Origin of the sequence: Janthinobacterium sp. 344, assembly GCF_900112025.1 — a bacterium.
Taxonomy (GTDB): Bacteria; Pseudomonadota; Gammaproteobacteria; order Burkholderiales; family Burkholderiaceae_D; genus Janthinobacterium.
Genome location: NZ_FOKL01000004.1, coordinates 1 through 55,690 on the forward strand (window position 1 = coordinate 1; position 55,690 = coordinate 55,690).

Sequence of the window (55,690 nt, forward strand, 5' to 3'; positions counted from 1 at the left end):
AGGCCGCGACCGGCCGCATCATGGACGTCGATTTCGCCACCGAAAGCTCGAACATGACGTCGTCGCAAATGCTGCTGCAAGCCGGCACCGCGATGTTGAAACAAAGCAACAGCATGTCCTCGATGGTCATGTCCTTGCTGCAATAATCTTTGCCTGGCCTTTGCGGCCAGCAATATCAAGCCAGACCGCGGTCTGGCTTTTTTTTCGCAAAAGACATACAAATTTAACTATATTTACATCGCACTTAACAATGTTGCTGGGATGGTCGCCTATACAAGATAGAACGCCATTGAACCACTCACGAAAGTCGCCACGTGCTGAGCATTCACACCAATATCGCCGCACTGTATGCCCAAAGCGCCGCGTCGAGCGCGCAAAGCCGGCTGTCGACGTCGATGTTGCGCCTGAGCACAGGCTACCGCATCAATTCGGCCATGGATGACGCGGCGGGGCTGCAGATCGCCACGCGCCTGAGCGCGCAAGTGAGCGGCATGACGGTGGCCATGCGCAACACGCAAAACAGCACCTCGATGCTGCAGACGGCCGAAGGCGCGTTTGGCGAAGTCACCGACATGCTGATGCGCATGAAGGACATGGCCACGCAGGCGGCGGACGCCTCCGCCAACCAGCTCGACCGTGACGCCCTGCAGGCCGAGTACGATGCGCTGGGCCAGGAACTGTACAACGTGCTGACCAACACCACGTATGGTGGCAGCCTGTTGCTGGGCAACGGCAGTGCCGGCAAGGGGACGCTGTCGCAGGCGATGACCTTCCAGATTGGCGCCAGCAGCAGCGAAACCATGCAATTCGACGTATCGGGCAAGATGAACAGCCTGGACACGCTACTGAAAACCATCTCGGCCAATTTTGCGCCAGCCGGCACGGCCGGCAGCGAGATCGGCACCAACAGCAGCGCCAACAGCATGATCGATTTGCTGGCCACGGCGCTCGACCAGGTGGGCGGCGTGCGCTCGGCCCTGGGCGCCACCGCCAACCGACTCGAGCACATCAACAGCAACCTGGCCAACATGGTCACCAATACCAAGGCCGCCATCGGGCGCATCATGGATGTCGATTACGCGGCGGAAAGCGCCAACATGGCATCGGCGCAAATGCTGCTGCAGGCCAGCACGGCCATGCTCAAGCAAAGCCAGAGCATGCAGAAAATGATATTGTCGCTGTTGCAGCCATGATGCTTTGCGCAGCCAGGGCTGGCGGCCTTTTTGATGGACTTTGATCTGGAAGCAGTGGCATGGCGATAGACCGCATTTCCTCCGGCAACCCGGTTCCCCTGATTACGCAGCGCTTCGACGTCAGCCCGGCCACGCCGATGGTGCCGGGCGTGGTGCAGCCGCTGGTGCCCGTCGGGCCCTACATGGCGCCCGCGCCCGACGCCGGCACCCTGCCCGCCCAGCTGCAGCAAACGGGCCAGGACAGCCTGGCGTCCCTGATCAAGCCCAACGGGGACGGCGCCGGCGCCACGCCGCGCGACAGCAGCGCCATGCAGGTCAATCAGCTGTTCTTCACGCGCCAGCTCGTCTGGCAGCCGCCCGACGCGGCGCAGCTGGCCGCCTCGTGGCGCGTGATGGTCAAGACGTATGGCGAACAATACGCCGCCCTGCAGGAACAGGCGCGCGGCCAGCACGTGCCGGGCAACCTGTTCATGGCCGACCAGCAGCCGGCCCTGCTGCGCGAAGGTCCGCGTCCGCCATTGACGGTCGACAGCGAAGCGTGGCGCTTTGCCGTGTACGGCTGGGGCGGCCAACGCCTGCTGCTGCGCGTGCTGGCCAGCGACGAAGACGAAGAGACAACACCGAGGCGGCGCGGCAAGGTGGCGCTGCGCGTCGAACTGCTGATTGCCGGCATCGGCCGGGTGGTGATCCAGATGGAACCGGCCGGCGACGGCGTGCTGCTGGAACTGGCCGCCGAGGCGGAATCGGCCCTGCACCACCTGCGCCAGGCCCTGCCCGGGATCGCCGACGCCGTGCGCCGCGCCGGCCTGCGCGTGGTGCGCTGCCGCCTGAACCGCCAGTTGCACGCGCAGCGCGTGCACGGCAACTACCCGATGCAGGCGGGCGCCGCCGCGCTGTCGCTGCCCCTGTTCCGTGCCATTGCCGAAGTGGCGCTGCTGCTGACACAGCCGGAAGCGGAAGCGGCCGCCGATCCCGAGGCCGCCGCGCCGGCCGCCCCCAGCGCGCCGGAGGAAGAGGTGTTTGTTTCCAAGGAAGTGGCGGCGCCGCTCGGTTACGACGATGGCGATGCCGCAGACGAGCCATTGTCAGGCACCACCGTGCTGCTGCTGGCCGATGGCCAGGAGCACGACTTGCTGCCGCCCATCGACGAGCAGGATTGAGGCAATCAGAATGATTGCAACATAAAAAAAACGGCGCCCGCAGCGCCGTTTTTTTGACCGTCAACCCACCGTGCCGATGATGCTCACTTCGCGGTTTTCCGGAATCTCGTTATACGACAGCACATGCAGGCCCGGCGCGAACAGGCGCGCATAGCGGGCCAGCAGCGGACGGATCTGCGGCAGCACCAGCAGCAGCGGCGGCGTGGCCTGCTGCTTCATCTGCTCGCGCGCCACCGGCATGTTCACTTGCAGCTGCGACAGCAGGTGCGGATCGATCGGATAATTATCCAAGGTCACCTTGCCCGACTGGCGCGCCTGGTTCAAGGAACCGAGCAGCATGTTTTCCAGCTCGCCGCCCAGGTTGAACGCCTGCATTTCCATCTTCTGGCCAAACAGGCCGCTGACGATCTGGCGCCGCAGCGCGCAGCGCACTTCGGCCGCCAGCAGAATCGGGTCCTTGGTCGTTTCCGAGCTGTCGAGCAAGGTGGTGGCGATGGGCACGATATCCTTCAAGGACACGTTTTCTGCCAGCAAGACACGGAATACGCGCAGCATCTGCGTGTGCGTCAGCGCCTTGTCCAGCGCACCGGCCAGTTTCGGCGACAGCGCCGTCAGGCGTTCCATCATGTTGGTGACATCTTCGTGGCGGAACAGTTCCGGCAGGTACTCGCGTATCATCTTCGACAAGTGCGTGGCGATCACGCTGGGCGCCTCGATGACCTGGTAGCCCAGGCCCAGCGCATGCGCCTTGTCGCCCGGTTCGATCCACGTGACGGGCATGCCATAGGCCGGCTCGATGCCGGGAATGCCGTCCAGCTGGCCATACACGTTCGGCGACGGAATCGCCATCAGGCGGTCGGCCTGCACTTCCGCCTGCGCCACCACGGTGCCGGACAGCACGATCGCGTATTGCGATGGTTTCAATGCCAGGTCGTCGCGCACGCCGATATTCGGCAGCAGCAGGCCCATCGATTCTGACAGGCTCTGGCGCACGCCCTTGACACGCTTGTTCAGGGGTTCGCCCTGGGTCTTGTCCACCATGCCGACCAGCTTGTAGCCCAGCATCACCATCAGGGGTTGCACGGCGGGCAATTGCTGCCATTCCAGTTCGGCGGGCTTGTCGTCGCGCAGGGCCGCCTCGATGGCCGCCATGCCGGCCGCGTCGGGCCCTTTCACGCGCTTGGTGAGGCGCCATGCAACAAAGGCCAGCACGGCGGCGAAGGTCATGAACATGAACCATGGCATGCCCGGGATCAGGGCCAGCGCCACCATCATGCCGGCCGCGCTGAAGATCACCGTCGGCGAGGTCAGTACCTGGCCCGCCACCTGCTGTTCGAAATCGCCCGAATCGCTGATGCGGGTCACCAGGATGGCGGCGGCGGCCGACAGCAGCAGCGCCGGAATCTGCGCCACCAGGCCATCACCGATGGTCAGCAGTGCGTACTGGCGGAAAGCATCGCCGAACGACAGGTCGTGCATCAGCGAGCCGATGGCCACGCCGCCGACCATGTTGATGATCAAAATCAGGATACTGGCGACGGCGTCGCCGCGCACGAACTTCGACGCGCCGTCCATGGCGCCGTAGAAATCCGCTTCGGCGGCCACGTCCTTGCGGCGGATCTGGGCTTTTTCCTGGTTGATCAGGCCGGCGTTCAGGTCGGCGTCAATCGCCATCTGCTTGCCCGGCAAGGCATCGAGCGTAAAGCGCGCGGACACTTCCGAAATGCGCTCGGCGCCCTTGGTGACGACGGCGAAGTTGATGATCATCAAGATCACGAAGACCACGATACCGACGACGAAGTTGCCGCCGATGACCACGTTACCAAACGCCTCGATGACTTTACCGGCCGCGTCCGCACCCGTATGGCCGTGCAGCAGCACCACGCGCGTGGAGGCCACGTTGAGGGTCAGCCTGAGCATGGTGGTGGCCAGGATCACCGTCGGGAAGACGGAGAAATCGAGCGGCCGTTTGGCCGAGACGCTGACGAGGATGACGATCAGAGCCAGCACGATATTGAACGTGAACAGGATATCGAGCAGCACGGGCGGCAGCGGCAGGATGATCATCGCCAGGATCACCAGCAGGAACAGCGGCGTGGCGAACTTGTGGCGGCGCATTTCGGCAACCAACCGGTTCAGGAAATTCATGAAGGTACTACCTCGCTCAAATGAGATGGCACGACCACCTCGGTGGGAAATGGGGGCTGGGCGGCACGCTGCCCAGAACGGAATGCTTTCAGCTGCAAGATGTAATTGAGCACCTGCGACACGGCCTGGTACAACTGCACCGGTATCTGCTGCTGTACCTGGCTGGTGTTGTAGATGGCGCGCGCCAGCGGCGGCAGCTCCAGCGTCTCGATATGGTGCTCCTTCGCCACCTGGCGGATATACAGCGCCATCTCGTCGACGCCTTTGGCCACGACAAACGGCGCCTCGGCGCGGTCCTGGTCATACTTCAATGCCACGGCATAATGCTCGGGATTGACGATCACCACGTCGGCGTCCGGCACCGTCTTGCGCACGCTGCGCCGGCCGATCTGCTGCTGCAGCTGGCGGATGCGCTGGCGTACTTCCGGCCGGCCTTCGCTGGTCTTGTGCTCTTCCTTGACATCCTGCTTGCTCATGCGCTGGTTGCGGGCAAAGAAAAACGCCTGCGCCGGCACGTCGATGATGGCAAACAGCACGAAGACGGAAATGAGCGCCATCAAGCCATCGACCATCAGCGCGGAACCATCGAGCATGGCCTGGGTCAGCGGGCGGTGCTGCAAATCCACGTAGTGCGCCAGGCTGGAGCGGCTGACATGCACCAGCACCAGGCCCAGCACGGCGGCCTTGGCAATGGACAGGCCGAATTCAAAACCATGCTTGGGCGTGATCAGGCGGCCCAGGTTCTTGGCCGGGCTCAGGCGCTCCATCTTCGGCATCCAGTTCTTCGTGGTGATGACCCAGCCGCCGGGGATCAGCGAACCGAGCACCACGAACAGCGGCACGCAAAACAGCGGCACGATCATCTTGATCAGCAAGCCCACGGAGGTGGTAAACGCCATCGACATGGCATTGTCCAGCGCGCCCTTGCTATCGAGCGGCATGAAGGCCATGGCGAACAAGGCGCGAAAAGTGTCCAGATAGCCGGGCAGCAAATAGATGAACACCTTCATGCTGATGAGGATGCCCAGCGCCGTCGACAGGTCGCGCGAACGCACCACCTGCCCTTCCTGGCGCGACTTCTTCAGCTTCTGCGCTGACGCCTTTTCGGTCTTGTCGCCCGTGCTGCTATCGGCCATGCGCCCCACCTTTCCGCACGTGCCCTGCAAGCGTAGCGAGCAGGTTCAAGGCCGGGTTGAGTGGCGCAGCTGTACGCAGGTACGGCGAGCAACGGATGCCCGGAAGTGGACTGCGCAGTAGCGTGTTGACACGTGCGCTATCCATGGGCCACCCGCATCTGTTCGGCGATCATGTCGAGCACGCGGTTGGTCATGGCCACATAGTGTTCCGGCACATAGCGCACGATCTGCGCCAGCATCACCAGGCCGAACAGGGTGATCATGGAAAACCCCAGCGAAAACAGGTTCAGCGATGGCGCCACGCGGTTCAGGAAGCCAAAGCCCAGCTGCACCACCATGGTGGAAAAGACGATCGGCAAGGCCAGCAGCATGGCGGCGGCGAAGATCCACGCCACGTTGTAGGCCACCGTCTGCAGCAGCAGCGGGCCGTAGCCCTGGCCCACGGGCCAGGCCGTGAAACTGGCGCCGATCACGCCCGTCAGCACCAGGTGGCCGTCGATGGCGAAAAAAACGATCATGCACATGATGGTCAGCATGCCCGTGATCACGTCCGACGAGGTGCCGTTCAGCGGGTCATTCATGACGGCCATGGAAAAGCCCACCTGGCTCGAGACCAGGTAGCCGAGTACCGACATCACCGACATGGCGAAGTGGAACGCCAGGCCCAGGATGAAGCCGATGACGGCCTGCTCCAGGGTGGCGACGATGGCGTGCAGCGAAAACGGATCGATGTTCAACAGCTCGCGCGAGGCGCCCGACGCTTGCATGACGGGCAGCATCAGGATGGCCAGCACCAGCGACAGCAGCACGCGCACGGGCGTGGGCACCATGGCGTCGCCCACCACGGGCGAGGCGCTGAGCATGGCCAGGATGCGGCAGAACGGCCACCACACGGCCAGCAGAAACGGCAGCACCTGATTGAAAATCTGATCCATGGACGCGCCGCGCTATCCGACCAGGGTGGCCGCGCGCTGAAAAATGGAAACGCAATAATCCATCAGGTAGCCCGACATCCAGCGCCCGGCCAGGATCAGGGCCAGCAAGGTGATCAGCAGGCGCGGCAGGAAGCTCAGGGTCTGCTCGTTGATCGACGTGGCGGCCTGCACCAGCGCCACCACCAGGCCCATGAGCAGGCCCGGCACGACCAGGATCACCACCAGCAGCATGACGATATGCAGCGCTTCGATGATCAGGTCGACGGCAACTTCAGGGGTAAACATGGATCAATAGCCCTGTATGCTGGTAACGAGGGTGTTGACGGTCAGGGTCCAGCCGTCGACGAGGACGAACAGCAGCAGCTTGAACGGCAATGAGATCACCAGCGGCGACAGCATCATCATGCCCATGGCCATCAGCACGGAGGCCACCACCAGATCGATGATCAGAAACGGAATGAACAGCATGCAGCCGATCTGGAACGCCGTCTTGAGTTCGGACAACACAAAGGCGGCCAGCTTGACCGTGAAGCTGTGGTCTTGCGGGCGCATGGTGGACGGTTCGCCCGCCAGGTGGGCGATCTGCGCCAGCGCGGCCTTGCTCGTCTGCGCCAGCATGAAGCGCGAAATCGGCACTTCGGCGATCTTCAGCGCTTCCTGCATGCCGATCTGGTCGCGGTCGTAGGGCACGAACGCTTCCTTCCACACCTGGTCGCCGATGGGACGCATGACCAGCAGGGTCAGGATCAGGGCGATGCCGGTGACGATACGGTTGGGCAAGCCCTGCTGCAGGCCCAGGGCCTGGCGCAGCAGGGACAGCACGATGACGAAGCGGGTAAAGCTGGTCATCATCATGACCATCACGGGCAGCAGCCCGAGCAGGGTCATGACGACGAGGATCTGCATCTTCACCGACAGGTCGGTCTTCGCGCCCGGCACCACGCCGGACAACAGATCCTGCGCGCCGGCGGCGCTGCAGCACAGCATCAGCACGGGCACGGCGAGCGCCACCACCAGCGGGCCATGGCGCCGGGTCACACCGGGTACCGCCAGCTTCATGCTGTCATCAGGTCGAGATTGAGGCCGTCGAGGTCGATGACTTTCAGACCATAGTTCTCGCCCGCCACCACCACTTCGGCGCGGCCGATCGGCGTGCCATTGACCTTGATCACCAGCGGTTCGCCGGCCAGCATGTCGAGTTCGATCACGCTTTCCGGGCCGATGGCCATCAGCTCTTCCAGCGAAATGCGCGCCGAGCCCACTTCCAGGGTCAGGGTCACGGGAATCTTGCGCATCATTTGCGGAATGTCGCGCCGCGCGCGGGTGCTGGCGACATCGGCGACGTCGCCCTGGTCGATGATCATATCGTCGCCCAGGTCTTCCAGCAGGGTTTCGCTCTGGTTGGTATCGGTCATATTCATATTATTCGACATCTTCAAATGAGGTTAAACAGAGCTTGCCCTTGTGTTCGGAAACCGCTGCTGTAAATAAACGGGAATCATCGAGCATCACATCGGTGCGGCTCAGGCTGACGGGAATCACGTCGCCCACACGCAGGTCGAACAAGGCGCCCAGCTGCACCTGCTTGCTGACGAGCCGGCCTTCCAGCGTCACCTGCAGGCGCGAAGCGAGCGGACGCACGCTGCGCAGGGCCTTTTTCGCTTGCGCGCGCTCGGGCAGCAGGCCGCGCAGCACGTCGGCCATCAGGCGCTTGTCCAGCGAAAACCAGAAGGTACCGCTCTGCCCCGCCTCGACGTCGCTGAGCGCCACGGTGACGATCCAGCCGCCGCGCGCCGGGTGCACGCCCGACTGCACGGCCAGCTCGGCGCCGGGGTCGATGGCGCTGGACTTGCCCAGCGCCTGCAGGTTCTTGTCGATGCGGGCGAACAGGCTGGACACCAGTTGTTGTCCCAGCACCACAGCCAGGCGTTCTTCCGTGGCCGTCACGCGCACCTGCGCCGGATCGGGCAGCACGCCCTTCGCGCCGGCGCTACCGTAACGATAGTTCAGCACGCTTAACAGGATCTGGCGTTCGAGGGTAAAGCCGGCCTGGCCGGCGGGCGTGGAGAAACTCAGCCAGCGGTTCGCGCTGTCTTCGCTCTCGACGCGCGACAAGGTCACGGCGTCGATCTGAAAATTACCCCAGTAGCGGCGACTCATGGGCTGGCGCAGGGCCACGGCCAGGTCGTCGCGCAGCTGGGCGCCGAATACATGCAGCAAATGGACAGGACGTCCGAGCAGACAGGAATCCAGGACTTGATGGCGCGCAGTTTGATCTGTCTTGGTAATGGTTGTCATGTAGTGGTCATGTCGGTATTGCGGTGGCAGAACAAATTATACGGATCGCCCGAAATTAAATACAGCATCATCTCGATCTTGCGGATGGCAACACGAGCAAACGATTGCGCATCGTATCGCATGCTAAATGACTACGGTGCTGAACAATACATGAAAAACCTAAATATTGCCATGTATCAATATTCCTTGAGGCAATCCTCTCTTTACTTTATAGTTGCCGCGAGGTAAGCTTATAGCGACAAAATTTAGATTTGCAGTGCGCCATTCCGCTTACCTGATTCCGGTTTTCATGGCAATTTTCAGTTCCTCTCATTGCCACCCGTAGAAACTTTTATCAGCTATATATGAGTTGTCATGGCCGTGTAAATCACCTCGGTGTGGGTTTGCTGAGTCTGTGCTTGGATCTGCTCATGCGGATGGTGTGGCAACTGATAAAACTGATGGGTCCTGCGGAAACGCCCGGACTGGACTGGCAACACCAGTATTTCTGATTGATACGTCACCGCATATTGAAAGTAGAGGGCAAGATGAGCAATGAACTCGCAGGTCTGATCAAGGCCGATCTGGCAGCACTGACCAATGACGCACACGCCCTGGGCGCCAGCATCATGCCTGCCGCCCAATTCGGCGCGCCGGAGCAGTCGGGCTTCTCGTTCGCGCAAAGCATGAAAGACGCCGTCGGCAAGGTCAACAACGATGACCGCCTGGCCGCGCAAAAAATGAGCGATGTCGACAGCGGCAAGAGCGACGACCTGGTCGGCGCCATGCTGGCCAGCCAGGAAGCGAGCCTGTCCTTCTCCATGTTGATGCAAGTGCGCAACAAGGTCATGGGCGCCGTCGACGAACTCATCAAACTACCTCTGTAAGATTCACGCCCAGATCCACGCCCAGCCTCCCAGCGAAAGTTACCCCAAGTGATTACCCCCATGAAGTCCGCATTTGCGCGCTGGCGCCTTGGTGCCCAGCCCACCATCCCGCCCGCCCTGCTGAAGAACCTGGTCCCCATCGTCGTGCTGGCCATCGGCATCACCGCCATGGTGACCATGTATTTCTGGCGCGACCAGGCCAACTACAAGCCGGTCTTTGGCGCGCGCGAGAAGGTGGCCGTGACGGACATGATGGCGACCCTGGACGCCGAACACATCCCCTACCGCCTGCATCCGGACAGCGGCCAGGTGCTGGTGCCCGATGCCATGCTGGGCAAGGTGCGCATGCTGCTGGCCTCGAAGGGCGTGACGGCGCAGCTGCCGGCCGGCCTGGAGTTGATGGACAAGAATGACCCGCTGGGCGTATCGCAATTCGTGCAGGACGTGCGCTTCCGCCGCGGCCTGGAAGGCGAGCTGGCGCAAAGCATCATGACGATGGACGCGATCGCTTCGGCGCGCGTCCATTTGTCGATCGCCAAGTCGACCTCGTTCGTCGCCAGCGATGGCGACAAGTCGTCCGCCTCCATCGTCGTGGCCCTGAAACCGGGCCGCACTCTGGCGCCGGAACAGATCGCCGCCGTCATCAACATGGTGTCGGGCAGCGTCGCCAGCCTGGCGCCCACGCGCGTGAGCCTGGTCGACCAGGGCGGCAACCTGCTGTCCTCGCACATCGACCTGACGGATGGCTTCGACGCCGCGGCCGCCGGCAACGAAGGCGCCAAGCGCTTCCAGGATGAAATCCGCCGCAACGTCACGGGCCTGCTCGGCCCCGTCATCGGCGAAGACAACTTCAAGCTCAGCGTGACGGCCGCCGTGAATAACGACCGCGTGGACGAGACGCTGGAAAAATATGGCGAAGCCCCGAAAGTGACGAGCGAGGCGATGCGCGAAGAGCAGGAGCGCAACCGCACCGTGGCCGGCGTTCCCGGCAGCCTGTCGAACCGTCCGCCGGCCGCCGCCGTGCCGGCACCGGCCGATGCCGCCGGCGCCGCGCCAGCCGATGGCGCGCCAAAACCGGCCGACGACGGCACGGCCCGCAAGAATGCCACCACGCGCCAGTACGCCTACGACCGCAGCATTACGCAGATCAAGCGCAGCCGTGGCCGCCTGGAAAAACTCAGCGTCGCCGTGGTCCTCAACAGCGCCGCCGCACCGAATCCGAAGACGGGCTGGACCCCCGCCGAACTGGGCAATATTGAAAAAATGCTCAACAGCGGCCTGGGCATCAACGTCCAGCGCGGCGACAGCCTGAGCCTGACGGCGCTGCCCTTCCCCGCCAAGCCGCCTGTGGCGCAGTGGTGGGAAGAGCGCGATACCGTCGTCGACTTCAGCAGCTGGCTGCTGTACGCGCTGGGCGCCGTCCTCGGCTACTTCCTGATCCTGCGCCCGCTGCTGCGCCTGCTGACGTCGCGCCTGGCGCCGCCGGCCCTGAAACAGCTCGATCCCGCCCTGGCACTGGCCGGCGGCGCTGCCGCCGGCGCGAATGGCGTGGCGGTGGCTGGCGCCCCCGCCCTGGGCCTGAACAGCGTGCCGGCCCTGGAAGGCGAAGCGGCCGCGTCCGGCAGCATGCCGGTCGTGCCGCTGCTGGAAAACTATGACTTGCCGCCACCAGGCTCGGCGGTCGACGTGATGGTCGATCACCTGAAAGTACTGGCGGAAAAAGAACCCGAGCGTGTCGCCGAAGTCGTCAAACAATGGATGCAGAAAAATGGCCGAACTCAACAACAATAATCTCCCGGACGACGCAGAAATCGAGAGCGTCAGCCTGAATCCCGTGGAACAGGCGGCCATCGTGCTGCTGAGCATGGGCGAAGAGCAGGCAGCCAACGTGCTGCGCTGCCTGTCGCGCGAAGAATTGCTCGAAGTCACGCAAGTGATGTCGCGCATGAGCGGCATCAAGGTCGAGGCCGTGAAAACGGCCATGCAGACCTTCTTTGACGACTACCGCCAGCAAAGCGGCGTGCACGGCGCTTCGCGCAGCTATCTGAAGCGCTCGCTGGACATGGCGCTGGGCAGCGATATCGCGAACAGCGTGCTGAACAATATCTACGGCGATGCCATCCGTCCCAAGATGGCGCGCCTGCAGTGGGCCTCGCCAAAATGGCTGGCCGAATACATCGTCAACGAGCACGTGCAGATGCAGGCCGTGTTCCTGGCCTTCTTGCCGCCCGCGCTGGCCGGCCAGATCCTCGATGCCCTGCCCGTCGAAGGCCGCGACCTGGTCTTGCTGAACCTGGCCCGCCTGGACGAGATCGACCGCGACCTGCTGGTCGAGCTCGACGAACTGGTGGGCCGCTGCCTGGGCACGCTCGACACGCAAAGCACCAGCGTGGAAGGCATCCGCCAGGCCGCCGAGATCCTCAACCGCATGCCGGGCAACCGCGCCGCGCTGGTCGAACTGCTGCGCGCGCACGATCCGGAAGTGGTGTCGGAAATCGAACTGAGCATGTACGACTTCCTGATCCTCGCCACGCAGAGCGACGTCACGCTCACGCGCATCCTGGAGGACGTGCCGATGGAACAGTGGGCCATCGCCCTGAAGGGCGCGGAACCGTCGATCCGCGACGCCGTGCTGAAAACCATGCCGCGCCGCCAGGCGCAAAGCTTCGAAGACATGATGCGCCGCTCCGGCCCCGTGCCGCTGTCGCGCATCGAACAGACGCGCCAGGAAATCATGGCCACCGTCAAGGGCCTCGCCGATGCGGGCGAGATCGAAGTGCAACTGTTTGCCGAAGCGGTGATTGAATGAAGCACTTTCGCTCGTATCGTTTTCCGCCCTTGTCGCAATTCATCGCCGCCGGCCAGCGCGCCTCGAACGAGGATACGGACGGCCAGTGGCAGGCGTCCGTCTCGGAAGGTTTCGAGCAGGGCCAGCGCGACGGCTATGAAGTGGGCCTGGTGCAAGGCCAGCAGGATGGCTACGACAGCGGACGCAGCGACGGCATGGCGCAAGGCCGCGAAGAAGGCCGCAATGAAACCCTGGTGGCGCTGGACCGCCTGGCGCGCCCCGTCGACGCGATCTTGCGCGACCTGAAAAAGGTGCGCGCCGACTACCGCGCCGCGCAGCGCAAGGAAGTGGTCGACCTGGTGGCCAAGGTGGCGCGCCAGGTGATCCGCGCCGAACTGGCGCTGCAGCCCGTGCAATTGCTGGCCCTGGTCGACGAGACCCTGGCCTCGATGCCGCCCACGCGCGAGGAAATCGACGTCTTCCTCAATCCGGAGGAATTGAAACGCATCAGCGAACTCGATCCGAAGCGCGCCAAGCGCTGGAACCTGATCGCCGATGCCAGGCTCGATGCGGGCGAATGCCGCATCAAGGCCGGTGACAATGAAGTCGACGCCGGCTGCCATCAGCGCCTGTCGGCCTGCATGGAACAGGTCAGCAGCCACCTGGCGCTGGCCGCCGAACACGCGGACCAGGGCGCGCCTGCATGATCGCCGACACGCTGCGCAGTTTCGAGATCGGCGATATCCCGGTCGCGACCCCGACGGGCCGCCTGGTCGGCGCCTCCGGCCTGCTGCTGGAAAGCGCCGGCTGCCGCCTGCACACGGGCCAGCGTTGTCAGATTGAAACTGTGAATGGCGAGTGGCTCGATGCGCAAGTGGTCGGCTTCCGCGAAAAATTGTCCTACCTGATGCCGTTCAAGAAGGCCACGGGCCTGACCACGGGCGCACGCGTGCTGCCCCTGCCCGACAAGGCCAGCCTGCAGATCGGCCCGTCGTGGCTGGGCCGCATGGTCAATGGCCTGGGCGAACCGATCGACGACCTGGGCCGCCTCGGTGGCGAACACATCCTGGAAGTGACGCCGCCGAAAATCAATCCCCTGAAAAAACAGCCGGTGGTCGAGCCGCTGGACGTGGGCGTGCGCGCCATTAACAGCATGCTGACCCTGGGCAAGGGCCAGCGCGTGGGCCTGATGGCCGGTTCCGGCGTGGGCAAGAGCGTGCTGCTGGGACTGATCACGCGCCAGACGGTGGCCGATGTCGTCGTCGTCGGCCTGATCGGCGAGCGGGGCCGCGAGGTGCGCGAATTCGTCGAAAAGTCGCTCGGTGCCGAAGGCTTGAAAAAGGCCGTGCTGGTGATCGCCCCCGCCGATGAATCGCCGCTGATGCGCATCATGGCCACAGAACTGTGCCATTCGATCGCCGCGCATTTCCGCGACCAGGGCAAGCACGTGCTGCTGCTGGTCGATTCGCTGACGCGCTATGCCATGGCCTTGCGCGAAGTCGCGCTGGCCCTGGGCGAGCCGCCCGCCACGCGCGGCTATCCGCCGTCCGTCTTCTCGAACCTGCCGCAGCTGGTGGAAAGCGCCGGCAACGGCGCCCACCCCGACGGCAGCATGAGCGCCATCTACACCGTGCTGGCCGAAGGCGATGACCAGCAGGATCCCGTGGTCGACACGGCGCGCGCGATTCTCGACGGCCACATCGTGCTCACGCGCGAGCTGGCCGAGCGGGGTCACTACCCCGCCATCGACATCGCCGCCTCGATCAGCCGCTGCATGGCGCAGGTGATCACGCCGAACCACATGCAGGCGGCGCGCGCGCTGAAGGCGTCGATGGCGCGCCATGCGCGCGTGCGCGACCTGATCCCGCTGGGCGCCTACGTGCCCGGCGCCGACCCGATCACCGACCGCGCCGTGCAGCTGCACACCCCCATCGAAGCTTTCCTGTGCCAGGGCACCAAGGAAGAGGCGCCGATGGGGCCGTGCATCGAACAACTTGAACAGATCATGGCCTAGGAGCATACGTGAGCGACGCGCATACCATCCGCAATCTGACCACCCTGGTCGGCCTGCGCAGCACCGAAGTGGAACGCCTGCAAGGAGAAATGGCGGCGCAGACGGCCGTGCGCGAGCGTTACCAGAAAAACCTGGAGCGCCTGACGGGCCTGTACACGGATAGCGGCCCCAGTGGCGCCCTGCCGCTGGCCCTGTCCGTCAACTGCGGCAACTTCAAGCAGGCCGTCATGCAGATGGCCGACCAGCACCGTACCGACTTGCATTTGCACGAGGCCAACATGGCCATCTCGCAGCGCGCCCTGAATACGGCCTGGGCGAAACGCGAGGTGCTGGACCAGGTGCTGACGCAAAAACAGAAACATGTTGCAAATGAGCAACAACGTACCGATGCCAAACGGCAAGACGAGCTGGCGACCCAATTCTGGTTCCGCGGGCAGGTAAAATGATGTTTGTGTAAGTTTCTTTCAGGAAAACTTCACAAAACGGGAATGGGGGTCGCCTTGTACCGGTATATCCCTTTATTCAGGAGTCTGGCATGGCAAGCGTAATTACTTCACCGGTCTACGATCCGATCACCACCGCAAAAAACCTGGCCACCAAGGAAATTGCGGCGCAGCAGGCAGCATTGACGGCGAAAAATACGCTGGCCAACAATACCAGCACGGCACTCAACAACATGAAGTCGGCCATCTCCGCCTTCCAGCTGGCGATGTCGGCCATGACCACCAGCAAATCCGTGCTGAGCCAGTCCGCCACCTTCCCTGCCACGGGCTTTGGCACGGCGACGGCCGGCATCAATGCCGCGCCCGGCACATACAGCTTTTTCGTGGAAAAACTGGCCACGGCCAGCCAGCTGTCATACGGCGGCCTGAGCGGCGTTGCGACGGCTGACGGTACGGGCACCCTGAAAGTGAAAATCGGCGATGGCTTGGGCGACAACACGCTCGACATCGACCTGGCCGCCGCCGACAAGGATGGCAATGGCACGCTGACGCCGCAGGAAATCGCTGCCGCCATCAATGGCAACAGCAAGAACAATTCGCGCGTGACGGCCTCCATCGTTACCATCGGCAACGAAGCGCAGCTGGTGCTGACGTCGAATGTGACGGGCATCGCCAACGCCGCCACGCTCGATGCCAGCGGTGTCGCCAACGTCGCGCTGAAGGGCGCGCTGATCGCGCCCGCCAACTTCAAGGAAGTCGTCAAGGCGGACGACGCCATCGTCTGGCTGGGCAACAAGGATACGGGCACGAAAATCACGCAGGCGTCGAACACCTTCACCAACGTGCAGGACGTGAAAATCACCTTCACGCGCGCCATGTCGGCGGCCGAGGCGCCAGTGCTGCTGACGGTCGCCACCGACAACGCCGGCACCATCGCCAACGTGCAGACCTTCGTCGACGCCTACAACAAGCTGAAGTCGCTGATCGATGGCCTGGCCAGCCCCGGCGACCCGGCCAAGGGCGTGGCCGCCGGCATCTTCGCCCACGATTCGGGCTTGAACGCGCTGCGTAGCAGCATGGGCAACGCCCTGCGCCTGAGCATAGGCGGCGATTCGCTGGTGTCGTACGGCATCACGGCGCAGCGCGACGGCACGATCAGCCTGAACAGCGCCAAGCTGACGGCCAAGCTGGCGACCAATCCGACGGGCCTGGATCAGTTATTCGGCAATAACAGCCTGTCGGCCCCGGCCGGCGTGCTGGGCGGCCTGGACAAGGTGCTGGGCCAGTGGAGCAACGTCACCAAGGGCCAGATCAAGCAGCGCCTGGAAGCGACGGACACGCTGCAGAAAAGCCTGAACAAGAGCATGGACCGCCTGAATACGCAGTATGACAACTCGTACAAGCGCTACCTGGACCAATTTACGCGCCTGCAAATCCTGCAGGAACAGATGAACAAGAACGTCGACATGTTCGACGCCATGTTTGGCAACGATAAATCCTAAGGCGAGCGTGCCTGCCGCGCCGCCGCAAGTTCTGACAGTGAGAAACAAGACATGTTAAACAATGAAGCTTACGGCAACTACCATGCAGTCAACCTGGATGCCCAGACCTCGCGCGCCTCGCCCGTGGAACTGGTGCTGGTCCTGACGGACGGCTTGCTGGAAGAACTGGCGCGCGCGCGCGGGCATATCGTGGGCAAGCGCTACGAACAGAAGGCGATCAGCCTGGACAAATGCACGCAGATCATCAACGGCCTGTCGAGCTCGCTCGATTTCGACAACGGCGGCGAAGTGGTGGTCAACCTGGCGCGCCTGTACGACTATTGCGTGGCGCGCCTGTACACGGCCGGCATCAAGCTCGACCCGACCCTGATCGATGAAGTGACGACCTTGATGACGACCATCAAGCGGGGCTGGGTGGGCGTGCAGGCCAACAATGCCTAGGCGCGCCGTGCTGCAGCAGCTGAGCCGTCAATTTGCCGCGGCCAGCGAGCAGGCAGACTGGGCAGCACTGGAGAAACTCTCGGCCAGCCTGGCGAAAAACCTGCCCTTGCTGGCCGAACGGGGCGCATGGAGTGCGCTGGAACAAACAGAATTGTTGCAATTGCGCAAAATTCACGCGCAAGCGGTTAAAATTTGCTCTGAGGAAAAAGAGCGCCTGGGACTACACCTGGGAGCATTACAGGCAAATAAGGAAGGTTGGGTCGCCTACGCCGCGCTCGGCGAATTCGACTCTGAAGGGTATCAAGCATGATCATGAACTTCAATACGGCGCCGGCCGCACCGGCATCGACGACCAGTGCGGCGCCGGCCGCGGCAGCGCCGCAGGCCAGTCTCTTGCCCGGTGCGCCAGGCTATGGCACCGGCGTGGCCACGCCGGGCACGGCCGCCGCGCCATCCGCCCTGCCCCTGTTCGCGCAGGCGCTCGACGTGGCGACGGTGGCAACGCCCGACGCGCCCGCGGCTGACAGCGGCGCGCCAGCCAAGGAGGGCGACAGCGACAGCCAGGCCGACGGCAGCCTGCCGGCCATGGCCGCCCCCGTCATCGGCTTGCCGGTGGCCATGCTGCCCCCCACGGATGCGGCCGCGGCCGAAGCACGCGCCGCCGCCCAGACGCAGGTCCAGTCCAGCGCGGCGCAAGCCAATCCCGCGCTCACCATCAGCGTGCATCCGGCGGCCGTCACCCTGAGCGCCCAGGCAACGCCGCAAGCGGCGGGCCGCGACACGCGCGAGCCGCTGGCGGCCGCCAATCCGCTGCCGCCGGCCAAGAGTGGCGGCGCCACCCTGCCCGCCGCCTTCGAGGCCGTGCTGGCCCAGGCAGCGCCGGCCGCCGCCCCTGCCGCGCGCGACGCTGAACGCGCCGCGCCCGTCACGCCCGCCGCTCCCAATCTGGGCCTGACGGGCGCCGTGGCCAACGCCACCACGACGGCGCCAGCCGGCGACACCATCAAACTCAACGGTCCTGCCCAACAGTGGCAGGAACCGCTGCGCGAAGCGCTGGGCGAGCGCCTGCAGACGCAGATCGGCCGCAACAGCGAGCACGCCACTATCCGCCTCGATCCGCCGATGCTGGGCCGCATTGACATCTCCATCCGGCATACGGCCGGTACGCTGCAGGTCAACGTCACGGCGTCGAATTCGGAAGTGCTGCGCCAGTTGCAAGGCATCGGCGAAACCATGCGCAGCGACCTGGCGCAGCGCCAGTACACCGAGGTGGCCGTGAATATCAGCGCCACGCCGCGCAGCCCCGCCGCGCAAGCGTTCGCCGAGGGCGATGCGCGCGGCCAGCGTCAGCCGGGACGCCAGAACGACGATGCGGAACCGGGCCGCGCCCTGTCCGACGGCAGCCCTGCCGGCACCACCTACGCCATGCATGAGCGAGAGATGACCTGATGAATATGAAAATGAAACTGATCGGCGGCTTCGTCGCCGTGGCGGTGCTGGCCGCCGGCGCGGCAGGCGGTGCCATGTGGTACCTGGCCAAGCCCGTTGCCGGCCATGCCGACACCGTCGAAGCGAAGGCCCCGCCACCGCCCGCCACGGGCAAGAAGGCACGCAAGTTCCTCACGCTCGACAAGGTCATCGTGATGCTGCGCCGCGGCCCCGGCGACACGGACACGCATTACCTGTCGGCCGACCTGGTGATCGCCACCACCGAGGAAAAGGAAAAGCTGACCAAGGACCACTTGCCGCTGATGCGTTCGATCGCCGTCAGCACCTTGTCGAGCTTTCCCGTGGACAAGGCGCAGACCATGACGGTGGAACAATACGCGGAACAGATCAACAAGGCCTTCAATGTCAGCTATGAACGCGAGCAGATGGAAAAGCCGTTCACGGAAGTCATGGTCGGCAAGCTGATCATTGAATAAGCCGACGCCAACACGCCAGCCGACCTAGTGGGAGACCCCGTGGCCTATGTAGAGCAATACCAGGAAGCGTACGGCGCCGGCGAATATGCCGCCGCCAGCGCTTGCGCGGCCGTGCTCAGCGTTGCTGAAGAGCAACAACATCTGGTGGCGTATGCCCCTTTGGTGAAACGCATCGTGCGCCAGCTCAATTCGCAGGTGTCGGGCGCCATCGACCGCGACGACATGGAGCAAATTGGCCTGATGGGCTTGCTCGAAGCGCTGCGCCGCTTTGGCGTGCCGGACCAGTCGTTCGGCAGTTACGCCAGCTTGCGCATCCGCGGCGCCATCCTCGATGAATTGCGCCGCCAGGACTGGCGCCCGCGCGCCGTGCGCCAGGAAAGCCACCGCCTGCGCGACAGCGTGCGCGCCCTGACCCGGCGCCTGGGGCGCGAGCCGCAGGAAGTGGAAATCATGGCCGCGCTGAAGCTGACGCCGGAAGCGTTCCAGGAATACCAGCTGGCGGAAAACGCCGAACTGATCGCCAGTTTCGACGAAGTGCTGCAGGAAAGCCTGGGGCAGGCGGACAGCGCGCCCAGCCCGGAAGAGCAACTGATGGTGCGGCGCAGCCTGGAGCAAGCCTTGCGCGCACTCGATGAACGCGAGCAGCGCGTGATCCAGATGTACTACGAATTCGAACTGAGCTATAAGGAAATTGCCGCCGTGCTGGACCTGAGCGACGCCCGCGTCTGCCAGCTGAACAAGACGGCCCTGGGCAAGATGAAAGCCATGCTGCAAGACGCATAAGTTGTAGCAACATCCATCAAATTTACGCAGCACAATGACGCAGAAAGGCAGTTGACATGGTAATTATCGGTATCTTAATCGTGATGGGGTGTGTATTCGGAGGCTTCGCCCTGATGGGCGGCACCGTCCACGCGATCTGGCAACCGGTCGAGTTGATCATCATCATCGGCGCCGCCGTCGGCGCCCTGGTACTGGGCAACCCCAAGCATGTACTCGGTGAAATGCTGCACCAGATGCGCAAGATCGTCACGCACAAGAAGCAAGGCTCGGAATTCCAGCGCCAATTGCTGCTGCTGATGTATGAACTGCTGCAAACGGCGGCCGGCGGCCTGAAGGCCCTGGACGCGCACGTCGAGGCGCCGCGCGAAAGCGCCCTGTTCCAGCGCTATCCGCTGGTGCTGGAAGAGCCGAAACTGCTGGCCTTCATCGTCGACAACTTCCGTCTGATGGCGATGGGCAAGATCAACGCGCATGAACTCGAAGGCGTGCTGGAGCAGGAACTGGAAGCCATCCACGATGAATTGCTGCAACCGTCGAAGTCGCTGCACAAGATCGCCGAAGCCATGCCCGGTTTCGGTATCCTGGCCGCCGTGCTGGGCATCGTGATGGCCATGAATTCCGTGGCCGACGGCGCCGATGCGGCGGAAATCTCGGAAAAAGTGGGCGCCGCCATGGTCGGTACCTTCATCGGCATCTTCTTCTGCTACGGCGTGCTCGATCCGATGTGCAACATGATGAAACAGCTGGTCGGCGAAGAAGGCTCGACCATGGAATGCGTGAAGGTCGTGCTGGTCACGCACGTGGCGGGCAAACCGCCCCTGCTGGCCATCGATGCGGGCCGCCGCCTGGTGCAGCTGAACATCAAGCCGAGTTTCGCCCAGCTGGAAAGCTGGATCAATGCGCTGGAAGATGGCGGCGCCGAACAAGAGCAAGGCCAAGGCCGGGGAGGCCGCCGTGCTAAAGCCGCATGAGAAACATGAACAGGCCATCATCAAGCGTGCGGGACGCAAGCACGACGACGATGGCCACGGCGGCGCCTGGAAAGTCGCGTTCGCCGACTTTTGCCTGGCCCTGCTGTCGCTCTTCCTCGTGCTGTGGCTGATGGCCGCGCGCGAGCAGCAGGCGATGAAGGAAATCATGATGGATGCGTCGGCGGGCAGCCGCCAGGGCGAAGGCCAGGGCGTCATGCCGGAACAGAAAGGCGGCCCCCGCGGCAGCCTGATCGAGCGCTTCCCCATGCCCCGCAAGGGCACGGGCGACACGCGCACGGAAGGCAAGCAGTCGCAGGACGGCAAGGCCGGTGCGGCGCCGCAAAACCAGACCAAGGTCAGCTACCAGTCGCCGGAAGACTTGTTGGCCCTGTCGCGCGCGCTCGATAAGCTCAGCGATGAAGCGGGACTGAAGAGCAACCTGCAGTCGGTGATCACGCCGTACGGCTTGCGCGTCATGCTGCACGATACGGACAAGCAAGGCATGTTCGTGCGCGGCAGCGCCGTGCCGACGGACCGCTTCCGCAAGCTGCTACGCCAGATGGGCCCCGTGTTTGCGCAGATGGAGAACCAGATGCTGATCGTCGGCCATACGGATTCGATGCAGTATGCGAATACCGGCTATGAAGGCTATTCGAACTGGACCCTGTCGGCCAACCGCGCCATGTCGGCGCGCGCGCAATTGCTGATCGGCAGCATGAGTCCGGACAGCGTGCTGCAAGTGGTGGGCATGGCCGACCGCGCGCCGCTGGACGTGAAAAATGCCAGCGCCGGCATCAACCGCCGCATCGAACTGTTAATATTGACGCGTGGACAGGCAGACAGCATCGCCGCCATGTTCGGCATGGCCGGGCAAAAGGCGCAGGGCGAAGAGCTGCAGGTGGGCGAACCGGATGCGGGAACCTTGCAGCGCCTGCGCGACAAACTGGGCTTGCCCGCCAGGAAAGAACGGGACGAGCATGCAAATTAAAGGCAAGGGACAACGTATGAAAATCTCCTCCGGCAATACCGGCGCTGCCGTCCGCAGCAGCGCCGTGGCGCCTGCCGAGGCGATCGCCGAGCATGGCGCGGCCGGTGCGGTGACGCCCGGCTCGGCGGCTGGCGAACAAATGCAGTCGGCCGTGCTGCAGCCGGCCATGGCCGCCCTGCGCGCCATGCCCGAGATCGACCACGACCGGGTCGCCATGCTGCGCGACGCGCTGGCCAAGGGCGAGCTGCCCTTCGACCCGTCGAAACTGGCGGGCCTGATCCAGCGCTTCCACGGCGGTGAATCGTGACCGCGCCGCGCAAGGGCATCACGCGCCAGGAAGCCGTGCGCCGCGTGCTGCAAGGCATGGCCGACGATAGCCTCGGCTACGCCGCCCTGCAAGCCTTGCTGGAAGAACAATTCCAGGCCACCCTGCGCCACCAGAGCGCGCAACTGACGGCGCTGGCCGACCAGGTCGTCGCCGCCGTCGAACCGCTCGATGCGCGCCGGCGCCAGCGCGTCAGCCTCGTCACGGCCCTGTTCGGCCCCAAAGGCGACATGCCGCAGCTGTTTGCCCTGCTGCAGGACGAGGCGCGCAGCCAGGCGCAGGCCGATTGGGCGGCATTGGAACAGATGGTGCTCGAATGCAAGCGCCTGAATGCCCGCAACAGCGAATTATTAACAGAACAGTACAGCATCATGCAGCGCGTGCTGCATGGCGAGGAAGATACGTATGCGCCAGGCTGATTTTTCCCAGATGCGCGCCATGGCCGCGACGCCATCGACGATGGCGACCCAGGGTGTGCAAAGCAATATGCGCGCGACGCCGGCGACGGCCGCCGCAGGCAGTTTTGGCAGCGTGTTCCAGCAGGTGCAGGGCGAAGTGGCGCGCTTCATCGAACAGGGCGGCGGCGGCGCCACCACCCTGAACCCGCAGGGGCGCGCCTATCTGGAGCAGAGCCAGCCCGTGAATGTGCTGGGCAGCATTAACCAGGGTGGCGAGATCGGCGAGGTGCAGCAGCAGTTTCTCGCCTCGATCAAGCCCTGGACGGAAGAAACGGGCGCGCGCCTGGGCGTGGCGCCGGAAATCGTCGCCGCCCACGCAGCGCTGGAGTCCGGCTGGGGCCAGCGTCCGCTGCGCCAGGGCACGGGCGCCGATACGAATAATCTGTTCGGCATCAAGGCTGGCGGCAAATGGCAGGGCGACGTCGCCAGCAATGTCACCACCGAATACGAGGCGGGCAGCGGCACGGCCCTGAAGAAAACGGAACGTTTCCGCAGCTACCCGGACCAGGCCAGCGCCTTCCGCGACTATGCGCAAGTCCTGCTGGACAATCCCCGCTACCGCAACGCCCTCAACACGGGCAGCGACGCCAGCGCCTTCGCCCAGGGCCTGGCGCGCGGCGGCTATGCCACCGATCCCCACTATGCGGCCAAGCTGACCCAGCTGGCAACGCGCTTGCAGCGCACGGCCGCGCAGTAATCGACCTTAACGGCCGGGAAGTTCGGCCGGCTCCACCACCCCCGCATCGACCACCCTGGCACGTATCACCGTGCCGCTGGTGGCGTTGCGCACGCGGATCACCTGCCCCAGCGCGCCCGGGTCCAGCGCTTCGCCCGCCATGCTCACTTCCACCTGCTCCTTGCGCGCCACGATGCTGACCGCGCTGCCGCGCTTGATCAAGGTAGGGGCGGCCAGCTGGCCCTGGCGCAGCACTTCTCCCGCGCGCAGGCTGCGCCGGCTCGACAATCCCACGGCGTCGGGCAAGGACGCAATGCTGTCCGGCAGCATCGTCACGTCGCGCCGCGCCAGCGCCACATCGCCCGCCTGTAGCGGCGTATTCGCCGTCACGGGCACGCTCGTCACGGCGACCTGGGCCGTAATGGCGCCGCGCACCAGCATCTCGTAGCGCCAACCGTTGCTCCCAGGACACACTGCCACGAAGCGCATGCGCTGCGCCGAACGGCTGTCCGCCGCCTCGAGCGCGACGGGCGCCGCGCAAGCTGGCATGGGGCGCGTGCTTTTCACCACGGCCACCTGGAACTGCGGTTCCAGCAAGCCGGCCGCGTCCGCCTGATGGGCTAATTGCTCGCGCGCCAACTGTTCCACACGTGAAAATATATTGTCGGCTGGCAATTCTGCGCGTCCTGCACTACTATATAGGCTGGTCAGAAAAAATAGGCCCGGTAGCAGTATGTGAGGACGTGGCATCTTGTTTCGCATCATCGTAATGCTGTTGAAATGAATCATTGCTAACCTTAATCAAAGATACTGAAGCGGCATGACCTTACCATGCGTCAACATGACCAGGCTGGGATTTTACCTCCGCACCACCTATTTTCTAGCCCGAACTGCAAAAAGCACGATCGAATTCAACACAAAGGATGACCATGGGGATTAATTTCAAGGACGCGCTTGGCGTGCATGCCGATGCACTCGCACTGCGTGCCGACCGTACACGCGTGCTGGCGGCCAACATCGCCAATGAAAACACGCCGGGCTTCCAGGCCATGGACATGGACTTCGGCAGCGCCCTGCAGCAACTGCAGGACAATGAAGCCGGCCTGCTGTCGACCGATGACGACGCCAGCGCCCTGTACCGCGTACCCTACCACCCCAGCCGCGACGGCAACACCGTCGAAATCGGCGTCGAGCAGGCGGCCTTCTCGCAGAACGCCACCGACTTCCAGACCAGCCTCACTTTCGTCAACATGAAACTGAAGGGTCTGTCCAAGGCCATTTCCGGACAATAAGGAACAGCATGAGCTTCCAGGATATTTCCAAGATCGCCGGTTCGGCGATGGCGGCGCAAACCGTGCGCCTGAACACCATCGCCAGCAACCTGGCCAATGCCGATTCCGTTGCCGGGTCCGAAGGCGAAACCTACCGCGCGCGCAAGCCCGTGTTTTCCGCCGTGATGGATGGCTCCGGCGCCAGCGGCGCGGGCGGCCGCGTGCAGGTGCTCGACGTGGTGCAAAGCGACGAACCGCTGCGCAAGGTCTACGAACCCGGTCATCCGATGGCCAATGCCGATGGCATGGTGTACTACCCCAACGTGAATCAGGTGGCCGAGATGACCGACATGATGTCGGCCTCGCGCGCGTTTGAAACGAATGTCGAAGTTCTGGGCCGCATCAAGTCGATGCAGCAGTCACTCCTCAAATTAGGTGAAGCATAAGCCATGGAAACCAACCTCTTTACAAACAATGCCAGCAGCGGCAGCAACAGCGGCAACGCCGTCAAGTCGCAGAACAATGCCACGCAAGACATGTTCACCAAGCTGCTGGTGGCGCAGATCAAGAACCAGGACCCGCTGGCACCGACCGACCCGAGCCAGTTCGTCAATCAGTTGACGCAGCAGGCGCAGACGGAAGCGATGCAAAACCTGTCGGCGCTGACCAGCGCCAATGCCAGCGTGCTGCAATCGATGCAGGTGCTGGCCCTGGGCGCGCAAGTGGGCTCCGAAGTGATGGTCAATACCGACACGGTACAGCTCGACACGAGCAAGGTCAGCGGCAGCATCGCCCTGGCCGCCACCAGCAGCAAGACCACCGTCACCCTGAAAGGTGCCGACGACAAGGAATACAAGATCGAGCTGGGCGCCAAGGCGGCCGGCACGGTGCCGTTCACCATCGATCCGGCGGCATTGGGCTTGCCGGCTGGCACCTACACCATGTCGGTGAGCACCAGCAGCACGGAAAAACCGACGGTCGATATCGCAGGCAAGCTCAACAGCGTGCGCCTGTCGTCCAGCGGCAACATGATTTTGAGCGTGTCGAACCTGGGCGAAGTCAACCCTGGCGCGATCACGGGTTTTAACGGCAAGACGGCCTGATCCGCGCGCGCCTTCGTTTCCTGAACACTAATCTCGTCCTTCACTAAAGGAAGTCAACATGAGCTTCGACATCGCCCTGTCCGGTATCCAGTCCATCAACCAACAGTTGAACAGCACCAGTAACAATATCGCCAACGCCGGCACCTACGGTTTCAAGAGCAGCCGCGCCAACTTTTCAGCCATGTACGCCGGTTCGCGCGCCACGGGCACGGAAATCGGTTCGCTGACGCAAAGCATGTCGCTCAATGGCGGCGTGCTGAACACGGGCCGCGCGCTTGACGCCGCCATCGATGGCCGCGGCTATTTCGTCACGCGCGATGCGCAAAACACCATGACCTACAGCCGCGTCGGCATCTTCTCGGCCAGCAACGACGGTCTGCTGATCGATGCGAATGGCCGCCTGGTGCAAGGCTACGCATCGGTCAAGGGCAGCACCGCGCTGGGCACCATGGGCGACATCAAGATCCCAACGGGCCAGATTCCCGCCGAGGCATCGACCAAGCTGGCCTACGCCGCCAATTTGTCGTCCGACTGGACCGTGAAAACCCCGGCGTTCGACAAGACCAATGAGCTGAGCTACAACAGCGCCAAGGTCTCGGTCGTCTACGATTCGCTGGGCGGCAAGCACGCGCTGGGCCAGTACTTCGTCAAGACGGCCACTGGCGTGGACGTGCACTACACCTTCGACAACGCCGATGTGACCCCAGTGACGAAAATGACCTTCGACACCGCCGGCAAGCTGGTGACAGGCACGGCCGCCACGCCAAACCTGCCGACGCCGGCTGGCGCGGCGGCCATGTCGGTAGCCATCGACTACACGGGCACGACCCAGTTCGCCGGCGAAGCCACCACCTCGACCGACCGCGCCGACGGCTATGCCTCGGGTACCTACACGGGCGTGGAGCTGGCCGATGACGGTTCCGTCGTGGCGAAATACACGAACGGCCAAAAGCAGAGCATCGGCGTGCTGGCCATCGCCACCTTCCCCGATGAAGGCGCATTGACCGCTGTCAACGATACCAGCTGGGTTGCCTCGACCACCTCCGGCACCGCCATGTACGACCGTCCAGGCGTGGGCATGGCCGGCAAACTGGTGACGAGCTCGCTGGAACAGTCGAACGTCGACATCACCACGGAACTGGTGGGCCTGATGACGTCGCAGCGCAACTACCAGGCGAACTCGAAGGTCATCTCGACCGAGAGCGCCATGCTGCAATCGCTGATGCAAGCGCTGTAATCGCCACCAAGCAAGGGTAAAGCAAAATGGATGCGCTGATTTATACCGCCATGAGCGGGGCCGACCGCGCCCTGCGGGCACAGCAGGTACACGCCAATAACCTGGCCAACATCGAAACGGGCGGCTTCCGCGCCAACCTGGAAGTGTCGACCGCCCAGCCGCTGCAAAACGGCTATGGCTACGACGACCGCCACATGACGCAGACGCAGTCGAGCGCCATCGGCACGCGCACGGGCGCCATCAAGGAAACCGGACGCGAGCTTGACGTGGCCATCACGGGTCCCGGCTTTCTCGCGGTGCAATGGCAAAACGGCGAGGCCTACACGCGCGCCGGCGCCATGGACCTCGATGAAACGGGGGCACTGACCATCAACGGCCGGCCCGTGCTGGGCGAAGGCGGCCCGATCACGATTCCCGAGCACACCAGCCTGTCGATCGGCGGCGACGGCACGATTTCCATCCAGGTGCCAGGCACCGCGCAAATGCAGACCGTCGACAAGCTCAAGCTGGTCAACGCGGAAACGGGCGAGCTGACGAAGAACGAGGCGGGGCTGATCGTCTCGCGCACGGGCGAAGACTTGCAAGCCGACCCGGCGGTGCGCCTGCGCGACCGCCACCTGGAAGGCAGCAACGTCTCGGCCGTCGAGGAAATGGTCGCCACCATGAGCCTGAACCGCAGTTTCGAGATGCAGATGAAAGTCTTCAAGGCCAGCGACTCGATGACGGAATCGGGCAACCGCCTTCTCGGCGCCTGAGTCCAGCGCGATTAAATATTCAAGGAGCAATACATGAATCCAGCAATGTGGATCAGCAAGACCGGCGTGCAGGCACAAGATGCAAAACTGCAAGCCATCGCGAACAACCTGGCCAACGTCAACACGGTCGGCTTCAAGCGCGACCGCGTCGTCTTCGAGGACCTGTTCTACCAGGTGGAACAGCAGCCGGGCACGCAGCGCGCCGACAATACCCTGTCGCCATCGGGCGTGCAGCTGGGTAACGGCACGCACATGGTGGGCACGCAAAAAGTGTTTACCACCGGCAGCCTGCAAACCACCAGCCGCGAATTTGACGTGGCCATCACCGGCAACGGCTTCCTGCAAGTGCTGCGCCCGAACGGCGAAGCGGCCTACACGCGCGCCGGCCAGCTGGGCATCAATGAAAACGGCGTGATGGTCAACGCCCAGGGCTTGCCCCTGGTGCCGCAGATCACCGTGCCGAACAATGCCACGGCCATCACCATCGGCGAAAACGGCATGGTCACGGCCACCGTGCCGGGCAACGTCGCGGGCACGGAACTGGGCCAGCTGAACCTGTCGAGCTTTGTCAACCCGACGGGCTTGCTGGCACTGGGTGAAAACCTGTTCCAGGAAACGGCATCGAGCGGCACGCCGACCGAAGGCCGTCCTGGCGAGGGCGCCCTGGGCAAACTCAAGCAATATGCGCTGGAAGGCTCGAACGTGCAGGTGGTCGAAGAGATGGTCGATATGATCGCGGCCCAGCGCACCTACGAGATGAACACCAAGGTGCTGTCGGCCGCCGACAATATGCTGCAATACCTGGCGCAAGCGGCACGCTGATGACAGTCGCCATGAAAGCCACGGCGGCCCTGCTGCTGGTGCTGACAGCCGGTTGCGCCAGCCGTCCGGCGGCGCCGGTGGCGCCCAGCTTTTCCGATACGCCGCTGCCAGTGGCGCCGCGCAGCGCGGCGCGCGGCGGCATTTCCGGCGGCGTCTTCAATCCCGACGCGGGCCTGGCCCTGACCTCCGACAGCCGCGCCTTCCGCGTCGGCGATGTCGTCACGGTGGCCCTGCAGGAAACCACGCAGGCGAGCAAGAAGGCGGGCACCTCGTTCAACAAGGGCTCGTCCGTCGGTGTCAATGCGGTTAACCTGCTGGGCAAGACCTTCCCCAAGACAGGCATCGACCTGTCCGCTGACCGCAACTTCGCCGGCGACTCGACCAGCACGCAGCAAAACGCGCTGTCCGGCGCCATCACGGTGATCGTGCAGGAAGTGCTGCCGAACGGCTTGCTGCGCGTGCAGGGCGAAAAAACCCTGACCCTGAACCAGGGCGAGGAGTTCGTGCGCCTGCGCGGCTACCTGCGCGCGGCCGATATCGATTCCAACAACCAGGTGTCATCGTTGCGCATCGCCAATGCGCAGATCGCCTATTCCGGCCAGGGCACCCTGGCCGAAGCCAATACCCCGGGCTGGCTGACGCGCTTCTTCGTCGGCCCGTGGATGCCGTTTTAAGGTGACATCATGAAATTTCGCTCCGCCCTGCCCGTCGCCGCCATGCTGGCCGTGCTCTCCGGCCTGTCCCTGCCCGCCACGGCCGCGCAAGTGCTGCGCAACCTGGTCAGCATCGAGGGCGTGCGCGACAATCCGCTGGTCGGCTATGGCCTCGTCGTCGGCCTGAACGGCAGCGGCGATACCACCCAGGTGAAGTTTTCCAGCCAGTCCGTGGTCAACATGCTCAAGCAGTTCGGCGTCAAGATGCCGGACGGCGCCGAATCTAAAAGCAAGAACGTCGCCACCGTCATGGTCAGCGCAGTGTTTCCGCCAGGATACCGTCGCGGCCAGGCCATCGACGTCACCGTGTCTTCGCTGGGCGATGCGAAAAGCTTGCGTGGCGGCACCTTGCTGCTGACGCAGCTGCGCGCGGCCGATAATGAAACGTATGCGCTGGCGCAAGGCAACGTGGTGGTCGGCGGATTGAACGCCACGGGCAAGAGCGGCTCGTCCGTCACCGTCAACACGCCCACCTCGGGCCGCATTCCCAACGGCGCCAACATCGAGCGCGAAATCCTCAGCGATTTTTCCACCAAGCCGACCGTCACCCTGAACCTGCGCCACCCGCATTTCGAGACGGCCATCAACATCGTCGAAGCCGTCAACCGCCGCTTCGGCGCCGTCGCCACCACCAGCGACGCCACCAGCGTGGAAGTGCTGGCGCCGGAAAATCCGACCCAGCGCGTGGCCTTCATGGCCAAGCTCGAAGCGCTCTCCGTCGACGTGGGCGCCGATACGCCGAAAGTGGTCTTCAATTCGCGCACCGGCACCGTGGTCATCGCCGAAGGCTTGCGCGTGAAGGCGGCGGCCGTCACCCACGGCTCGCTGAAAGTCATCATTTCGGAAAGTTCGGCCGTCAGCCAGCCGGCACCGTTCGGCCGCGGCCAGACCACCGTCACGCCGCAGTCGAAAGTCTCCGTCGACCAGGGCAACGGCAATATGTTCAAATGGCCGGCCGGCGCCAAGCTGCAAGCCATCATCGACGTGGTCAACAGCCTGGGCGCTTCGCCCGATGACATCATGGCCATTTTACAAGCCCTCGACCAGGCCGGCGCCATCGAAGGCGAACTGGTCGTCATCTAACGCGGCACTGAAAGCTGAATACACATGAATGTCAACGACAGCAGCAGCGCCCTGCCCTCGGCGCTCGACGATAAATCCCCCGCCGCGGCCACGCCGGCCGATCCGCGCTACGCGGCCAAGGCCACCGAGGCAGCCGTCAAGTTCGAAGCCTTTTTCATTTCGCACATGCTGCGCCAGATGCGTTCGGGCACGCGCGAGATGGCGGGCGAAGACAGCGTCTTCAAGGACCCGATCAACAGCGACATGCTGGAAATGGCCGACAACCTGGTGGCCGACAAGATGGCCGGCCAGCGCGCCTTCGGCATCGCCGACGCCATCCTGCGCCAGCTGCTGCCGGCGGCCGGCGCCCCCGTCTCCGCCAGTGTCACGGGCAAAAGCGCTGTCAAAACCGACAATATTGCAGCGGCGCTTAATAAATCCGTCTGAAGCGTCGCCTGTACAAGGTAACAACGATACCCGGCCTGCCCACCCGCACGCGCCACACTCTTCACGAAAGAAACTTGCCCAATGAGCATCATCAGCAATGCATTGTCAGGCAGCATCGCCGCCCAGGCCGCACTCAATGCGGCCAGCCAGAATATCGCCAACCTGCAAACGGCCGGTTACACGCGCCAGGGCGTGCTGCTGTCCTCGCTTGGCGCCGGCGTGGGCGTGCGCTCGGCCGGCAATGGCGTGGAAGTGTCCGCCCTGCTGCGCTTTGCCGATGCCTATAAAAGCCAGCAGATGTGGCGCGCCGCGTCCGACCAGGGCGCCCGCACGCAAACCCAGCCTTACCTGACCCAGCTCGAACGCGTGATGGGCGACGATGCGTCGAGCATCAGCAACGGCATCGACGGTTTGTTCGCCGCCCTCAACGCGGCCGCCGTCGACCCCACCTCGACGCCGCTGCGCCAGCAGATCATTACCTCCGCCGATGCCATGGCGCAGCGCTTCAACAGCATCAGCACCGTCATGAGCAACCAGTTGCTGTCGCTGCGCCAGCAACGCGAGGCGATCGTGCCGCAGGCCAATACCACGCTGGCGAACATCGCCGCGCTGAACCAGCGCATCAGCACGTCCACCGCTTCGGGCACCAATGTGTCGTCGCTGATGGATGCGCGCGACCAGCTGATCGATGGCCTGGCAGCGCAAATGGGCATCGAAGTGATGGATCAGCCCGACGGTTCGCGCAATGTCTCGCTGAAATCGGGCCAGCCGCTGGTCATCGGCGGCATGGCCGGCACCCTGAGCAGCAGCATGACGAGCGCCGGCGAGCAGACCCTGGGCCTGCAATTTGCCAATTCCAACTTTACCCTCGACATGGTCGCCATCGGCGGCCAGATGGGCGGCCTGGGCGAATTCGAGCAAAACACGCTGAAACCGCTGCAAAAATCGATCGAAGACCTGGCCACCAATCTGACCGACAAGATCAACGCGCAACTGGCGGCCGGCACGACCATGACCGGCACGGCCGGCGGTCCGCTGATGGCCTACGCGAATGGCAAGCTGAGCATCACCAGCGGCTTCAGCGCCAAGGACCTGGCTCTGTCGGGCACGGGCGCGGCGGGTGACAGCAGCAACCTGCAAAAGCTGATCGACATCAAGAACCAGCCCATTACCGTCAACTGGGTCGGCTCGGTCCTGATCAGCGATGCGGACACGCAGCTGGTCGGCAAGCTGGGCATCTACAGCCAGCAGAACCAGGCCTTGCTGAAGACGGCCAACACGGTGCGTTCGCAGGCGATCGACGACTGGAAATCCACCAGCGGCGTGAACAAGGATGAAGAAGCCATGAACCTGGTCGAATTCCAGAACATGTACCAAGCCAACATGAAAGTCATTTCCGTGGCGAATGCCCTGTTTGACGCCACGTTGCAAATGATGGGTTAAGGAGAAGAGCATGCGTGTCGCCAGTAGCCAGTACCAATCGCTGATCAATATTTCGCTTCAGCAAAACCAGGAACGCATCAACTTCCTGACCCAGCAGATGTCGTCGGGCCTGCGCATCCAGCTGCCATCGGACGATCCGATCGGCAACGTGCGCATTTCGCGCCTGACGCGCGAACAAGCCATGGTCACGCAGTACCAGGACAATATCGCCACCGTGAAGGTGCGCCTGCTGAAAAACGAAAATTACCTGACGAGCATGGTCAACGACATGGGCCAGGCACGCGACCTGCTGGTCTGGGCCGCCGACGGCAGCAATGCGCCGGACGACCTCAACTCCATGACGCAATCGCTGATCGCCATGCGCGACAGCGTGCTGTACACGGCCAACCTGAAGGACCAGGAAGGCCGCTACATGTTTTCCGGCACTGCCACCGACCAGCCCGCCATCAAGTTCGATGAAAACGCGACCGTCGGTTCCCGCTACAGCTATATCGGCAACAACGATACGCAGACCGTGGTAGTCGGCAATGGCGTGACGCAGGCGGCCAACGTCGACGTGGACAAGCTGCAAGTGTGGCTGAACAAGATCGACCAGGCCATCGCCACGCTGGGCAAGCCCGGCGTCAGCCCGAACGACCCGGCCGTGCGTGCCGACGTGGTGGCGGCGCTCGATGGCACCGATGACGGCATGGATTTGCTCTCTGGCAAGATCGCCATCTTCGGCGGCGCGCAAAACATTCTGTCCACCTTGTCCGGCAACCTGGCCAACGTGTCGCTGTCGAACGATTCGGCCCTGCTGGACCTGAAAAAGACCGACATGGGCGCCGCCGCCATAGAACTGACGGGCTACCAGACGGCCATGCAAGCCACCTATAAAGCTTACGCCAAGGTGGGCACCATTTCCCTGTTTGATCTTCTCTGACCATCATGCAAATCGCGCAGACCTCCTCCTCTTCCGGCGTTGCCGCCAAAGGCGCCAGCACGGCCCGCGTCGTCGATGACGCGTCCGCCGCCGTCAGCGGCGGCGCCAGCGCGCGCAGCGACGCGCCGGCGGCGCGGAGTTCGACGGCGAGTCTGCAGCGTGGCCTGAGCAACTGGGATCACCAGCTGCAGGGAGAAATTTCCAACGCCCAGCAAACCCTCGACTACCTGGAACGCAGCAGCAGCCAGCTGCAAGCCTTGAAAAGCGAGCTGGCGGCCAAGCTGGCCGCGCGCCAGGGCCGCGAAGGGCAAGTCGAAGCGCGCGTGCGCCAGTTCAGCAATACCTGGCGCCAGCGCGCCAGCGCCTCGGGCGGCACGCTCGATGCTCAGCTCAGCTATACCAGCCCGCAGGCGGCACAGCAGAATTTCAGCATCCGCGGCCTGACCATGGCCAGCCTGCAGGAAGGTCCGCAGGAAGTGCTGGCCTTCTCCGTCGGCGGCGCCAACCAGGCGCTGCGTTCGGTCAATATCGAACCTGGCCTGAGCCAGGACGAAATCGTTTCGCGCTTCGACCGCGCGCTGATGCCGTCGGGCATCCGCGTCAAGCAGGGCGAAGACGGCGAGCTGGTCTTCAGCACGGCGGAAGCGTCGTGGGCCAATGTGCGCGACAGCCTGTCCGTGCGCGGCAGCGGCATCCGCTACCCGACGGGCCAGATGAGCCGCGTGCGCACGGATGCGGAACCGGCCGCCATCGCGCCGGAAGAATGGAATACCAGCGACGTGGAAGCCCTGCGCGCCACCTTGCAGCAAGTGGTGCAGGCACTGTCGCATCTGCAGCAGGCGCGCAGCGCCGTCAGCCTGGCGCTGGCGCAAGCCACGGGACGGGTCGCCAAGGCGCAGCCCGTGCAGATCAGCGTCAGCATGGACACGCTGGCGGAAAACTTCACGGAAAAAGCCAGCCAGCCCGGCTATGAATCACTGCTGGCGATCAGCTCGGCATTGGTGGGCATCAGCCGGGAACGGGTGGTTGCCCTGCTGGGCCTGCGCTAAAAACCTGCCCGGCCCCCTATCGGCGGGCGGTGGAAGGCCGTAAGATGCTGCTGGCGCGCTGACTGATGGTCAAGCACGCCAGCGCATCCCGTCATCCACACCTGGAGTTCCCTTGATAAAGACCGCCGCCCGGCTGATCAGCTACGCCCTGCTGGGCAAATCCGACAAGCAGCCCCTCGACATCGCCAAGGTGCGCAAGGTATTGATCCTGCGCAACGACAAGATCGGCGACATGATCGTCACCTCGGCACTGCTGCGCGAACTGAAAAAGAATTACCCGCACTGGCAGATCGACGTGGCGGCCAGCAGCGTCAACCGCGACGTGATCGCCGCCAATCCGCACGTCAGCGATATCCTCATCTGGGATAAACAGCCGCTGCTGCGCGACTTGCGCACCACCATCGCCGACCTGCGCCGGCGCCGCTACGACGTCATCTTCAATCCCTACAACCGTTTTTCGATTCCCTTGCTGCTGCGCATCAAATGGCTGGGCGCGCGCTACCTGACGGGATTTGCCATTCCCAAATACGGCACCTCGACGGCGAAGCTGGGCATGTTCGACCATACGGTGCCCTGCGACCGCAGCCGGCACATCCTGCACAGTTACTTCGCCACGTTCGCGCAATTCTCGCTGCGCGATATCGACATGCGCTATGAACTGTTCGGCGTGGACGCCCACGCGGCGCCCATCGACGCCGCCTGCGACAACTTGCTGCGCACGTACGCAGGCTTGTTTTGCCTGAACTTCCAGGGCAGCAATGCGCAGCGCACGGTCAGCGTGGCCGATGCCCAGCGCTGCTGCGCCGCCATCGCCGCGCGCTATCCGCGCCACGCGCTGCTGGTGATCGCCGCACCGGGCACCGAGGCGCGCGCCGCCGAGATCGTGCACGGCGCGGGCCACGCCAACGTGATGCTGGCGCCGCCCACCAGCCACATCCTGCAGCTGGCCGCCCTCATACGCCGCTGCGCACTGGTGCTGTCGCCGGACACGTCGGTGATCCACATCGCCTCGGCCTATGACAGGAAAATCGTCGGCTATTACATCCGCACCGACAACTACCACTGGTTTTATCCGGCCAGCAGCCAGTACCGCGTCATCCTGGCACCGGGCCTGACATTAGCCAGTGTCAGCGCCGACGAGACGCTGGCCGCCGTGGAAGCGCTGATGGAGGGCGAAACAGCGGCCGTTCAAGCCGTGGGCTGAGCGGCCAGCAGCCGCTCCATCTGCCGTGCCGGCAAGGCGCCGGCGAACAGGAAGCCCTGCGCATAGTCGCAGCCGGCCGCGCGCAGCAGGTCGCGCTGCAGCGCCGTCTCCACGCCTTCGGCGACGACTTTCAAGCCCAGGCGCTGCGCCAGGGCAATGATGGCTTCACACAGGGCCAGTCCCGCATCGCCCTGCCCCAATGCGCCGACCAGCGAACGGTCGATCTTGAGAAAATCGATATCGAATTTTTGCAGGCATGCCAGCGACGTCTGGCCGCTGCCGAAATCGTCGAGCGCCAGCGCCAGGCCCATGGTGCGGAACTGGCGCAGCCGCTCGCCCACCTGGCGCGCCTCGTCCAGCAGCACGCCTTCCGTGGTCTCGATGACGATGGCGCCTGGCGCCAGGCCCTCGCGCCGCAAATATTCGGGCCAGCCCTGGTACAGGGCGGCGTCGCCGCGAAACTCCACGGGCGACTTGTTGATGCTGATCTGGAAACCGGCGCCATACGCGGTTTGCCACTGCTGCGCCTGGCATACGGCCTGGCGAAACACCCAGTCGCCGATATCGGTGATCAGGCCATTCGCTTCGGCGAAGCCGATGAACTCGGCGGGCGCCAGCAGGCCACGCAGCGGATGGCGCCAGCGCAGCAGCGCCTCGGCGCGCGCGATGGCGCCATCGCGCAGGCTGACGATAGGCTGGTAGTGCACCTCGAACTGTTCCTGCGTCAGCGCCAGGCGCATCTCGCGCACCGTGTTGCGGCGCAGCTCGGCCGCCTGCTGCAGGGCCGGGGTGAAGTAACGGTAAGCATTGCGCCCCGCGTTCTTGGCCGCGTACATGGCCTGGTCCGCATGCCGCAGCAAGGTCTCGGCCGCCTCGGCGTCGGCCGGATACAGCGCCACGCCCACGCTGGCCGACACTTGCGCGCTATCGTCATCGAGCGCGAACGGCATGGCCAGCGCCGTGACCAGCTCCTGCACCACGCGCTCGATGCCCGCCAGCTGCCCCACGCCGACCAGGATGACGGTGAATTCATCGCCGCCCAGGCGCGCCACCGTGTCCGTGGCACGCACGCGCTCGCTGATGCGCCGCGCCGCCTGGCGCAGCAGGATGTCGCCCTTCTCGTGGCCCAGGCTGTCATTCACCTGCTTGAAATTGTCGAGGTCGATGAACAGCAGGGCCAGGCACGCCCCTTCGCGCTTGGCGCGGCGCGTCTCGTTGTGCAGGCGGTCGAGAAACATGTGGCGGTTCGGCAAGCCCGTCACCTGGTCGAAATTGGCTTGCTGCCAGATGCGTCCGGACGCTTCGCGCTGCGCCGTGATATCGCTGACCAGCGCCAGCGCGCCCAGATAAGTGCCAGCGGCATCGAAGATGGGATTGGTGGCCAGGGTCGCCCACAAGGCGCTACCATCGCGGCGCAGAAACTTGAATTCATGGCGTTCGACGATGCCATCCTGGCGCCGGGCGATATTGCGCTCCAGGATGGCACGGCCTTCCTCATCCATGAAGGCGGCCAGCGGGCGGCCCAGCATGTCCTCGATCTGGCAACCGAGCATGTGCGCCATCTTCGGGTTGACAAAGCTGGTCAGCGCCTGCGCATCGATTTCCCAGATGCCCTCTTCGGCGCTGTGCACGATGCGCCGGAAGCGTTCCTCGCTGCGCTCGAGCGCGGCCAGCTTGCCCTCGGCCTGCTCCAGCACCAGGCGCAGGGCCTGGCCGTTCGGATCGGCGCTGCCCAGCAGGCTGACGGGCAAGCCCGCTTCGCGCGCCTCGGGCCGCAGCCGCACCTGCAGCTGGATGCGCTGCGGTTCGCTGCTATTGAGCACGCGCTCCACGAACTGGTCGAAATCGTGGCGGAACGCTTCGTGCACATACGTGCGGAACAGCACGTGGCCGGGCCGTTCACGTGGCAAGCCGAACAGTTCCGCCGCCACCAGGTTCAGCTGCACGATCACGCCGTCGAGGCCCAGCACAAAATAGGCGACAGGCGCCAGCAGGTATAAATCGTTGAAATACGCCTGTTCGCGCTCCGCCTTCACGCGTTCCGCACTGAAGACGCCGGCATCGAGCAGCGAGGCGGCAGGCCAGGCCGCGTGGCCGGAGCCGCGCGGGGAGGAATCCGGAGCAGGTACCGCAGGCGGCGTGGTGTCCATGGCTATCCTTTTGCACTGCCGCCCTGGCGATCAGGCGGACGCTGCCCCGAGCCTAGCACGTGACAGGCGCAGTGTCGAGCGACGCCTGTGCCGGCGTTGCCTGCCCAGCGGGCAAGGCGGCCGGCGCCGGGCCATGCTCAGGCCGGCTTTACCCGTGGCGACACGGCCCGCGAACGGCGGTGCCTGAGCCCATGCAGGCCAGCCCGCACGGCCAGCAGGAAGGCGTCAGCCAGCATGGCGAGGCCACCATTGGTGCGCCGGCGCAACACGCTTGCCGCCATGCGATAGCGGCCAGAACAATACAACTGCTTGATCAGGCGCCGCACGGCCGGACCATGCATGGTGGCGTCATCGCACTGTGCCAGGTAGGCGCTCAACTCGGCGTCGTCGAGCACCCGGCCAAAGTTGAAAAACCCGTGGAAGCCAAACGCGGGCGCCGTTGGCGGGATGCACTCGAAGGCAAACGCCGACGCCAGCCCGGCGTCGGCAAAGCGGATGCCAAAGTCGCGCTGCAGCTGCTCGCCGTGCAATTCGCAAATGGCATAGTCCTCGGGATGCGGCTGTTCCATGGCCAACTGCGACAGGACGTCGTAAAGACGCCGCGAACGCAGCGAAAAGCCGCCGTTGCCGACGGCAACCGGGCGATGCGACCACGGCGCGCCGATGTAATCGCAGTCCAGGAAAGCGCCTTGCCATTGACTGTGGTCGACGATGAAGCTGTCCCACTGCATGACAAGCACGTGGCTGCCGCTGAAATGCGCACCCAGCTCCTGCACCATGAACGCCGAGTACGCCTCCACACTCTCGATGGGATCGATCAAGACCTGGCGTATGCTGGCAGGCAATTCGTGCAGCCGGGACGTGAACAGCAGGCACTCCTTGAACTCGGCGCCGGCCAGGCAACGCTCGATGGCGAAGCGGGCCAGCTCGGGATAGCGTGTTTCCACGCAGACCAGGCTGATATTGCGCAGGTCCAGTTTTGCCGCCCGCGTGGCAGGCATATCGTCAGTAAGCACAGTGGCAACGACGCCCGGCTGGGCGCGAAAATTTGCAAGGATTACATCATACATTGCCCACCGTACAGGAACAAGCCGCTTAGTACGCCATGCCGCGCCGGCGCAAGCCAAAATCATGGCCCACCACCAGCAGGGTGCTGGCCACCAGGCTGGACAGACCCACGATCAGCTGGATCAGCTTATCGTCCGGCAAGATCCACAGTGACGCGGCCGGCGTCTCGCAGCCCGTGGCGGCACTGATCAATGGCGCCACCCAGGCCGCGTCCGGCGTCACGTCGAGCACGACGGCGCCGTCGGCGCTGGTCTGCATGTAGATGTCGCCGCCCTCGGCCAGGGTGAAGCGGATGCCCACGCCCGTTTCCGCGGCACCAATATTGTCCTGCATGCTGCGGTTATGTTCCTCGATCCACACTTCCACGTCATACGGTGTTTCCAGGTGTTCCCACGGACGGGGACGAAAACGGGGGCGTTGTTCCGGGCTGGCGGGGGATTCGGGAATGTTGCTGTCTGCTGCGCCTTGCATGCTCGTGACCTTTTCTGCGGTGATGCGGCGGGACCAGTTGCCCGCCAGCCGCCATTATCCCCCGTTCGCCGGCAGCATGGTATTTGCTTCGTCAACATATCAGAAAAACTGACAGCTATTAACTTTTAACATCAGCACGACTGACTTAAAATGGCCGCCACTTCTTTTTTACAGGCTTTACATGCAAGGCATCAAGCGCAAAATCGTCTACGTCACCGCCTTTGAAATCATCGGCATGGCCATCTCCACGGCCTGGCTGACCCTGCTCTCGGGCGAATCGCCCACCAGCACGGGGCCGCTGGCGATCATGATCACCACCATCGCCGTGATCTGGAACCTGCTCTACAACACGGCCTTCGAATACTGGGAAATCCGCCAGGTGTCGCGCACGCGCACCGTCTGGCGCCGCATCCTGCACGCCATCGGTTTCCAGATCACCCTGGTCATCTATCTGATTCCGCTGATCGCCTGGTGGCTCGACATCAGCCTGTGGCAAGCCTTCGTGCTGGACTTTGCCCTGATGCTGATCATCCCGTGCTACAGCTTCATTTTCAATTATTTCTTCGACGGTCTGTTCGGCGTGCCCCTGTCGGCGCAGCAGCCCAAGGAAGAGCCTGCCGAGCGTCAGGGCGCGGCCGTCTCGACTGCCGTCAGCAACTGAAGAAAGGACCGCGCCGCCATGCCCAGCGGCCGGTCCTTCATCCACACCAGGTGGATGGGCACGACCAGGCCATTGCCCGTGTTTTTGAAGGCGACGCGGCGCACCCGTCCCGCCGCCAGCGAGTGGGCGATGGCCGAGGCGGCAAAATTGCCCCAGCCCAGGCCCGCCTCGACCATGGACAGGGCCATCGGCAAGCTGTCCGTGCGCCAGTAGGACAGGCCCACCACGGGACGCGCATCGGCCAGGTCCAGCTCGCGGCTGGCGACGATGATCTGGCGTAAATTCACCAACTCCTCGATGTACAGGGGCCGCCCCGCCACGCTGGGCGGATGCTGCGTCGAAATAATCGCCAGCAAGGCATCGCGCCCCACCAGCTGGAACTGTTCCTCGTGATTGATGCGCCCGCCTGCGAAAGCCATGCAGGCGCTGATGCGCCCCCGGTGCAGCATGTCGAGCACGTCGTCCTGCGGCGCCGTCAGCACTTCGATGTCGAGCAGCGGATGGCGCAGCGACAGCGCGCGCACGGCGGCAAGAAACGGCGTATGGTCGAGCTCGGCCGCGATGCCCAGCGAAATACGGCTTTCCAGTCCCTGCGACAATTCCTGCGCGTGCAGGTGCAATTGCTTCAGCTGCTCGGCGATCAGGCGCGCATGCGGGATCAGGGCGCACGCGGCCGGCGTGGGCACGGCTTCGCGCGCGCCGCGGTCGAACAGGACGATGCCCAGCTCCGCCTCGATGTTGGCGACCGCCATGCTGACGGCCGATGGCGCCCGTCCCAAGGCGCGCGCGGCGCTGGAAAACGAGCCGCCATCGACGACGGCCAGGAACAGTTCGATGTTATGGCTGGAGAGTTTCATGGGACTGGACGATAAAAGCAGCACTTTTGCGTGCGCGGGCGGTCAAAGGAGGGAACACAAGCCAGGGAGCCAGCCATGCCGCATCGACTGACGTACCGCCGCAGCGGCTACGTATCGGACTTTACCCGCTTTATCGACGGCTACCTGCAGGCGCACCCGGAAGTACAGGCCAGCCAGCGCAAGGGCTGGCGCATCTGGTGGGAGCGGCCCGTGAATATCGACGAGTGGCGGCGCGCCGGACGCGATAGCGTGCCGGAGCCGCCCTATCACTATGACTGATCAAACACCGTAGCGAGCGGCAGTGATTGGTGGTCGGCACGCGCAGCCGTACCAAGGTACGGCGCGCATCAGCGGCCGCAAAGCGCGCCGCGCAGCAGGTTTGGTCAGCCGTTTACCCTTTCCACGTGCGCTGCAGGCCCGTATCGGCATGGATCCAGCCGCCACGGGGACCGGAGCGGTAATAAAAGCCCACGCCGCCCTGCTTGAAACTGCGCACGAGCGAACCGAGCACTTCCGCATTCAGGTTGGCCACGCGGATGTCGGCGGCGCGGCCCGAGATGTGCAGCGACTGGCGCGCGGCCGGCACGCCCGCTTCGCGCAGCTTGCTGTTCGACTCGGCCGTGCGGTAGCCCGACAAGATCTCCAGCGGCTGTTCGATGCCGTAGCGGGCCACGAATGCCTGCGTGCCCCACAGGGTTTCCAGCAGTTTCGGATCGATGGCCGCCGTCTTCTTGCCGTTCACGTCGCGCAGCAAGTGGCACAGTTCCTGGTAGGCTGAATCGATGACTTCGCCATCTTTCCAGTACAGCAGCTTGGCTTTTTCATTGCTGGCCGGACGCACCACTTCCAGGGTGCGGGGCTTGAGCCAGAATTCCAGGTCCAGCGCCTGCGCGTCAAAGATGTCGGGCGGCGGTTCCAGTTCGGTGATGGCGGCGCGCGACTGCGAGGTGATCGAGCGGTCGACGCTGGCCAGTTGCGTCGGCTGCGGCGGCACGGCCGTGCGCGGGGCGCGCGGCTTGGCGCTGGCCGAGGCCGAGGCGGGAGCGGCCGTGCGCGAGGCGCAGCCGATGAGTGGGGTGGCTACCAGGCCCAGCGCGGCCAGGCCCATACCGTGGTGTAGAAAATTTCTGCGCGATGCCATAGTCATTCCAATATAACGATACGAATACTATAGCCTATTGTGCTGCGAAGAAAAACCCTGAATGCCTATCGTGTCAGCCTGTTTGCCGCGCATTTTTCGTCATGCGGCGGCAGCGACGGGAATGGCGCCCTGTTTCGCGCTCGCCAAGGTGGTCAGCGGCTTATCAAGCAGATAACCCTGCGCCACGATGGGCAAGCCCGTGGTGGCGGCGATGCGCTGCAGTGCGGCCAGCGCGGCCGGCGTATCGAGGCGCTTGAAGACGACGCGGATCTTTGCCGCATGGCACAGGCTGACAAAGCTGGCGGCCGCCTCTTCGTCGCTGAGGTTGCCCGCATCGAGCTTGAACGCGTGCGGATGCAGGCGCTCCAGCATGCCCGTGGCCTCGTGCACGCTGGCCACGTTGATGGCCAGGCGGAAACCGTTGCGCCGGTAATTGTCGGCCACGTAGTTGAGCAGCCAGCCCTGGTTCGGCGTCACCGTCGGCAATTGCAGCACGATGCGCTCGATCGGCAAGCCCAGCGCATCGAGGATGCGCTGGAAGGCGTGGCCGTGGTTGCTGCTGACGGCGCTCAGCAGGCGGTCATGCACGTTCAGGTACAGGTCCGACTGCTCGGCTTCCGGCTGGCGGAAGAAATTAATGGCGTGCAGCATGCGGCACAGCCGGTCCAGCTCCACCGATTCATCGTCGCTGGCCGCATGGTCGAGCAAGCGCCACAACGACAATCCCTCGTCCGCCTTCGACACGCTGCGCGCCAGGCCCTCGAACGCCACCAGCTTGCCGCTTTGCAGTTCGCGCAGCGGCTGGAAGGCGCTGGTCATGGTGCAATTGAAAAAGCGCCCCAGCGCCCTGCCCTCGTCATCGAGCCAGACGCTGGTGCCGGCCTGGGTTTGATGCGACAGGCGGGCCAGGTAATTTTTCAGGACGGGAAATGGCATACATGCTCCTTCGTAGGGCTGCGCCCGCTGCCCTTGTGGGGACGGCGGCGCCAAAGTGTGCAGACTAAGCGAGGGTGAACCAAAGGAGAACGAATGGTTTCGCCATTTGATATGCGCCCAGCGAATAAGGCGGCGGCAACGCCGGGCGCATATCGATAGTCAGAAACATTCCTTCCCGCCCCAAACGCCAGCCTTTACTGTGGGCCATGTACCGTCATCATCAGGAAGGGCCGCCATGTGCCAGTTACTCGCAATGAACAGCAGCAAGCCGGCAGCGCTGGGTTTTTCCTTCGCCGGCTTTGCCGAGCGGGGCGGCCGCACGGACGAGCACCGCGACGGCTGGGGCATCGCCTACCATTCCGGCGACGGCTGCACCTTGCTGACCGACCACCTGGCCGCCATCGATTCGCCGCTGGCGGCCAAGGTGCAGCAGCACCCCGTCAAGGCGAAAAACATCATCGCGCACATCCGCAAGGCCACGCAGGGCCGCATCGCGCCGGAAAACACCCACCCGTTCGCCCGCGACCTGTGGGGCAAGACCTGGTCGTTCGCCCACAATGGCGACTTGAAGACGTGGCGCGCGCCGGCCAATGCGCACTACCGGGCCAGCGGCGACACGGACAGCGAACAGGCGTTTTGCCACCTGCTGGCCAGCCTGCGCACGCGCTTTCCCGCAGGCGAACCCGCGCGCGCCGACTTGCACGCCGCCATCGGCGAGGTGGCGCGCGAGATCGCCGCGCACGGCACCTTCAACTTCATCCTGTCGGATGGCGAGCTGCTGTTCGCCCACTGCTCCACGCACCTGCACTATGTGATCCGCGAATACCCGTTTTCCGTGGCGCAACTGATCGATTGCGAACGCAGCATCGACTTTCGCCAGCACAATCACCTGGACGACCGCATCGCCGTCATCGCCACCCATCCGCTGACGCAAAACGAAGACTGGGCCGCGTTTGCGCCCGGCGAGCTGAAACTGTTTGCCGGCGGCACCTTGCTGCCGGCGACGGCCAGCACGGCGCAAGGCGTATATATCCAGATCAGTTATTGAAGGGAAAAAATGGCAGGGAGGGAACGGCCCGCCGCCGGATGGGCGGGCTGACATGCTGGCGGGCCGTCAGGCCGAGTTGCAGTTGCAGAAGCGCTTGCGCTTGGGGTCGCCGCTAGCGATACCTGCGGGATCAATCTGTTTCCAGCAGAAAATCGTTTCCACGCCATATGGCGAGCGCACATTGCCCGCCTCGACATAGCCCTGCTTGACGAAAAAAGCCTGGCTGCTGGCCGTGCTGTGCAGTTGCAGGGCCTTGATGCCCCACTCGCGCGCCTGCGCTTCCAGCCGTTCCACCAGGGCCTTGCCCGCACCGCGGCCTTGCGCCTCGGGCAGCAAATAACACAGGGCCAGCTTGCCGGCGCGCGTCAGCAGGCCGACGCCGACGACGGCGCCCGCGTCGACGGCGACGAGGGCGAAATTGGTGGGCGACGCGAACCAGCACGCCACCATCTGCGGTGTTTTATTGCCCAGCCAGGCTTCCAGGATGGCCGGATCGTCCCGATGATCGAGGCTGCAGCATTCGACGATCGAGCGTCGTAACACATTGCACGCCTCGAAAGCGTCGGTCGATGTTGCAATACGAATTTCAAGACTCATGTACGCTCACAAAATATTCCAGTTGCCGATGCAGGCGGTGTCACCATGGGTTTCACCCTGTATCGCGCCATTCGACTATACACCAAGCGGCGCATTCGGGTTTTTTCACGCCGCGTCAAGAGCGGCTTTCCCCTATGAGTAGCCGTTCTCAGCGTAAGCCCTGAGGCCCGGCTTGCCCACGAATCATTTCAAAAATCCATATCTGTTTTTTGGCAGAAACGGGAATGTGATCTAAGCATATTACGAAAAATTCGTTTCTTTTCCGGCCGGAATTTTAGACCATGTCTATCTATTCTCACAACAAGAGTTCAACATGTCCCCATTCAACGCCGTAACGACCGCCGTCCCGACGCTCACCCAACGCACGCGCCGCTGGTTCCTGGCCAGCGCCCTGGCCGCTTCCGCCGCCGCCATGAGCCTGCCGCTGGCCGCCAGCGCGGCCGAACCGGTGGTCCTGCTGAACGCCTCCTACGACGTGATGCGCGAACTGTTCAAGGACGTGAATCCCGCATTTATTGCGGACTGGAAAGCCAAAACGGGCGAAACCATCACCATCAAGCAATCGCACGGCGGTTCCAGCAAGCAGGCGCGTTCCGTGGCCGATGGCCTGGAAGCGTCCGTCGTGACCATGAACCAGGCTAACGACATCGACATCCTCGTCGACCGCGGCCTGGTGGTGGCCGACTGGGCCAAGAAATTCCCGAACAACGCGGCGCCGTTCTATTCCACCATGGTGTATCTGGTGCGCAAGGGCAACCCGAAACACATCAAGGACTGGGACGACCTGGCCAAGCCCGGCATCAAGGTCATCGTGCCGAACCCGAAAACCTCGGGCAACGGCCGCTATACTTACCTGGCCGCCTGGGGCTATGCGCTGAAAAAAGGCGGCAGCGAAGCGCAGGCGCGCGAGCTGGTCACCAAGCTGTTCAAGAACGTGCCCGTGCTGGACGGCGGCGGCCGCGGCGCCACCACCACCTTTACGCAGCGTGAAATCGGCGACGTGCTGGTGACGTTTGAAAATGAGGTGCAACTGGTGCGCGCCGAGTTCGGCGACAATTTTGAAGTGGTGTACCCGAGCATCTCGATCCTGGCCGAGTCGCCCGTGGCCGTCGTCGACAAGGTGGTCGACCGCCGCGGCATCCGCAAGGAAGCCACGGCCTACCTGCAATACCTGTACTCGGAGCCGGGCCAGGAACTGGTCGCCAAGCACTACCTGCGCCCCCGTTCGGCGGCGGTGGCGAAGAAATACGCGGCCAGCTTCAAGCCGATCTCGCTGTTTACCATCGACGACGTCTTCGGCGGCTGGAAGCAGGCGCAAAAGAAACACTTTGACGATGGCGGCGAATTCGACAAGATTTACCAGAAGTAAGCACGGCAGCAAGCACGCCACACGCAACGCACAAACCGGGACCTGTCCCGGTTTTTTCATGCCCGCGCGCCAGCATCCGTCGTCCGATGAAACGCGGCGACGAGCATCCCGGCGCCTTCCAGCCCCAGTCCCCTCCCAAGCACGCCACCTCCTTCAGATGAAGGATGCGCATGCGTCCCAAGGCAAGCATCATGTGGGCATGGGCGGCGACAATCCCGTGCGGCCGCCAGCCGGTGATTGCTACCCACCCACTTCAAGGAGCCATATCATGCCTGCCATGCCTGCCACCGTTTCAGCCCGTGCCGAGTCGCTGCCCGTGCCGCCGCCTTTCCCCCGTGCCTGCCGGCGCCTGGCCGCGGGCGGCGCCGTTCTGCTGTCGCTCTCGGCCTGCGCCAACTTGCATACCATCCACCGCACGACGGAACTGCCTTTGCAGGGGAAAGCCATCCACCTGGACGCCCCGCAGCGCCTTGTCTACTCAAACGCTCAAGGGCACACATGCGCGGAACCGACCCCGGATGCGCTGCAAGCCTATATCTCGTCGGCCGGCGCCGGTGTGAACAGTGGCCAGAACGCCGCGTCCATTTCCACAGCCCTGAGTGCCAATGCCGCCAGCATCGGCTTGCACTCCCAGTCGATCACCTTGATGCGCGAACACCTGTTCCGTATCTGCGAATACGCGCAAAACAAGTCCATCAATCCTGCCGACACCATGCTGCTGATGGAACGCTCACAAGACTTGACGATGGGCGTGCTCGCCATCGAGCAACTGACGGGTGCCGTCGTGGCGCGCCAGGCGGCATTGACCGGACAAGGCCAGTCGGCCGGTTCATCTGGCCTGCTGGCAACGCAGGCGCAGCTCGACAGGGCTGAGGAACGACTGGCGGGGCGTGAGGCTGAGCTCGATGATGTCCGCGACGCGCGCGTCATCCAGGCCAGCGCAAGTGAGCAGGCACAGCAGGAATTACAAGCTGCCGGCAAGGCAGAACCCCAAAAGACCGCCGCTGAAATCAAGATCCTGGAGGAGGCGGCAAGTTCCGCCCGGTTGACACTGGCCCAGCTCGACGCGCGTCTTGCGGCTGCCCAGCTGGCCGTGGACAAGGCCGAAAAGGAAAGAGACGCCCTGGAGAAAAAACTCGACGCGGCGCTGGCCGACAGCAACGCCTCGGCGACGGGAACGGCACAGTTCAGCGGCGGCCGGGGCCGCAGCAATGTGTCGCCTGCCACGGCACGCTATGTGGCAAAGGCCAGCGTCGAGATCGTGAAAGCGGTGCTGGAAAAAGGGCACATGACCGATAACTGCATCAATTTCATGAGTGCCATCCGCGACCAGCAGCCGGCGCGCAACGATGTGCCGTTTCAGGACATGACGACGCTTTGTAAAGAGGTGTTCCAGGCCGCCATCGAAGCGAATCGCCATGGCAGGCAGCAGCCCCCATTAATGATGACGCAATGAAGCAGCCACAGCGGCGCGCTTCGCATAACCATATGCGCATCGATTCGTAGCCAAAATCAGGTGCGCGCCGTACTCTGGCCATGTCGCGCCGCATGGCGTCTTACGGGCACAAAGGAAACAGCATGGCTATCTCGGAAGTGAATGTACGCAACCAGTTTCGCGGCAAGATCAAGGAAATCATCTTTGGCCCCGTGGTCTCGGAAGTGGATGTGGAAACGCCGCACGGCATCGTCACCTCGGTGATCACCTCGCGCTCGATCAAGGACCTGGACTTGAAAGTGGGCAGCGAAGTCATCGCCCTCGTGAAATCGACGGAAGTGTCGATCGCCAAGATCCAGTAAGCCCCCTCCCGACGCCGCGCCCCTTACCTTCCGGCAGCGGCGCGGCGTTGTCATGGCGCTCATGGCTTGATGTAGACGTAGCCTTCCTGCGCCTGCAAACGGCTCAGCTCAGCGACGCCGGACGGGACGATGACGGCTTCGGGCAGCACGCGGCCGGGGTCGATCTGGCGCCCTTGCAGGGTGTTATTGCAGACGCGAAAGCCGACGCCGCGCTTCGCCAGCGCGCGCACCGCCACGTCGTACGGCGTACCTTCCTTGTCGATGGCGCCGTCAAGCAGGAAGTCGATGCCGGCGCCATGCGCGACAAGCACAATGCTCGCCCGCGGACTGGCGTCGAGGTGATTGCGGATATTTTTCAGCGCGGCCGTGGCATTGCTGGCGTCGTTGACGTGGTACACCACCTTCTCCGGCTTGTCCGCCGCCACGGCGGCAGTGCACGAGAACAGGGCGAGGAGGACGGCGGCGAACCAGCGGCGTAACAGTGTCATGGCATTCCCATCAGATTGGCAGTTAAAGAAAGATTGCCATCATATCAATCCTTGAACAAATAGGTAAACGTACGGCTGACGGGCAGCCTTTCCGTGCTGCCCCGCACCAGCACCTGCATGCGCTCGGCGTCGATGCGCTCGGCCGCCTCGATGGCCTTCACATTGACCATGGTGCCACGGTGGATTTGCCAGAATTGCTCCGGGTCCAGTCCGCCCAGCAAATCCTTCAGCGGCGTACGCACCAGCGCTTCCGAGCCGGCCAGCACCACGCGCGTGTACTTGGTGTCGGCCTGGAAAAACAGCACATCGTCGATATCGATCAGGCGGATCTGCTTGCCCACGCTGGCCTTGATCCACTTCATCTTTTCGCGCGGCGCCGCCGGCAAGGCGGCGCGCAGCGATCGCAGCAAGTGCGCCATGTCGGCCGGCTGCGCGCCCAATTTGTCGCGCAGGCGGGCCAGCGCGCGCTGCAGGCGCTCGGCCTGCACGGGTTTGAGCAGGTAATCGACGGCGCCCGCGTCAAACGCATCGACGGCGTACTGGTCGTAGGCCGTGACAAACACCACGTGGGCGCGCTTGCCGATGCGCTCGGCCACTTCCAGGCCCGACAGGCCCGGCATGCGGATATCGAGGAAGACCACGTCCGGCTCATGCTCAAGGAAACCGTCCCAGGCATCGTTGCCGTTTTCCGCCACCAGCACGATACGCGCCTCCGGCCAGGCCTGCTCCAGCAAGCCTTGCAGGCGCTCGCGCATCAGCGGTTCGTCTTCGGCGATCAGGATGGTGGCATGCATGTGCGGCTTTCCGTTGTCTGTATCGGTAAATGGATATCGGCGATCACGCCGCCCTCGTCGCCATTGCGCAACTCCAGGCGCCCGGCCGCGACGCCGCCGTCAACGGGGGCCAGCTGCAGCCGGCTGCGCACGTTTTCCAGGCCCAGCCCGCCACCGGCGGCAGGCGCGCCATCCTGCGCCAGGCCCACGCCCGTATCGCGCACGCGCAGGCGCAGCATGCCGTCGACCTGCTCGGCAGAAATATGGATCTCGCCGCCGCGCAAGGCCGGTTCGATGCCGTGTTTGATGGCATTTTCCGCCAGGGTCAGCACGATCATGCTTGGCACCATGACCTGCGCCAGTCCGGCCGGCAAGTCCAAGTGGAAACGCAGCCGCGGTCCCATGCGCGCCTGCATCACGCGCAGATAGGCGGCCACCATGTCGAACTCGCTTTGCAGCGCCACCTGTTCGCTGCGCATCTCGGCCAGGCTGGCGCGCAGAAAGGCGATCAGGTCGGCCGTCAGCGCGGCGGCCCGGCCGGCGCCATCGGCGCCCTGCTCGGCCAGCTGCTGCACGGCGCCCAGGGTATTGAACAGAAAATGCGGCTCGATCTGCGCGCGCAGCAAGCGCAGCTGCGATTCGCTCAGCTCGCGCGCCAGGCGGTCGCGTTCCGCCTCCTGCTGCAAGCGCAAGGTCAGCGCCTCGGACTGGCGGTTGCGCCAGATGGCGACCATCCCCAGGGGAACCATGTACAGCAAGCTCACCACCAGCAGGGCGACGCCCACGTTGCGGACGATTCTTTCCGGCGAGATCACGACGGGCTGGTCGCTGAAGACGGTGGCGGCCCCCATGCCGACCAGCAAGCCCCCCATGCACGCCAGCAGGATGCGCAGCAGCGGCTTGACGGAGCGCGTCGCCACCAGCCGGCGGTAATTGAACCACACGCCCATCAAGCCGCAGGCCAGCGAAAAACCGATCAGGTTGCTCAACACCAGCGATTCGATCCAATTCAGTTTTCCCGGCCACAACAGCTGCTGCAGCGCACCCAGCGCACTGAAAGGTAGCAGCAGCTTGGCGGCGGCCACGTAAAAACGGGCGCCGTGGTATTTCACGAGGAAATCACGGAATTGCTGGCGCTCGATCGGCGACAAGGTCGCCAGGCGCGTGCCGACATAGCGCCGCAGGCCGGCCGGCAAGGTGGCGGCCGCGTCCGGCGTTTGCAGCACCAGCTTGGCGTCGTCGTCCATTTGCTGGTGCCACTGGCTGATTTTTCCCCACATCTCGCGTTCTCCTTGGTAAGTTCTTGATGCATGAACGCAGTGTGGGGGCAGGTCGCCAGTGGGCACAGGGGCAAGTGACCAAGCACGATTCGGCGGGTGCCGGCGACGATGGCGGCGCACGTTGTATGACAATCAGCAAGCTTGCGGAAAGAGTATTAGATTTCCTAAATGAAATCAATAATACGGCGACAATTTTCACTCAGGCAATAGTTACATCCCGCATCAGGATTTTTTTCACCTTTTATGCCGCAAAGCGGCCTGCGCGGCCGGTGTGCCGTAGACATCGCAATATTTTTAATGGTATTGTCTACGCTTGGCAAATATTGCCTCCGAGACACACGCCGCGTTCCGGCGTGGCCCTGTCGCGGATTTGCGCGCAGCGCCCTTGATGGCGCCCCAAAACTGCTTTCCCACATACAATCCCATGCTCAAAAAAATGTTCGCCGCGGTGCTGATGACGCTTTCGACAGCGGCCATCGCCGTGCCTTTCGGTTCCCAGTCGATACTGGTGGTCGAAGATGGCACAGGTAAAGTCTTGCTTGAAAAAAATTCCAACGTGGTGGTGCCCATCGCCTCGCTGACCAAACTCATGACAGCCATGGTGGTGCTCGACTCCAAGGCCAACATGCAGGAAGAGATCAGCATCGACCGCGAGGACGTCGACACCCTGAAACACAGCACCTCGCGCGTGCCCGTGGGCGCCACCCTGAGCCGCCACGACGTGCTGCAGCTGGCGCTGATGTCGTCGGACAACCGTGCCGCCGCCTCGCTGGCGCGCACCTACCCGGGCGGCCCCACCGCGTTCGCCGTGGCCGTGAATGCCAAGATCAAGGCGCTGGGCATGCGCCAGACCGTGATCGAAGAGCCGACGGGCTTGTCGCCGAACAACCAATCGACGGCGGCGGACCTGGTCAAGATGGCCGTGGCCGCCTCACGCTACCCGGAAATCAGCCGCATCACCACCGATTCGAAGGACGTGATCCAGATCAAGGGCCGCGACGTGGAATACCACAACACGAACCGCCTGGTGGGCGCCAAGGGCTGGGATATCGGCTTGTCGAAGACGGGCTACACGAACGAGGCGGGGCGCTGCCTGATCATGCGCATCAAGTCGGCGGGCAAGTTCGCCACCATGATCCTGCTCAACGCGCGCGCCAATTCCGTGCGCGCCATGGACGCCGTCAACATCCGCCGCATGCTGGCGGCCGAGAACGGCATCGAAGAGCCGAAGGTCATGCGCGCATCCGTCAGCCGGCATAAAAAGGCGCCGGCCAAGCCATCGAAGCGCCGCCGCGCACGCTAAGCACGGCTGCATGCCGGGGTCAGACCCGACGGGTCTGACCCCATCACTATTTCACTTGCCGGTTGGTCATCACCACGCCGGCGATCGTCACCGCGCCGCCCACCAGCATCGAGGCGAGCACGGGTTCACCCAGCAGCGCCGCCGCCAGCACGATGCCGAACACGGGCACGAGGTTGTTGAACACGGCCGTGCGCGACGGGCCCAGCGCCTTGACGCCCTCGTAATACCAGACAAAGCCGATCACCGTGCCAAACACGCCCAGGTAGCCGATGGCGGCCCACACTTGCCAGCCGAAGCTGCGCCACGGCACCGTCGGAAATTCCACCACCGCCCCCACCAGCAGGAAGGCCAGGCCCCACATCGACGCATACGTGGTGGCGGCAATCGGGCTCAAGCCCTTCAGCGCAACCCTGCCGATCAGGGTGTAGGCAGCCCAGCTGGAGATGCCGCAAAACATGAAGATCTCGCCGGCGCCGATGCCGCCGCCGTTACCGTGCAGCACGCCGGCCAGGTCGCCGCGCGTGATGACGATGGCCGTGCCGCAGAACGCCAGCATGATGCCCAGCCATTTGAACGATCCCAGCCGCTCGCGGAACAGCAGGGCCGACGCCAGCGCCGTGACGATGGGGTTCAGGGCCACGAACAGGGCCGTGCGCCCGGCCGGCATGCGCGACAGGGCCGCCAGGAAGCACAGGTTGTACAAAAAGATGCCCGTCAGGCCGAGGGCCGCCGTCGTCGCCAGCTGCTTGCGGTCCAGGCGCGGCAAGCCCCCTTCCAGCTTCCAGGCCAGCACGACCAGCAGCAGCACGGCCACGCCGAAACGCCCGCTGGCGGCCGTCATGGGCGGCATCTGCTGCGCCAGCACGCGTCCGGCGATAAAGGTGCCGCCCCAGAACAGGGCGACGAAGATGAGTTTGAGGTAGACGAGCGGCGACTGCACGGCAAGCAGTGGCGGCGATACGGCGGAAGAGCGCATGGAAATATCCTGTGAAGCCGCTTGCGCGGCGGGTGGTGTACCTGCTGTACACTTATATATTAATACTAATATCAACTCATGAAATAATGAGCAAATACTCATAGCACAGGAAAGCCACAAGCATGACCTTCACGCAACTGGAAATTTTTACGCTGGTGGCCGAGCTGCACGGCTTTTCCGCCGCCGCCGCGCAGCTGGGCATCAGCCAGTCCGCCGTCTCGCATGCCTTAAAAGCGCTGGAAAAGGAGATGGGCGTGGACCTCATCGTGCGCCACCAGGCCTCGGCCGAGCTGACGGACGTGGGCCGCCAGCTGCTGGTGCGCGCGCGCGAAATCCTCGGCCTGTCCGAAGCCATGCGCCAGGAAGCGGCCGACGTGCTGGGCCAGCGCCAGGGCACCCTGCGCATCGGTTCCTTCGGTCCCACCTCGTCGTTGAACCTGCTGCCCGCCATCACGGCCCAGTTCCGCCTGCGCTATCCGGGCATCGACCTGCGCATCGACGAAGGGGCCGACCATGAAGTGGTGCAGTGGATACGCGAGCGCCGCGTGGACGTGGGCTTCGTCGTGCTGCCCGACGAGCGCTTCGATACGGCGCCGCTGGTGGAAGACCAGATGATGGCGCTGGTGCCGCGCAGCCACCCGCTGGCACAGCTGACGACCATCACCCTGGCCCAGTTGTGCGAAGGGCCGTTCATCATGTCCGAGGCGGGCTGCGCCTGCCTGATCGAGCCGCTGTTCGCCAACGCGGGCCTGCAGCCGCACGTGCCCTACCGCATCAGCCAGGTCATCACCATCCTCGACATGGTCAGCCGCGGCGACGGCCTGTCCATCGTCGCCGAACTGGCCCTGCCGCAGCGCTTGAAGGAGCAGTATCCGGAACTGGTGGCCCTGCCCTTGAATCCGCCCGTCAGTCGCAAGGTGGGCCTGGCCGTGCGCGACCGGCGCCAGAACACGCCCGCCACCAACGCTTTTTTCGAGGTGGCCAAGCAGATGGCGCCGACCCTGGCGCCCCGGCGCGCCTGAGCGCCGCTTAGAACGTTTCCCACTCCTCGCTGCGTTCGGGCTTGGCGGCGGCCGTCGCTGCGGGGCGGCTGGCGATGCGCGGCGCGACGGCCGCGCGCACCACGGGCCTGGCCGGCGGCTGCACGGCGACCGGCCCGTCATCGAGCTTGAACACGCCCACCACCTGCGACAGCGTCGTCGCCTGGTCCTGCAGGCTTTCCGCCGCGGCCGCCGCCTCTTCCACCAAAGCCGCGTTCTGCTGCGTCACCTGGTCCATTTGCGCGATCGCCTGGTTCACCTGCTCGATGCCGGAACTCTGCTCCACGCTGGCGGACGTGATCTCGCCCATGATATCGGTAACGCGGCGCACGCTGTCGACGATTTCCTGCATCGTCGCCCCCGCCTCGTCGACCAGGCGCGCGCCCGTGTCGACCTTCTCCACCGAGTCATCGATCAGCAGCTTGATTTCCTTGGCCGCGCCTGCGGAGCGTTGCGCCAGGCTGCGCACCTCCGTCGCCACCACGGCGAAGCCGCGTCCTTGTTCGCCGGCGCGCGCCGCTTCCACGGCCGCATTCAAGGCCAGGATATTCGTCTGGAAGGCGATGCCATCGATCACGCTGATGATGTCGACGATCTTCTTCGACGAGTCGTTGATCGACGCCATGGTATCGACCACCTGCGCCACCACCATGCCGCCCTTGCTGGCCACATCCGACGCGGACACGGCCATCTGGTTGGCCTGGCGCGCATTGTCGGCATTCTGCTTGACGGTGGAAGTCAGCTCTTCCATCGAGGCGGCCGTCTCTTCCAGCGAGCTGGCTTGCTGCTCCGTGCGCGACGACAGGTCCTGATTGCCGGCGGCGATTTCCATTGATGACTCCTTCACCGATTCGCTGGCCGTGCGGATCTTCACCAGCACGGCGGCGATCTTGTCGATGAAGCGGTTGAAGGCGCCCGCGATCTGCGCCAGTTCATCCACGCCCGACGCGTCGAGGCGGCGCGTCAGGTCGCCCTCGCCCGAGGCGATATCCTCGAGCGCATCGCGCACCAGTTCCAGGCGCTTGAGCATCTTGAACACCAGCAGCGACAGCAACGCCGCCGCCAGCGCCGTCAGCAGCACGGCGGTGACGCTGGCCGTCGTCAGCATGGTCTGCAACGCTTGCATGGCTTCCTGCTGGTCCAGCACCACGGCCAGCAGCCAATCGGTGCCGGCCACGCGCGTGACGTACAGCATGCCATCGCGCCCATCCAGGCGCACGGCCTCGCTCTGGCGCGCGCTTTCCAGGCGGTTGATCTGCGCGGCAGACAGGCTGGCATCGAGCTTCGACACGGGCTGCAAACTGAGCGCCTTGTTCGCGTGGGCGATGACGCTGCCACCCTGGTCGATCAAAAAGGCAAAGCTGTGCGGCGTGGGCTTGATCGCCACCACGTTGGCGATCACCGTATCGAGCAGCACGTCGGCGCCCGCCACGCCTGTCAGCGCCCCTTGCGGGCCCACGGGCGCCGTGAACGACACCACCAGCTGGTGGCTGGCCGCGTCCACATACGGCGGCGTGAGCATCGGCACGCCCGCCTTGACGGTGTCCGTGTACCAGGCCCGCGCCGTCGGATCGAAATCGGCCGGGCGCCCCGGCTTGGTGAACACCGAGCGCTTGTCGGCATAGCCGATGAACACTTCGGCGAAATCGCCCGCCTTTTCCGCGATCTGGAAGGCGCGCAGCGGCTCGGGGGTGTCGGCGGACATAACGATCGAGGCCATGACTTTTTTCTTGCCATCGACCCACTGCGCCAGCACGGCGGACTGGCTTTGCAGCAGCTGCTGCATCTGCTGGTCGGCCGAGGCCAGCATGCTGTTGCGCGTCGTGACGTAATTGGCGACCGACAAGGCCAGCATGGACAGCACGACGATGGCCACGCAAATGAGCACCAGCCGCGTGCGAAGGGAAGACAACATGATGGACTCCTCGTTTCGATTTTATTGGCGTGAAACAGTGCTTTCGCACTACTTCATCTACGAAAGCATTTTCACATAAAAATCGGAACAAAAATCATCAATATTCGGAATACAACAAATATATTTCCTTGCAGAAACGCGTCTCCGCCCCCATCAAGCCATCAGCCGATCAACCCTCTCAGCCCGCTGGCGCGCTGCGTGCGGCGCAGAATCGCGTCCACCAGCACGGCTTGCGTGGGCGAGACGAGGGTGAAGAAGTCGCGCGCGCGCGTGATGCCCGTGTAGACCAGTTCGCGCGCCAGCATGGCGCCGCCCTCCTGCGGCAGCACCAGCACCGTGTGGCGAAATTCCGAGCCCTGCGATTTATGCACCGTCATGGCGAACGCCGTCTCCACGTGGCGCAGGCGCGTGGCCAGCACGCTGCGCACGTTCTCGCCTTCGAGGAAGTACACGCGCAGGGAGCCGGGCCGCGCCGGGTCGCGCAGGGTCAGGCCGATGTCACCGTTGAATACGCCCGTGCCGTAGTCGTTACGCGTGACCATCACGGGCCGGCCCACATACCACTCGCCGCGGCGGATCAGGCCTTCCTTTTCCAGCCGCAGCTCGATGGCCGTGTTCAGGCCGGCCACGCCCCACTCGCCCTCGCGCACGGCGCACAGGATGCGGAACGATTCAAAACTGTGCAGCACGGCGCGCACCCAGTCGTCGTGCCGCGCATAGCCCTCTTCGCCCGCATTCACCA

At 64.0% G+C, this 55,690-nt stretch carries 62 protein-coding genes (1 of these 62 cut by a window edge); 41 read left to right on the forward strand and 21 right to left on the reverse strand.

Going from position 1 to position 55,690, the window contains the following annotated elements; genetic code table 11:
* From BM193_RS12325 to BM193_RS12335, 3 genes are all read left to right on the forward strand, one after another.
* A partial coding sequence (locus BM193_RS12325; RefSeq protein ID WP_254786148.1) for a flagellin occupies positions 1-146 on the forward strand: 146 nt, incomplete at its 5' end.
* Positions 147-314: 168 nt separating this feature from the next.
* Positions 315-1,193 (forward strand): flagellin N-terminal helical domain-containing protein, encoded by an 879-nt coding sequence (locus BM193_RS12330; RefSeq protein WP_092802440.1) that lies wholly within the window; start codon positions 315-317, stop codon positions 1,191-1,193.
* A 59-nt stretch (positions 1,194-1,252) separates the two neighbouring features.
* Positions 1,253-2,353: a hypothetical protein gene (locus BM193_RS12335; RefSeq protein WP_175533264.1), complete on the forward strand. Its 1,101-nt coding sequence runs from the start codon at positions 1,253-1,255 to the stop codon at positions 2,351-2,353.
* A 60-nt stretch (positions 2,354-2,413) separates the two neighbouring features.
* Here the strand turns inward: BM193_RS12335 and BM193_RS12340 are convergent, their stop codons facing one another.
* The 7 genes from BM193_RS12340 to BM193_RS12370 all read right to left on the reverse strand — a co-directional run bounded on the left by BM193_RS12340 (position 2,414) and on the right by BM193_RS12370 (position 8,792).
* Entirely contained in the window at positions 2,414-4,501 is a 2,088-nt protein-coding gene (locus tag BM193_RS12340) for a flagellar biosynthesis protein FlhA (RefSeq protein WP_092802437.1), read from the reverse strand.
* Positions 4,498-5,637, reverse strand: coding sequence for an EscU/YscU/HrcU family type III secretion system export apparatus switch protein (locus BM193_RS12345; RefSeq protein WP_092802434.1), 1,140 nt, complete (start codon positions 5,635-5,637; stop codon positions 4,498-4,500). Before BM193_RS12345 ends, BM193_RS12340 begins: the two co-directional genes overlap by 4 nt.
* A gap of 137 nt (positions 5,638-5,774) precedes the next feature.
* Positions 5,775-6,572, reverse strand: a complete 798-nt coding sequence (locus tag BM193_RS12350) for a flagellar biosynthetic protein FliR (RefSeq protein WP_092802431.1) — start codon at positions 6,570-6,572, stop codon at positions 5,775-5,777.
* Positions 6,573-6,584: 12 nt separating this feature from the next.
* Positions 6,585-6,857, reverse strand: coding sequence for a flagellar biosynthetic protein FliQ (locus tag BM193_RS12355; protein WP_092802428.1), 273 nt, complete (start codon positions 6,855-6,857; stop codon positions 6,585-6,587).
* Positions 6,858-6,860: 3 nt separating this feature from the next.
* The gene (gene fliP, locus BM193_RS12360; RefSeq protein ID WP_092802425.1) at positions 6,861-7,631 is read right to left on the reverse strand and encodes a flagellar type III secretion system pore protein FliP; all 771 of its coding nucleotides are present in this window, start codon (positions 7,629-7,631) and stop codon (positions 6,861-6,863) included.
* Entirely contained in the window at positions 7,628-7,993 is a 366-nt protein-coding gene (locus tag BM193_RS12365; protein WP_070220030.1) for a FliM/FliN family flagellar motor switch protein, read from the reverse strand. Before BM193_RS12365 ends, fliP begins: the two co-directional genes overlap by 4 nt.
* A gap of 1 nt (position 7,994) precedes the next feature.
* A complete protein-coding gene (locus tag BM193_RS12370; RefSeq protein ID WP_092802421.1) occupies positions 7,995-8,792 on the reverse strand; it encodes a FliM/FliN family flagellar motor switch protein in 798 nt (265 codons plus the stop codon).
* 605 nt (positions 8,793-9,397) lie between these two features.
* Here BM193_RS12370 and BM193_RS12380 point away from each other — a divergent pair.
* The 17 genes from BM193_RS12380 to BM193_RS12460 all read left to right on the forward strand — a co-directional run bounded on the left by BM193_RS12380 (position 9,398) and on the right by BM193_RS12460 (position 23,071).
* Positions 9,398-9,736, forward strand: coding sequence for a flagellar hook-basal body complex protein FliE (locus BM193_RS12380; protein ID WP_092802415.1), 339 nt, complete (start codon positions 9,398-9,400; stop codon positions 9,734-9,736).
* A 60-nt stretch (positions 9,737-9,796) separates the two neighbouring features.
* Positions 9,797-11,527, forward strand: a complete 1,731-nt coding sequence (fliF, locus tag BM193_RS12385; protein ID WP_092802411.1) for a flagellar basal-body MS-ring/collar protein FliF — start codon at positions 9,797-9,799, stop codon at positions 11,525-11,527.
* Positions 11,505-12,545 carry a flagellar motor switch protein FliG gene (locus BM193_RS12390; RefSeq protein ID WP_092802407.1) on the forward strand — a complete coding sequence of 347 codons (1,041 nt, stop codon included), beginning with the start codon at positions 11,505-11,507 and terminating at the stop codon, positions 12,543-12,545. Before fliF ends, BM193_RS12390 begins: the two co-directional genes overlap by 23 nt.
* Positions 12,542-13,231 carry a flagellar assembly protein FliH gene (gene fliH / locus BM193_RS12395; protein WP_092802404.1) on the forward strand — a complete coding sequence of 230 codons (690 nt, stop codon included), beginning with the start codon at positions 12,542-12,544 and terminating at the stop codon, positions 13,229-13,231. The genes BM193_RS12390 and fliH overlap by 4 nt, the downstream gene beginning before the upstream one ends.
* Complete coding sequence (fliI, locus tag BM193_RS12400; protein WP_092802401.1) at positions 13,228-14,538, forward strand: flagellar protein export ATPase FliI; 1,311 nt, start codon at positions 13,228-13,230, stop codon at positions 14,536-14,538. Before fliH ends, fliI begins: the two co-directional genes overlap by 4 nt.
* Positions 14,539-14,546: 8 nt before the next feature.
* Positions 14,547-14,984, forward strand: coding sequence for a flagellar export protein FliJ (gene fliJ / locus BM193_RS12405; RefSeq protein WP_092802398.1), 438 nt, complete (start codon positions 14,547-14,549; stop codon positions 14,982-14,984).
* Positions 14,985-15,073: 89 nt separating this feature from the next.
* Positions 15,074-16,483 carry a flagellar filament capping protein FliD gene (gene fliD / locus BM193_RS12410; RefSeq protein ID WP_092802395.1) on the forward strand — a complete coding sequence of 470 codons (1,410 nt, stop codon included), beginning with the start codon at positions 15,074-15,076 and terminating at the stop codon, positions 16,481-16,483.
* A 51-nt stretch (positions 16,484-16,534) separates the two neighbouring features.
* Complete coding sequence (gene fliS, locus BM193_RS12415) at positions 16,535-16,924, forward strand: flagellar export chaperone FliS (protein WP_092802392.1); 390 nt, start codon at positions 16,535-16,537, stop codon at positions 16,922-16,924.
* Positions 16,925-16,931: 7 nt separating this feature from the next.
* Positions 16,932-17,234, forward strand: coding sequence for a hypothetical protein (locus tag BM193_RS12420; protein WP_254786097.1), 303 nt, complete (start codon positions 16,932-16,934; stop codon positions 17,232-17,234).
* Positions 17,231-18,373, forward strand: coding sequence for a flagellar hook-length control protein FliK (locus tag BM193_RS12425; RefSeq protein ID WP_092802385.1), 1,143 nt, complete (start codon positions 17,231-17,233; stop codon positions 18,371-18,373). The genes BM193_RS12420 and BM193_RS12425 overlap by 4 nt, the downstream gene beginning before the upstream one ends.
* Complete coding sequence (locus BM193_RS12430) at positions 18,373-18,849, forward strand: flagellar basal body-associated FliL family protein (RefSeq protein WP_092802382.1); 477 nt, start codon at positions 18,373-18,375, stop codon at positions 18,847-18,849. The genes BM193_RS12425 and BM193_RS12430 overlap by 1 nt, the downstream gene beginning before the upstream one ends.
* A gap of 39 nt (positions 18,850-18,888) precedes the next feature.
* Positions 18,889-19,632, forward strand: a complete 744-nt coding sequence (locus tag BM193_RS12435; protein ID WP_092802651.1) for a FliA/WhiG family RNA polymerase sigma factor — start codon at positions 18,889-18,891, stop codon at positions 19,630-19,632.
* A gap of 56 nt (positions 19,633-19,688) precedes the next feature.
* Entirely contained in the window at positions 19,689-20,603 is a 915-nt protein-coding gene (gene motA / locus BM193_RS12440) for a flagellar motor stator protein MotA (protein WP_034757817.1), read from the forward strand.
* A complete protein-coding gene (locus BM193_RS12445) occupies positions 20,530-21,591 on the forward strand; it encodes a flagellar motor protein MotB (RefSeq protein WP_092802378.1) in 1,062 nt (353 codons plus the stop codon). The genes motA and BM193_RS12445 overlap by 74 nt, the downstream gene beginning before the upstream one ends.
* Positions 21,592-21,607: 16 nt before the next feature.
* Positions 21,608-21,898, forward strand: coding sequence for a flagellar biosynthesis anti-sigma factor FlgM (gene flgM / locus BM193_RS12450; protein WP_092802375.1), 291 nt, complete (start codon positions 21,608-21,610; stop codon positions 21,896-21,898).
* Complete coding sequence (gene flgN / locus BM193_RS12455; protein ID WP_092802372.1) at positions 21,895-22,335, forward strand: flagellar export chaperone FlgN; 441 nt, start codon at positions 21,895-21,897, stop codon at positions 22,333-22,335. Before flgM ends, flgN begins: the two co-directional genes overlap by 4 nt.
* Positions 22,322-23,071: a glycoside hydrolase family 73 protein gene (locus BM193_RS12460; protein WP_092802369.1), complete on the forward strand. Its 750-nt coding sequence runs from the start codon at positions 22,322-22,324 to the stop codon at positions 23,069-23,071. Before flgN ends, BM193_RS12460 begins: the two co-directional genes overlap by 14 nt.
* Positions 23,072-23,077: 6 nt before the next feature.
* Here the strand turns inward: BM193_RS12460 and flgA are convergent, their stop codons facing one another.
* Positions 23,078-23,698 (reverse strand): flagellar basal body P-ring formation chaperone FlgA, encoded by a 621-nt coding sequence (flgA, locus tag BM193_RS12465; protein WP_254786099.1) that lies wholly within the window; start codon positions 23,696-23,698, stop codon positions 23,078-23,080.
* A gap of 281 nt (positions 23,699-23,979) precedes the next feature.
* On the opposite strand from flgA, the gene flgB reads away from it, so the two are divergent.
* From flgB to BM193_RS12530, 13 genes are all read left to right on the forward strand, one after another.
* Positions 23,980-24,342 carry a flagellar basal body rod protein FlgB gene (gene flgB, locus BM193_RS12470; protein ID WP_034758109.1) on the forward strand — a complete coding sequence of 121 codons (363 nt, stop codon included), beginning with the start codon at positions 23,980-23,982 and terminating at the stop codon, positions 24,340-24,342.
* Positions 24,343-24,350: 8 nt separating this feature from the next.
* Positions 24,351-24,767 carry a flagellar basal body rod protein FlgC gene (gene flgC / locus BM193_RS12475; protein ID WP_076569625.1) on the forward strand — a complete coding sequence of 139 codons (417 nt, stop codon included), beginning with the start codon at positions 24,351-24,353 and terminating at the stop codon, positions 24,765-24,767.
* Positions 24,768-24,770: 3 nt separating this feature from the next.
* On the forward strand, positions 24,771-25,424 hold the full coding sequence (locus BM193_RS12480; RefSeq protein WP_092802363.1) for a flagellar hook capping FlgD N-terminal domain-containing protein: 654 nt from the start codon (positions 24,771-24,773) through the stop codon (positions 25,422-25,424).
* A gap of 58 nt (positions 25,425-25,482) precedes the next feature.
* On the forward strand, positions 25,483-26,661 hold the full coding sequence (locus BM193_RS12485; RefSeq protein WP_092802360.1) for a flagellar hook protein FlgE: 1,179 nt from the start codon (positions 25,483-25,485) through the stop codon (positions 26,659-26,661).
* A 26-nt stretch (positions 26,662-26,687) separates the two neighbouring features.
* Positions 26,688-27,416, forward strand: a complete 729-nt coding sequence (locus BM193_RS12490; protein ID WP_092802357.1) for a flagellar basal body rod protein FlgF — start codon at positions 26,688-26,690, stop codon at positions 27,414-27,416.
* Between the two features lie 33 nt (positions 27,417-27,449).
* Entirely contained in the window at positions 27,450-28,238 is a 789-nt protein-coding gene (gene flgG, locus BM193_RS12495; RefSeq protein ID WP_175533266.1) for a flagellar basal-body rod protein FlgG, read from the forward strand.
* An 11-nt stretch (positions 28,239-28,249) separates the two neighbouring features.
* Complete coding sequence (gene flgH, locus BM193_RS12500) at positions 28,250-28,912, forward strand: flagellar basal body L-ring protein FlgH (RefSeq protein ID WP_175533267.1); 663 nt, start codon at positions 28,250-28,252, stop codon at positions 28,910-28,912.
* Positions 28,913-28,921: 9 nt separating this feature from the next.
* The gene (locus tag BM193_RS12505) at positions 28,922-30,034 is read left to right on the forward strand and encodes a flagellar basal body P-ring protein FlgI (RefSeq protein WP_092802348.1); all 1,113 of its coding nucleotides are present in this window, start codon (positions 28,922-28,924) and stop codon (positions 30,032-30,034) included.
* A 24-nt stretch (positions 30,035-30,058) separates the two neighbouring features.
* Positions 30,059-30,460 carry a rod-binding protein gene (locus tag BM193_RS12510; protein ID WP_092802345.1) on the forward strand — a complete coding sequence of 134 codons (402 nt, stop codon included), beginning with the start codon at positions 30,059-30,061 and terminating at the stop codon, positions 30,458-30,460.
* Between the two features lie 81 nt (positions 30,461-30,541).
* Positions 30,542-31,903, forward strand: coding sequence for a flagellar hook-associated protein FlgK (gene flgK, locus BM193_RS12515; protein ID WP_092802342.1), 1,362 nt, complete (start codon positions 30,542-30,544; stop codon positions 31,901-31,903).
* 10 nt (positions 31,904-31,913) lie between these two features.
* Positions 31,914-32,825, forward strand: coding sequence for a flagellar hook-associated protein FlgL (flgL, locus tag BM193_RS12520; RefSeq protein ID WP_092802339.1), 912 nt, complete (start codon positions 31,914-31,916; stop codon positions 32,823-32,825).
* 5 nt (positions 32,826-32,830) lie between these two features.
* A complete protein-coding gene (locus BM193_RS12525) occupies positions 32,831-33,874 on the forward strand; it encodes a hypothetical protein (RefSeq protein WP_092802336.1) in 1,044 nt (347 codons plus the stop codon).
* A 112-nt stretch (positions 33,875-33,986) separates the two neighbouring features.
* Positions 33,987-35,078 (forward strand): glycosyltransferase family 9 protein, encoded by a 1,092-nt coding sequence (locus tag BM193_RS12530; protein ID WP_092802333.1) that lies wholly within the window; start codon positions 33,987-33,989, stop codon positions 35,076-35,078.
* Here BM193_RS12530 and BM193_RS12535 read toward each other — a convergent pair.
* From BM193_RS12535 to BM193_RS12545, 3 genes are all read right to left on the reverse strand, one after another.
* Positions 35,063-37,228 carry a putative bifunctional diguanylate cyclase/phosphodiesterase gene (locus tag BM193_RS12535; protein WP_175533268.1) on the reverse strand — a complete coding sequence of 722 codons (2,166 nt, stop codon included), beginning with the start codon at positions 37,226-37,228 and terminating at the stop codon, positions 35,063-35,065. The genes BM193_RS12530 and BM193_RS12535 overlap by 16 nt on opposite strands.
* Positions 37,229-37,365: 137 nt before the next feature.
* Positions 37,366-38,361 carry a DUF5672 family protein gene (locus BM193_RS12540; RefSeq protein WP_139176324.1) on the reverse strand — a complete coding sequence of 332 codons (996 nt, stop codon included), beginning with the start codon at positions 38,359-38,361 and terminating at the stop codon, positions 37,366-37,368.
* Complete coding sequence (locus tag BM193_RS12545; protein WP_092802327.1) at positions 38,324-38,767, reverse strand: hypothetical protein; 444 nt, start codon at positions 38,765-38,767, stop codon at positions 38,324-38,326. The genes BM193_RS12540 and BM193_RS12545 overlap by 38 nt, the downstream gene beginning before the upstream one ends.
* A gap of 181 nt (positions 38,768-38,948) precedes the next feature.
* On the opposite strand from BM193_RS12545, the gene BM193_RS12550 reads away from it, so the two are divergent.
* A complete protein-coding gene (locus BM193_RS12550) occupies positions 38,949-39,428 on the forward strand; it encodes a PACE efflux transporter (RefSeq protein WP_092802324.1) in 480 nt (159 codons plus the stop codon).
* On the opposite strand, the gene BM193_RS12555 is transcribed toward BM193_RS12550, so the two are convergent.
* On the reverse strand, positions 39,392-40,285 hold the full coding sequence (locus BM193_RS12555; protein WP_092802321.1) for a LysR family transcriptional regulator: 894 nt from the start codon (positions 40,283-40,285) through the stop codon (positions 39,392-39,394). The genes BM193_RS12550 and BM193_RS12555 overlap by 37 nt on opposite strands.
* 75 nt (positions 40,286-40,360) lie before the next feature.
* On the opposite strand from BM193_RS12555, the gene BM193_RS12560 reads away from it, so the two are divergent.
* The gene (locus tag BM193_RS12560) at positions 40,361-40,564 is read left to right on the forward strand and encodes a DUF3460 family protein (RefSeq protein ID WP_092802318.1); all 204 of its coding nucleotides are present in this window, start codon (positions 40,361-40,363) and stop codon (positions 40,562-40,564) included.
* A 112-nt stretch (positions 40,565-40,676) separates the two neighbouring features.
* On the opposite strand, the gene BM193_RS12565 is transcribed toward BM193_RS12560, so the two are convergent.
* Both BM193_RS12565 and BM193_RS12570 read right to left on the reverse strand, forming a co-directional pair.
* The gene (locus tag BM193_RS12565) at positions 40,677-41,393 is read right to left on the reverse strand and encodes a YcbK family protein (RefSeq protein ID WP_092802315.1); all 717 of its coding nucleotides are present in this window, start codon (positions 41,391-41,393) and stop codon (positions 40,677-40,679) included.
* Between the two features lie 132 nt (positions 41,394-41,525).
* Entirely contained in the window at positions 41,526-42,362 is an 837-nt protein-coding gene (locus BM193_RS12570; RefSeq protein ID WP_092802312.1) for an EAL domain-containing protein, read from the reverse strand.
* Positions 42,363-42,597: 235 nt separating this feature from the next.
* On the opposite strand from BM193_RS12570, the gene BM193_RS12575 reads away from it, so the two are divergent.
* The gene (locus BM193_RS12575; protein WP_092802309.1) at positions 42,598-43,410 is read left to right on the forward strand and encodes a class II glutamine amidotransferase; all 813 of its coding nucleotides are present in this window, start codon (positions 42,598-42,600) and stop codon (positions 43,408-43,410) included.
* A gap of 66 nt (positions 43,411-43,476) precedes the next feature.
* Here BM193_RS12575 and BM193_RS12580 read toward each other — a convergent pair whose 3' ends face one another.
* Positions 43,477-44,007, reverse strand: coding sequence for a GNAT family N-acetyltransferase (locus BM193_RS12580; RefSeq protein ID WP_092802306.1), 531 nt, complete (start codon positions 44,005-44,007; stop codon positions 43,477-43,479).
* A 313-nt stretch (positions 44,008-44,320) separates the two neighbouring features.
* Here BM193_RS12580 and BM193_RS12585 point away from each other — a divergent pair, with 313 nt between their 5' ends.
* From BM193_RS12585 to BM193_RS12595, 3 genes are all read left to right on the forward strand, one after another.
* Entirely contained in the window at positions 44,321-45,376 is a 1,056-nt protein-coding gene (locus tag BM193_RS12585; RefSeq protein ID WP_092802303.1) for a sulfate ABC transporter substrate-binding protein, read from the forward strand.
* Between the two features lie 277 nt (positions 45,377-45,653).
* Positions 45,654-46,832, forward strand: coding sequence for a hypothetical protein (locus BM193_RS12590; RefSeq protein WP_139176322.1), 1,179 nt, complete (start codon positions 45,654-45,656; stop codon positions 46,830-46,832).
* Between the two features lie 122 nt (positions 46,833-46,954).
* Positions 46,955-47,173: a TOBE domain-containing protein gene (locus BM193_RS12595; RefSeq protein WP_034757699.1), complete on the forward strand. Its 219-nt coding sequence runs from the start codon at positions 46,955-46,957 to the stop codon at positions 47,171-47,173.
* A 59-nt stretch (positions 47,174-47,232) separates the two neighbouring features.
* Here BM193_RS12595 and BM193_RS12600 read toward each other — a convergent pair whose 3' ends face one another.
* From BM193_RS12600 to BM193_RS12610, 3 genes are read right to left on the reverse strand one after another with little or no spacing between them, the layout of a single operon-like run.
* Positions 47,233-47,661, reverse strand: coding sequence for a DsrE family protein (locus BM193_RS12600; RefSeq protein WP_092802297.1), 429 nt, complete (start codon positions 47,659-47,661; stop codon positions 47,233-47,235).
* A gap of 44 nt (positions 47,662-47,705) precedes the next feature.
* The gene (locus BM193_RS12605; protein WP_092802294.1) at positions 47,706-48,455 is read right to left on the reverse strand and encodes a LytR/AlgR family response regulator transcription factor; all 750 of its coding nucleotides are present in this window, start codon (positions 48,453-48,455) and stop codon (positions 47,706-47,708) included.
* Positions 48,437-49,714: a sensor histidine kinase gene (locus BM193_RS12610; RefSeq protein ID WP_092802291.1), complete on the reverse strand. Its 1,278-nt coding sequence runs from the start codon at positions 49,712-49,714 to the stop codon at positions 48,437-48,439. The genes BM193_RS12605 and BM193_RS12610 overlap by 19 nt, the downstream gene beginning before the upstream one ends.
* A 424-nt stretch (positions 49,715-50,138) precedes the next feature.
* Between BM193_RS12610 and BM193_RS12615 the strand changes: the two genes are divergently transcribed.
* The gene (locus BM193_RS12615) at positions 50,139-51,017 is read left to right on the forward strand and encodes a serine hydrolase (protein WP_092802288.1); all 879 of its coding nucleotides are present in this window, start codon (positions 50,139-50,141) and stop codon (positions 51,015-51,017) included.
* Positions 51,018-51,063: 46 nt separating this feature from the next.
* Here BM193_RS12615 and BM193_RS12620 read toward each other — a convergent pair whose 3' ends face one another.
* Positions 51,064-51,993, reverse strand: a complete 930-nt coding sequence (locus tag BM193_RS12620; protein WP_092802285.1) for a DMT family transporter — start codon at positions 51,991-51,993, stop codon at positions 51,064-51,066.
* Between the two features lie 122 nt (positions 51,994-52,115).
* Here BM193_RS12620 and BM193_RS12625 point away from each other — a divergent pair, with 122 nt between their 5' ends.
* A complete protein-coding gene (locus tag BM193_RS12625) occupies positions 52,116-53,015 on the forward strand; it encodes a LysR family transcriptional regulator (protein WP_092802282.1) in 900 nt (299 codons plus the stop codon).
* A 7-nt stretch (positions 53,016-53,022) separates the two neighbouring features.
* Here BM193_RS12625 and BM193_RS12630 read toward each other — a convergent pair whose 3' ends face one another.
* Together BM193_RS12630 and recD are read right to left on the reverse strand one after the other, a co-directional pair.
* Positions 53,023-54,948: a methyl-accepting chemotaxis protein gene (locus tag BM193_RS12630; protein ID WP_092802279.1), complete on the reverse strand. Its 1,926-nt coding sequence runs from the start codon at positions 54,946-54,948 to the stop codon at positions 53,023-53,025.
* Between the two features lie 161 nt (positions 54,949-55,109).
* Positions 55,110-55,690 carry the 3' end of an exodeoxyribonuclease V subunit alpha gene (gene recD / locus BM193_RS12635; RefSeq protein ID WP_092802276.1) on the reverse strand. The gene runs 1,378 nt beyond the window's last position, so only the last 581 of its 1,959 coding nucleotides appear in the window; the start codon falls outside the window, past its right edge; its stop codon occupies positions 55,110-55,112.

Coding starts and splice junctions, on each gene's coding strand:
- BM193_RS12390 (WP_092802407.1), top strand. CDS start 11,505: ATGGCCGAACTCAACAACAATAATCTCCCGGACGACGCAGAAATCGAG.
- BM193_RS12535 (WP_175533268.1), bottom strand. CDS start 37,228: ATGGACACCACGCCGCCTGCGGTACCTGCTCCGGATTCCTCCCCGCGC.
- BM193_RS12540 (WP_139176324.1), bottom strand. CDS start 38,361: ATGATTTTGGCTTGCGCCGGCGCGGCATGGCGTACTAAGCGGCTTGTT.
- BM193_RS12430 (WP_092802382.1), top strand. CDS start 18,373: ATGAATATGAAAATGAAACTGATCGGCGGCTTCGTCGCCGTGGCGGTG.
- BM193_RS12355 (WP_092802428.1), bottom strand. CDS start 6,857: ATGTTTACCCCTGAAGTTGCCGTCGACCTGATCATCGAAGCGCTGCAT.
- BM193_RS12340 (WP_092802437.1), bottom strand. CDS start 4,501: ATGAATTTCCTGAACCGGTTGGTTGCCGAAATGCGCCGCCACAAGTTC.
- BM193_RS12550 (WP_092802324.1), top strand. CDS start 38,949: ATGCAAGGCATCAAGCGCAAAATCGTCTACGTCACCGCCTTTGAAATC.
- BM193_RS12425 (WP_092802385.1), top strand. CDS start 17,231: ATGATCATGAACTTCAATACGGCGCCGGCCGCACCGGCATCGACGACC.
- BM193_RS12505 (WP_092802348.1), top strand. CDS start 28,922: ATGAAATTTCGCTCCGCCCTGCCCGTCGCCGCCATGCTGGCCGTGCTC.
- fliP (WP_092802425.1), bottom strand. CDS start 7,631: ATGAAGCTGGCGGTACCCGGTGTGACCCGGCGCCATGGCCCGCTGGTG.
- BM193_RS12490 (WP_092802357.1), top strand. CDS start 26,688: ATGGATGCGCTGATTTATACCGCCATGAGCGGGGCCGACCGCGCCCTG.
- BM193_RS12560 (WP_092802318.1), top strand. CDS start 40,361: ATGCCGCATCGACTGACGTACCGCCGCAGCGGCTACGTATCGGACTTT.
- BM193_RS12630 (WP_092802279.1), bottom strand. CDS start 54,948: ATGTTGTCTTCCCTTCGCACGCGGCTGGTGCTCATTTGCGTGGCCATC.
- fliD (WP_092802395.1), top strand. CDS start 15,074: ATGGCAAGCGTAATTACTTCACCGGTCTACGATCCGATCACCACCGCA.
- BM193_RS12380 (WP_092802415.1), top strand. CDS start 9,398: ATGAGCAATGAACTCGCAGGTCTGATCAAGGCCGATCTGGCAGCACTG.
- BM193_RS12625 (WP_092802282.1), top strand. CDS start 52,116: ATGACCTTCACGCAACTGGAAATTTTTACGCTGGTGGCCGAGCTGCAC.
- BM193_RS12600 (WP_092802297.1), bottom strand. CDS start 47,661: ATGACACTGTTACGCCGCTGGTTCGCCGCCGTCCTCCTCGCCCTGTTC.
- flgB (WP_034758109.1), top strand. CDS start 23,980: ATGGGGATTAATTTCAAGGACGCGCTTGGCGTGCATGCCGATGCACTC.
- fliH (WP_092802404.1), top strand. CDS start 12,542: ATGAAGCACTTTCGCTCGTATCGTTTTCCGCCCTTGTCGCAATTCATC.
- flgK (WP_092802342.1), top strand. CDS start 30,542: ATGAGCATCATCAGCAATGCATTGTCAGGCAGCATCGCCGCCCAGGCC.
- BM193_RS12575 (WP_092802309.1), top strand. CDS start 42,598: ATGTGCCAGTTACTCGCAATGAACAGCAGCAAGCCGGCAGCGCTGGGT.
- BM193_RS12525 (WP_092802336.1), top strand. CDS start 32,831: ATGCAAATCGCGCAGACCTCCTCCTCTTCCGGCGTTGCCGCCAAAGGC.
- flgM (WP_092802375.1), top strand. CDS start 21,608: ATGAAAATCTCCTCCGGCAATACCGGCGCTGCCGTCCGCAGCAGCGCC.
- BM193_RS12595 (WP_034757699.1), top strand. CDS start 46,955: ATGGCTATCTCGGAAGTGAATGTACGCAACCAGTTTCGCGGCAAGATC.
- BM193_RS12545 (WP_092802327.1), bottom strand. CDS start 38,767: ATGCAAGGCGCAGCAGACAGCAACATTCCCGAATCCCCCGCCAGCCCG.
- fliF (WP_092802411.1), top strand. CDS start 9,797: ATGAAGTCCGCATTTGCGCGCTGGCGCCTTGGTGCCCAGCCCACCATC.
- fliI (WP_092802401.1), top strand. CDS start 13,228: ATGATCGCCGACACGCTGCGCAGTTTCGAGATCGGCGATATCCCGGTC.
- BM193_RS12485 (WP_092802360.1), top strand. CDS start 25,483: ATGAGCTTCGACATCGCCCTGTCCGGTATCCAGTCCATCAACCAACAG.
- flgH (WP_175533267.1), top strand. CDS start 28,250: ATGAAAGCCACGGCGGCCCTGCTGCTGGTGCTGACAGCCGGTTGCGCC.
- BM193_RS12335 (WP_175533264.1), top strand. CDS start 1,253: ATGGCGATAGACCGCATTTCCTCCGGCAACCCGGTTCCCCTGATTACG.
- BM193_RS12345 (WP_092802434.1), bottom strand. CDS start 5,637: ATGGCCGATAGCAGCACGGGCGACAAGACCGAAAAGGCGTCAGCGCAG.
- BM193_RS12570 (WP_092802312.1), bottom strand. CDS start 42,362: ATGCCATTTCCCGTCCTGAAAAATTACCTGGCCCGCCTGTCGCATCAA.
- BM193_RS12585 (WP_092802303.1), top strand. CDS start 44,321: ATGTCCCCATTCAACGCCGTAACGACCGCCGTCCCGACGCTCACCCAA.
- BM193_RS12480 (WP_092802363.1), top strand. CDS start 24,771: ATGGAAACCAACCTCTTTACAAACAATGCCAGCAGCGGCAGCAACAGC.
- BM193_RS12610 (WP_092802291.1), bottom strand. CDS start 49,714: ATGTGGGGAAAAATCAGCCAGTGGCACCAGCAAATGGACGACGACGCC.
- BM193_RS12460 (WP_092802369.1), top strand. CDS start 22,322: ATGCGCCAGGCTGATTTTTCCCAGATGCGCGCCATGGCCGCGACGCCA.
- motA (WP_034757817.1), top strand. CDS start 19,689: ATGGTAATTATCGGTATCTTAATCGTGATGGGGTGTGTATTCGGAGGC.
- BM193_RS12580 (WP_092802306.1), bottom strand. CDS start 44,007: ATGAGTCTTGAAATTCGTATTGCAACATCGACCGACGCTTTCGAGGCG.
- fliS (WP_092802392.1), top strand. CDS start 16,535: ATGTTAAACAATGAAGCTTACGGCAACTACCATGCAGTCAACCTGGAT.
- flgC (WP_076569625.1), top strand. CDS start 24,351: ATGAGCTTCCAGGATATTTCCAAGATCGCCGGTTCGGCGATGGCGGCG.
- BM193_RS12590 (WP_139176322.1), top strand. CDS start 45,654: ATGCCTGCCACCGTTTCAGCCCGTGCCGAGTCGCTGCCCGTGCCGCCG.
- BM193_RS12555 (WP_092802321.1), bottom strand. CDS start 40,285: ATGAAACTCTCCAGCCATAACATCGAACTGTTCCTGGCCGTCGTCGAT.
- BM193_RS12605 (WP_092802294.1), bottom strand. CDS start 48,455: ATGCATGCCACCATCCTGATCGCCGAAGACGAACCGCTGATGCGCGAG.
- BM193_RS12565 (WP_092802315.1), bottom strand. CDS start 41,393: ATGGGCCTGGCCGCGCTGGGCCTGGTAGCCACCCCACTCATCGGCTGC.
- flgL (WP_092802339.1), top strand. CDS start 31,914: ATGCGTGTCGCCAGTAGCCAGTACCAATCGCTGATCAATATTTCGCTT.
- BM193_RS12510 (WP_092802345.1), top strand. CDS start 30,059: ATGAATGTCAACGACAGCAGCAGCGCCCTGCCCTCGGCGCTCGACGAT.
- BM193_RS12615 (WP_092802288.1), top strand. CDS start 50,139: ATGCTCAAAAAAATGTTCGCCGCGGTGCTGATGACGCTTTCGACAGCG.
- BM193_RS12350 (WP_092802431.1), bottom strand. CDS start 6,572: ATGGATCAGATTTTCAATCAGGTGCTGCCGTTTCTGCTGGCCGTGTGG.
- BM193_RS12445 (WP_092802378.1), top strand. CDS start 20,530: ATGCGCTGGAAGATGGCGGCGCCGAACAAGAGCAAGGCCAAGGCCGGG.
- flgG (WP_175533266.1), top strand. CDS start 27,450: ATGAATCCAGCAATGTGGATCAGCAAGACCGGCGTGCAGGCACAAGAT.
- BM193_RS12620 (WP_092802285.1), bottom strand. CDS start 51,993: ATGCGCTCTTCCGCCGTATCGCCGCCACTGCTTGCCGTGCAGTCGCCG.
- BM193_RS12365 (WP_070220030.1), bottom strand. CDS start 7,993: ATGAATATGACCGATACCAACCAGAGCGAAACCCTGCTGGAAGACCTG.